At 60.2% G+C, this 55,364-nt stretch carries 54 protein-coding genes, 3 pseudogenes and 1 riboswitch (1 of these 58 running past the window's edge); of the genes and pseudogenes, 22 read left to right on the forward strand and 35 right to left on the reverse strand.

Features of this window, described 5'->3' with window-relative positions:
• Positions 1–189: 189 nt before the first annotated feature.
• A complete protein-coding gene (locus AC0L2Y_RS28355; protein WP_473561049.1) occupies positions 190–1,173 on the reverse strand; it encodes an aldo/keto reductase in 984 nt (327 codons plus the stop codon).
• 10 nt (positions 1,174–1,183) lie between these two features.
• Positions 1,184–1,339 (reverse strand): YjiS-like domain-containing protein, encoded by a 156-nt coding sequence (locus AC0L2Y_RS28360; RefSeq protein WP_352951170.1) that lies wholly within the window; start codon positions 1,337–1,339, stop codon positions 1,184–1,186.
• A gap of 235 nt (positions 1,340–1,574) precedes the next feature.
• Between AC0L2Y_RS28360 and AC0L2Y_RS28365 the strand changes: the two genes are divergently transcribed.
• A complete protein-coding gene (locus AC0L2Y_RS28365; RefSeq protein WP_473561050.1) occupies positions 1,575–2,444 on the forward strand; it encodes a LysR family transcriptional regulator in 870 nt (289 codons plus the stop codon).
• Between the two features lie 148 nt (positions 2,445–2,592).
• Here AC0L2Y_RS28365 and AC0L2Y_RS28370 read toward each other — a convergent pair whose 3' ends face one another.
• From AC0L2Y_RS28370 to AC0L2Y_RS28400, 7 genes are all read right to left on the reverse strand, one after another.
• On the reverse strand, positions 2,593–3,402 hold the full coding sequence (locus tag AC0L2Y_RS28370; RefSeq protein WP_473561052.1) for an MBL fold metallo-hydrolase: 810 nt from the start codon (positions 3,400–3,402) through the stop codon (positions 2,593–2,595).
• A gap of 180 nt (positions 3,403–3,582) precedes the next feature.
• Positions 3,583–3,840: a YdeI/OmpD-associated family protein gene (locus AC0L2Y_RS28375; protein WP_473561054.1), complete on the reverse strand. Its 258-nt coding sequence runs from the start codon at positions 3,838–3,840 to the stop codon at positions 3,583–3,585.
• 3 nt (positions 3,841–3,843) lie between these two features.
• The gene (locus AC0L2Y_RS28380) at positions 3,844–4,638 is read right to left on the reverse strand and encodes a helix-turn-helix domain-containing protein (RefSeq protein WP_473561055.1); all 795 of its coding nucleotides are present in this window, start codon (positions 4,636–4,638) and stop codon (positions 3,844–3,846) included.
• Positions 4,639–4,713: 75 nt separating this feature from the next.
• Positions 4,714–5,058, reverse strand: a complete 345-nt coding sequence (locus tag AC0L2Y_RS28385) for a hypothetical protein (protein ID WP_352489785.1) — start codon at positions 5,056–5,058, stop codon at positions 4,714–4,716.
• Between the two features lie 144 nt (positions 5,059–5,202).
• Entirely contained in the window at positions 5,203–5,973 is a 771-nt protein-coding gene (locus tag AC0L2Y_RS28390; protein WP_473561057.1) for a type 1 glutamine amidotransferase domain-containing protein, read from the reverse strand.
• Positions 5,970–7,469 carry an aldehyde dehydrogenase family protein gene (locus AC0L2Y_RS28395; RefSeq protein ID WP_473561059.1) on the reverse strand — a complete coding sequence of 500 codons (1,500 nt, stop codon included), beginning with the start codon at positions 7,467–7,469 and terminating at the stop codon, positions 5,970–5,972. Before AC0L2Y_RS28395 ends, AC0L2Y_RS28390 begins: the two co-directional genes overlap by 4 nt.
• Positions 7,466–8,107: an NADPH-dependent F420 reductase gene (locus tag AC0L2Y_RS28400; protein WP_473561061.1), complete on the reverse strand. Its 642-nt coding sequence runs from the start codon at positions 8,105–8,107 to the stop codon at positions 7,466–7,468. Before AC0L2Y_RS28400 ends, AC0L2Y_RS28395 begins: the two co-directional genes overlap by 4 nt.
• Before the next feature lie 375 nt (positions 8,108–8,482).
• A riboswitch (guanidine-I (ykkC/yxkD leader) is annotated at positions 8,483–8,598 on the forward strand.
• 100 nt (positions 8,599–8,698) lie between these two features.
• On the opposite strand from AC0L2Y_RS28400, the gene AC0L2Y_RS28405 reads away from it, so the two are divergent.
• From AC0L2Y_RS28405 to AC0L2Y_RS28430, 6 genes are read left to right on the forward strand one after another with little or no spacing between them, the layout of a single operon-like run.
• Positions 8,699–9,763 carry a putative urea ABC transporter substrate-binding protein gene (locus tag AC0L2Y_RS28405; protein WP_352489781.1) on the forward strand — a complete coding sequence of 355 codons (1,065 nt, stop codon included), beginning with the start codon at positions 8,699–8,701 and terminating at the stop codon, positions 9,761–9,763.
• A gap of 14 nt (positions 9,764–9,777) precedes the next feature.
• Positions 9,778–10,680, forward strand: coding sequence for an ABC transporter permease (locus AC0L2Y_RS28410; RefSeq protein WP_473561063.1), 903 nt, complete (start codon positions 9,778–9,780; stop codon positions 10,678–10,680).
• Positions 10,677–11,486 (forward strand): ATP-binding cassette domain-containing protein, encoded by an 810-nt coding sequence (locus AC0L2Y_RS28415; RefSeq protein ID WP_473561064.1) that lies wholly within the window; start codon positions 10,677–10,679, stop codon positions 11,484–11,486. The genes AC0L2Y_RS28410 and AC0L2Y_RS28415 overlap by 4 nt, the downstream gene beginning before the upstream one ends.
• An 11-nt stretch (positions 11,487–11,497) precedes the next feature.
• Entirely contained in the window at positions 11,498–12,706 is a 1,209-nt protein-coding gene (locus tag AC0L2Y_RS28420; protein WP_352489778.1) for an agmatinase family protein, read from the forward strand.
• 2 nt (positions 12,707–12,708) lie between these two features.
• On the forward strand, positions 12,709–13,248 hold the full coding sequence (locus AC0L2Y_RS28425) for a hypothetical protein (protein ID WP_473561066.1): 540 nt from the start codon (positions 12,709–12,711) through the stop codon (positions 13,246–13,248).
• A 47-nt stretch (positions 13,249–13,295) separates the two neighbouring features.
• Positions 13,296–13,889 (forward strand): HupE/UreJ family protein, encoded by a 594-nt coding sequence (locus tag AC0L2Y_RS28430; protein WP_352489776.1) that lies wholly within the window; start codon positions 13,296–13,298, stop codon positions 13,887–13,889.
• A gap of 255 nt (positions 13,890–14,144) precedes the next feature.
• Here the strand turns inward: AC0L2Y_RS28430 and AC0L2Y_RS28435 are convergent, their stop codons facing one another.
• Positions 14,145–15,062 carry an NADP-dependent oxidoreductase gene (locus AC0L2Y_RS28435; protein ID WP_352489775.1) on the reverse strand — a complete coding sequence of 306 codons (918 nt, stop codon included), beginning with the start codon at positions 15,060–15,062 and terminating at the stop codon, positions 14,145–14,147.
• 108 nt (positions 15,063–15,170) lie between these two features.
• Here AC0L2Y_RS28435 and AC0L2Y_RS28440 point away from each other — a divergent pair.
• The 3 genes and pseudogenes from AC0L2Y_RS28440 to AC0L2Y_RS28450 all read left to right on the forward strand — a co-directional run.
• Positions 15,171–15,347: pseudogene (locus AC0L2Y_RS28440) on the forward strand (GntR family transcriptional regulator); the annotation flags it as partial.
• Between the two features lie 136 nt (positions 15,348–15,483).
• Positions 15,484–16,575, forward strand: coding sequence for an aminotransferase-like domain-containing protein (locus tag AC0L2Y_RS28445; protein ID WP_352489774.1), 1,092 nt, complete (start codon positions 15,484–15,486; stop codon positions 16,573–16,575).
• Positions 16,576–16,936: 361 nt separating this feature from the next.
• Positions 16,937–17,311 (forward strand): annotated as a pseudogene (locus AC0L2Y_RS28450) (site-specific integrase); the annotation flags it as partial.
• Between the two features lie 228 nt (positions 17,312–17,539).
• Here AC0L2Y_RS28450 and darG read toward each other — a convergent pair.
• The 4 genes from darG to AC0L2Y_RS28470 form a co-directional block, all read right to left on the reverse strand.
• Entirely contained in the window at positions 17,540–18,637 is a 1,098-nt protein-coding gene (gene darG / locus AC0L2Y_RS28455) for a type II toxin-antitoxin system antitoxin DNA ADP-ribosyl glycohydrolase DarG (RefSeq protein WP_473561069.1), read from the reverse strand.
• 10 nt (positions 18,638–18,647) lie between these two features.
• On the reverse strand, positions 18,648–19,304 hold the full coding sequence (darT, locus tag AC0L2Y_RS28460; RefSeq protein WP_473561071.1) for a type II toxin-antitoxin system toxin DNA ADP-ribosyl transferase DarT: 657 nt from the start codon (positions 19,302–19,304) through the stop codon (positions 18,648–18,650).
• Positions 19,305–19,395: 91 nt separating this feature from the next.
• Complete coding sequence (locus AC0L2Y_RS28465; protein ID WP_473561073.1) at positions 19,396–19,722, reverse strand: hypothetical protein; 327 nt, start codon at positions 19,720–19,722, stop codon at positions 19,396–19,398.
• Positions 19,719–20,066, reverse strand: a complete 348-nt coding sequence (locus tag AC0L2Y_RS28470) for a hypothetical protein (RefSeq protein ID WP_473561074.1) — start codon at positions 20,064–20,066, stop codon at positions 19,719–19,721. The genes AC0L2Y_RS28465 and AC0L2Y_RS28470 overlap by 4 nt, the downstream gene beginning before the upstream one ends.
• A 284-nt stretch (positions 20,067–20,350) precedes the next feature.
• Here AC0L2Y_RS28470 and AC0L2Y_RS28475 point away from each other — a divergent pair, with 284 nt between their 5' ends.
• From AC0L2Y_RS28475 to AC0L2Y_RS28485, 3 genes are all read left to right on the forward strand, one after another.
• Entirely contained in the window at positions 20,351–20,632 is a 282-nt protein-coding gene (locus AC0L2Y_RS28475) for a CRISPR-associated protein Cas2 (RefSeq protein WP_473561077.1), read from the forward strand.
• A 303-nt stretch (positions 20,633–20,935) separates the two neighbouring features.
• The gene (locus tag AC0L2Y_RS28480; protein WP_473561078.1) at positions 20,936–21,394 is read left to right on the forward strand and encodes a hypothetical protein; all 459 of its coding nucleotides are present in this window, start codon (positions 20,936–20,938) and stop codon (positions 21,392–21,394) included.
• A 63-nt stretch (positions 21,395–21,457) separates the two neighbouring features.
• The gene (locus tag AC0L2Y_RS28485) at positions 21,458–21,745 is read left to right on the forward strand and encodes a hypothetical protein (protein ID WP_473561080.1); all 288 of its coding nucleotides are present in this window, start codon (positions 21,458–21,460) and stop codon (positions 21,743–21,745) included.
• A 538-nt stretch (positions 21,746–22,283) separates the two neighbouring features.
• On the opposite strand, the gene AC0L2Y_RS28490 is transcribed toward AC0L2Y_RS28485, so the two are convergent.
• The gene (locus AC0L2Y_RS28490) at positions 22,284–22,469 is read right to left on the reverse strand and encodes a hypothetical protein (protein ID WP_473561082.1); all 186 of its coding nucleotides are present in this window, start codon (positions 22,467–22,469) and stop codon (positions 22,284–22,286) included.
• Positions 22,470–22,673: 204 nt separating this feature from the next.
• Here AC0L2Y_RS28490 and AC0L2Y_RS28495 point away from each other — a divergent pair, with 204 nt between their 5' ends.
• Both AC0L2Y_RS28495 and AC0L2Y_RS28500 read left to right on the forward strand, forming a co-directional pair.
• Positions 22,674–22,940, forward strand: coding sequence for a hypothetical protein (locus AC0L2Y_RS28495; protein ID WP_473561084.1), 267 nt, complete (start codon positions 22,674–22,676; stop codon positions 22,938–22,940).
• A 295-nt stretch (positions 22,941–23,235) separates the two neighbouring features.
• Positions 23,236–23,523: a hypothetical protein gene (locus AC0L2Y_RS28500; protein ID WP_473561086.1), complete on the forward strand. Its 288-nt coding sequence runs from the start codon at positions 23,236–23,238 to the stop codon at positions 23,521–23,523.
• A 136-nt stretch (positions 23,524–23,659) separates the two neighbouring features.
• On the opposite strand, the gene AC0L2Y_RS28505 is transcribed toward AC0L2Y_RS28500, so the two are convergent.
• The 7 genes from AC0L2Y_RS28505 to AC0L2Y_RS28535 form a co-directional block, all read right to left on the reverse strand.
• Positions 23,660–24,127: a hypothetical protein gene (locus AC0L2Y_RS28505; protein ID WP_473561088.1), complete on the reverse strand. Its 468-nt coding sequence runs from the start codon at positions 24,125–24,127 to the stop codon at positions 23,660–23,662.
• 117 nt (positions 24,128–24,244) lie between these two features.
• Positions 24,245–24,469 (reverse strand): hypothetical protein, encoded by a 225-nt coding sequence (locus AC0L2Y_RS28510; RefSeq protein WP_473561089.1) that lies wholly within the window; start codon positions 24,467–24,469, stop codon positions 24,245–24,247.
• 121 nt (positions 24,470–24,590) lie between these two features.
• On the reverse strand, positions 24,591–24,872 hold the full coding sequence (locus AC0L2Y_RS28515; RefSeq protein WP_473561092.1) for a hypothetical protein: 282 nt from the start codon (positions 24,870–24,872) through the stop codon (positions 24,591–24,593).
• Complete coding sequence (locus tag AC0L2Y_RS28520; RefSeq protein WP_473561094.1) at positions 24,869–25,300, reverse strand: DUF5681 domain-containing protein; 432 nt, start codon at positions 25,298–25,300, stop codon at positions 24,869–24,871. Before AC0L2Y_RS28520 ends, AC0L2Y_RS28515 begins: the two co-directional genes overlap by 4 nt.
• A gap of 5 nt (positions 25,301–25,305) precedes the next feature.
• Positions 25,306–25,599, reverse strand: a complete 294-nt coding sequence (locus AC0L2Y_RS28525; RefSeq protein WP_473561096.1) for a hypothetical protein — start codon at positions 25,597–25,599, stop codon at positions 25,306–25,308.
• Between the two features lie 477 nt (positions 25,600–26,076).
• Positions 26,077–26,241 (reverse strand): hypothetical protein, encoded by a 165-nt coding sequence (locus AC0L2Y_RS28530; protein WP_473561098.1) that lies wholly within the window; start codon positions 26,239–26,241, stop codon positions 26,077–26,079.
• A gap of 13 nt (positions 26,242–26,254) precedes the next feature.
• Positions 26,255–26,695, reverse strand: a complete 441-nt coding sequence (locus AC0L2Y_RS28535; protein ID WP_473561100.1) for a hypothetical protein — start codon at positions 26,693–26,695, stop codon at positions 26,255–26,257.
• Between the two features lie 119 nt (positions 26,696–26,814).
• Between AC0L2Y_RS28535 and AC0L2Y_RS28540 the strand changes: the two genes are divergently transcribed.
• Positions 26,815–27,342: a hypothetical protein gene (locus tag AC0L2Y_RS28540; protein WP_473561101.1), complete on the forward strand. Its 528-nt coding sequence runs from the start codon at positions 26,815–26,817 to the stop codon at positions 27,340–27,342.
• A 1,120-nt stretch (positions 27,343–28,462) separates the two neighbouring features.
• Here AC0L2Y_RS28540 and AC0L2Y_RS28545 read toward each other — a convergent pair.
• From AC0L2Y_RS28545 to AC0L2Y_RS28555, 3 genes are read right to left on the reverse strand one after another with little or no spacing between them, the layout of a single operon-like run.
• Positions 28,463–29,893 carry an SUMF1/EgtB/PvdO family nonheme iron enzyme gene (locus tag AC0L2Y_RS28545; protein WP_473561103.1) on the reverse strand — a complete coding sequence of 477 codons (1,431 nt, stop codon included), beginning with the start codon at positions 29,891–29,893 and terminating at the stop codon, positions 28,463–28,465.
• A complete protein-coding gene (locus AC0L2Y_RS28550; protein WP_473561105.1) occupies positions 29,869–31,005 on the reverse strand; it encodes a hypothetical protein in 1,137 nt (378 codons plus the stop codon). The genes AC0L2Y_RS28545 and AC0L2Y_RS28550 overlap by 25 nt, the downstream gene beginning before the upstream one ends.
• A gap of 58 nt (positions 31,006–31,063) precedes the next feature.
• Positions 31,064–31,810: a hypothetical protein gene (locus tag AC0L2Y_RS28555; RefSeq protein ID WP_473561106.1), complete on the reverse strand. Its 747-nt coding sequence runs from the start codon at positions 31,808–31,810 to the stop codon at positions 31,064–31,066.
• A gap of 708 nt (positions 31,811–32,518) precedes the next feature.
• Here AC0L2Y_RS28555 and AC0L2Y_RS28560 point away from each other — a divergent pair.
• The 3 genes from AC0L2Y_RS28560 to AC0L2Y_RS28570 all read left to right on the forward strand — a co-directional run bounded on the left by AC0L2Y_RS28560 (position 32,519) and on the right by AC0L2Y_RS28570 (position 38,006).
• Positions 32,519–34,693: a S8 family serine peptidase gene (locus tag AC0L2Y_RS28560; protein ID WP_473561108.1), complete on the forward strand. Its 2,175-nt coding sequence runs from the start codon at positions 32,519–32,521 to the stop codon at positions 34,691–34,693.
• 10 nt (positions 34,694–34,703) lie between these two features.
• Positions 34,704–36,008, forward strand: a complete 1,305-nt coding sequence (locus AC0L2Y_RS28565; RefSeq protein ID WP_473561109.1) for an MBL fold metallo-hydrolase — start codon at positions 34,704–34,706, stop codon at positions 36,006–36,008.
• Positions 36,009–36,107: 99 nt separating this feature from the next.
• On the forward strand, positions 36,108–38,006 hold the full coding sequence (locus AC0L2Y_RS28570; protein ID WP_473561111.1) for a tyrosinase family protein: 1,899 nt from the start codon (positions 36,108–36,110) through the stop codon (positions 38,004–38,006).
• 420 nt (positions 38,007–38,426) lie between these two features.
• Here the strand turns inward: AC0L2Y_RS28570 and AC0L2Y_RS28575 are convergent, their stop codons facing one another.
• Genes AC0L2Y_RS28575 through AC0L2Y_RS28595 form a run of 5 tightly spaced genes read right to left on the reverse strand, consistent with a single transcriptional unit; the run spans position 38,427 to position 45,881 of the window.
• Positions 38,427–40,349 (reverse strand): alpha-amylase family glycosyl hydrolase, encoded by a 1,923-nt coding sequence (locus AC0L2Y_RS28575; RefSeq protein ID WP_473561113.1) that lies wholly within the window; start codon positions 40,347–40,349, stop codon positions 38,427–38,429.
• 24 nt (positions 40,350–40,373) lie between these two features.
• Complete coding sequence (locus AC0L2Y_RS28580) at positions 40,374–41,624, reverse strand: cupin domain-containing protein (RefSeq protein ID WP_473561115.1); 1,251 nt, start codon at positions 41,622–41,624, stop codon at positions 40,374–40,376.
• A gap of 18 nt (positions 41,625–41,642) precedes the next feature.
• The gene (locus AC0L2Y_RS28585; RefSeq protein WP_473561117.1) at positions 41,643–43,160 is read right to left on the reverse strand and encodes a cupin domain-containing protein; all 1,518 of its coding nucleotides are present in this window, start codon (positions 43,158–43,160) and stop codon (positions 41,643–41,645) included.
• A 15-nt stretch (positions 43,161–43,175) separates the two neighbouring features.
• On the reverse strand, positions 43,176–45,002 hold the full coding sequence (locus tag AC0L2Y_RS28590; RefSeq protein ID WP_473561119.1) for a GMC family oxidoreductase: 1,827 nt from the start codon (positions 45,000–45,002) through the stop codon (positions 43,176–43,178).
• An 18-nt stretch (positions 45,003–45,020) separates the two neighbouring features.
• Positions 45,021–45,881, reverse strand: a complete 861-nt coding sequence (locus tag AC0L2Y_RS28595; protein ID WP_473561120.1) for a gluconate 2-dehydrogenase subunit 3 family protein — start codon at positions 45,879–45,881, stop codon at positions 45,021–45,023.
• Positions 45,882–46,788: 907 nt separating this feature from the next.
• Here AC0L2Y_RS28595 and AC0L2Y_RS28600 point away from each other — a divergent pair.
• A complete protein-coding gene (locus tag AC0L2Y_RS28600) occupies positions 46,789–48,126 on the forward strand; it encodes a DNA/RNA non-specific endonuclease (RefSeq protein ID WP_473561122.1) in 1,338 nt (445 codons plus the stop codon).
• Positions 48,127–48,293: 167 nt separating this feature from the next.
• Here the strand turns inward: AC0L2Y_RS28600 and AC0L2Y_RS28605 are convergent, their stop codons facing one another.
• Complete coding sequence (locus tag AC0L2Y_RS28605) at positions 48,294–48,857, reverse strand: hypothetical protein (protein WP_473561124.1); 564 nt, start codon at positions 48,855–48,857, stop codon at positions 48,294–48,296.
• A complete protein-coding gene (locus tag AC0L2Y_RS28610) occupies positions 48,850–49,857 on the reverse strand; it encodes a pentapeptide repeat-containing protein (RefSeq protein ID WP_473561126.1) in 1,008 nt (335 codons plus the stop codon). The genes AC0L2Y_RS28605 and AC0L2Y_RS28610 overlap by 8 nt, the downstream gene beginning before the upstream one ends.
• Positions 49,858–50,124: 267 nt before the next feature.
• Between AC0L2Y_RS28610 and AC0L2Y_RS28615 the strand changes: the two genes are divergently transcribed.
• A complete protein-coding gene (locus AC0L2Y_RS28615) occupies positions 50,125–50,646 on the forward strand; it encodes a LodA/GoxA family CTQ-dependent oxidase (RefSeq protein WP_473561129.1) in 522 nt (173 codons plus the stop codon).
• Positions 50,647–50,727: 81 nt separating this feature from the next.
• Here the strand turns inward: AC0L2Y_RS28615 and AC0L2Y_RS28620 are convergent.
• A pseudogene (locus tag AC0L2Y_RS28620) lies at positions 50,728–51,816 on the reverse strand (DUF3363 domain-containing protein); the annotation flags it as partial.
• Between the two features lie 415 nt (positions 51,817–52,231).
• Between AC0L2Y_RS28620 and AC0L2Y_RS28625 the strand changes: the two are divergent.
• Positions 52,232–52,582 (forward strand): helix-turn-helix transcriptional regulator, encoded by a 351-nt coding sequence (locus tag AC0L2Y_RS28625; RefSeq protein ID WP_473561146.1) that lies wholly within the window; start codon positions 52,232–52,234, stop codon positions 52,580–52,582.
• Here the strand turns inward: AC0L2Y_RS28625 and AC0L2Y_RS28630 are convergent.
• Together AC0L2Y_RS28630 and guaA are read right to left on the reverse strand one after the other, a co-directional pair.
• Complete coding sequence (locus AC0L2Y_RS28630) at positions 52,563–53,813, reverse strand: tyrosine-type recombinase/integrase (protein ID WP_473561131.1); 1,251 nt, start codon at positions 53,811–53,813, stop codon at positions 52,563–52,565. The two genes, AC0L2Y_RS28625 and AC0L2Y_RS28630, sit on opposite strands and share 20 nt — an antisense overlap.
• Before the next feature lie 318 nt (positions 53,814–54,131).
• Positions 54,132–55,364: the 3' portion of a glutamine-hydrolyzing GMP synthase gene (guaA, locus tag AC0L2Y_RS28635; RefSeq protein WP_473561133.1), read on the reverse strand. 330 nt of this gene lie beyond the right edge of the window; only the last 1,233 of its 1,563 coding nucleotides appear in the window; its start codon lies beyond the right edge, outside the window; the stop codon is at positions 54,132–54,134.

A 55,364-nucleotide genomic window follows, 5' to 3' on the forward strand; every position in this document is an offset into this window, starting at 1 on the left:
CTCCCGTTGCAGCATCACTCTTTGATCTGAAAACCAGAGCGGCGGACCTTCAACTCGAGCGTGTCCGCCGCTCCGTCCTTGTTCAATTGCGCCACGGAAGCTTGATCAAGGAAAGATGCGATATCGGCTGACATCCGACAGATCGAAGTTGGCCGGCATATCGCCAATGAATTTCGGCGCCGCCACACCCTAAGCGGTCTCGGCAATTTTCAGCACGGCGTCGATCTCGGCCATCACCGCTGCCGGCAGCGGCCCTTTTTCCAGCGCACCGAGATTGTCCGCGACCTGCTCGGGCCGCGTGAAGCCGGGAACCGGCAGGGCGATTGCCGACTTGGCAAGGATCCAGCCGAGCGCGCCCTGCGCAAGCGTGCGCCCGCCCGAGGTGAGCAGGTCGCGGATTGCCGAGAGCCTTGACAGATAGTGCGGGTTGGCGGCGCCATCCCTGAAAAACACCATCCATTCGGCATTCCCGCCGCGGACGTCGTCGGTGGGCAGCCTCATGGCCGGCGTGTATTTGCCAGTGAGCAGCCTCATCGCCAGCGGCAGGCGGCTGAACGAGACGAGGTTCTCGCGCGCCGCAACGGCCATCAGCTCGTTCGCCGGGGTAAACACATTGAAGTCGTTCTCTACGGCGACGAACCCCTCGCGCGGCGCGTAGGCGGCAAGCCGTTCGGGGTGATCGGTGCTCCAGCCGAAGCCGCCGATCTTGCCCTCCTGGCGCAACAGGCCGAGCGTATCGAACACCTCGCCGGCGCGCTCGATCGGATACTCGTTGATATGTAGCAGCACTACGTCGACACAATCGCGCTGCAGGCGCTGCCGCGAATTGTCGATCGATGTCCGGATCGCCGCGGCAGAGGCATCCTCGGGTGCGATCTTGCGCGTTTGGGGATCACCGAAATAGCCGACCTTGGTGACGATGACGGCTTCGTCCTTATTCTTCAACGCCCGCCCGAGGATCAGTTCGGCATTGCCGGCGCCATAGGCGGCAGCCGTGTCGAACACCCGCGCGCCGATGTCATAGGCCATCGCCAGCCCGGCTTGCGACCTGATATCGTCGACCTCGCCATAGACTGTCGCCGTGTCGCGCCAGCGCGCGGCACCACCGGCCGCCCAGGTGCCGATGCCGATGCGCGGTACCGAGCGGCCATCCCAAAGCTCCATCATCTGCATGCCCGCTTCCTCAACGACACAAGCAGGCACGGCGGGCACGCTCGCGGATCTCTTCGCGAGAAATGCCGGCATCCGCCAATGTGCTGTCCGGAACCTGCCTCAGGCTCGCAAGAGTCTGGCGATAGGCAATCCAGCGTTCGAAACGGTATCGAAGTTCATCCAACATGATCGTCTCCTTTGGCCCGCAGAATGCCCGCGCGCCTGGGTTGGTCGAAAGCGCAAAACATCTGCGCCAATCGCATGCGCGATCGACGGGGCTGCGCTCGCTTCTTGGCCAGCCGAGGCGCTTGTCCCTGTCCCGCCAGGCAGGATTGTCCAACGCCTCCAACGCCTGCATACTTGCGCGTGATGCCTGCTTCGCGCTACAGCCACGGTCGCAAGGAGTTTTTCATTTCTGCAAAATGGATATCGGCTGGGACGATCTGAGGTTGTTTCTCGACGTTGCGCGGCTGGGTGGCTTGAGCGCAGCGACGGGAACCACGCGCCTCAGCGCAGCCACCCTTGGACGACGCGTCACCGCGCTCGAAAAGCAGATCGGCGAACCTCTGTTCGTGCGCCAGCAGACCGGCTACCGGCTGACCCCGGTCGGCGAGGAACTGCTGCGGCGCGCCGAAGACGTCGAGGCGGCAATGCAGTCGCTGACGCGCTGGCGCGAGGGAAACCTGCCCGACCGCATTGTCCGCGTCTCGGCCGGGCCATGGACCTCGGCGTTCGTTTCCGCTCATATCGGCGAGATCTGGACGGTCGATGACGGCATAAGGGTAGAGCTTGTCACCACCACCGACCGGGTCGACATCGGCCGCCGTGCCGCCGACATCGGCATCCGAAGCGAGCGCCCGACCGAGCAGTGGCTGGCCGGCCGTCAGAGCGGCAAGGTCGCCCACGCCATTTATTCAGGACGCCACCTGATCAACGGCATCGCCGCCGGTTTGTTCGTCGGCGTCACCGGCGAAGGCGCAAACGTTGCCTCGGCGCGCTGGCTGCAAGCCCATCACGGCGACCGCATCGCTGTACGCGGCAACAACACCCATACGGTGCGCGAACTGGTGGCCGCCGGCGCCGGCCTTTCGATCTTTCCGTGCTTCGTCGGTGACAGCGATCCGCGGCTGGTTCGCGTCGCTCAGCCTATCCCCGAACTCGAAACCGACCAATGGATCGTCACCCATCACGAGGAACGTCACTCCCCGCCGGTACGAAAAGTCGCCGACCGGATTGCCGCCTTGATGCGGGCGCACCAGCCGCTGTTTCGCGGCGAGACGCCGATCCGATAAGCCTCAGGCGTCGATCGGCCGCCGGCGGATCAAGAATCAGATACTTCGGTGGGCCCGACGATGTGCCGCTGCCGTTGAGGACGCCGGAGTGCGGCGCGCTGCTCGTCGAGATCTGAGAGAGCGGTATAACCGATCAGCACCGGGCCGCCTATCCGGTCACTCGTCCTTCTGCCGGCTCATAGCCGTATGCTTCGCCCTTACGCACCACGCGACCGATGCCCGGCCAGCCAAGGTGCGCGCCGGCGATCCACGTCCCCGCCTCGGCCGCGTCACTGAAAACCTTTAGGCGGGTTGCGCGCGCGGTCAGCTGATCGTCGTCATAGCCCCAACTGAACGCGGGATTGCTGAACTGCAAGGCCGGCACATGAACGAAGTCCCCGAAGAATAGGAAACGGTCCTCGTCCGTGTCGAACGTGTAGCCGGTGTGACCGGCAGCATGACCGGGCAGGGCGACCGCCCTCAATCGCTCACCCACCTGGTCGCCATTCTGGACAGGCTTCAGCAGGGGCCGGAACTGCGCAAGGTGCGCGTAAGCGAAAAAGCTCTGCACAGCCGCCTCGGGAATTACGATCGCCTTCAAGTTTGGAAAGAGCACTCGGCCGTCGGGGGCCAAAAGTCCGTGCACATGATCCTGATGGGCGTGGGTTAGCGCCAAGACCGTGATCGAAGCCGGGTCGATCTTGGCCTCCGCCATGGCCTGCTCAAGACGTCCCACTGTCGGGGCCCACCCCCCTCCTCCGCTGTCGATCAGAACGCCGTCAACGCCTGGACCTGCGAGCGCGAAGCAATTGACAGACAGGCGAAGCGCCCCTGCCTGCGCAGCTTGCGGCACCGGATTATCCTGCGTGTCCCGCAGAAGGTCCGCCGGCATCTCGATGTAACCGTCCGAGAGCGACCAGACGCGCCACCTTCCCGACGTGCTGCCGAGCACGTTGCTGCTTTGCGATGTCACGATCATAAGGCCACCTGCCGCAAACGAAAATGGAGGATAGGTTCGATTGTCACTATTGGCTCTCTGCATCCTCTGCGCAAAAGCGTGGGGAAATCGATGAAGATCAATGCGGAAAGCACCCGATCTCGATAGGCTATCGGAAGATGATCGTTGACGGATCTGCTAGCTTCGCGACGATGCCAGCTCTTATTGCATGCCCATGTAGATTCCTCCCTTCGTAAGCTCGTCAATCATCTGATTTATGCGCTTTCGGCGTGTTTCCGGGTGACGGGCGCGCGCGATCCAATGCAAGTAATCATTGCGCTGATAGGGAGGCCGTTGCTTGAAAGCATGCATCAGATTTGCGGCCTCGAGCTCTGCACGCAAACTGTCGGGCATTTTAGCCAACGGACGTTTCAGCAACTCACGCTCCGCCATTCGAATCGCGATGCTGGAATAGATCACAAGTCAGCCGTCTCGCCTGCGAGACCGCAGCCGGCCTGGCGACAGCCCTTTAAATCGGGTCACGACGCGATTCATATGGGCCTGGTGAGTGAAACCCGCGTGCTGAGCAATCTCGGCCAGCGGCAGATCGCTATTTTCCAAAAGCTCGACCGCGCGATCAACGCGGCGGCGTAAAATGAATTGATGTACCGGCAATTGCGTCGCCTCGCGAAAGGCGGCGGTGAAGGCGCGTCGTGGCATTCCCGCGATTCCGGCAAGATGGTCGATCGACACCCCCTTTTCCAGATCGCCGTCAATCGTAGCGAGGACCCGGTCGAACCGCTGCGAGGTTAGGACCGGAGATTTCTGCCGCCGCTGACGTGCATGCCCGAGACGGAGCAGGTTCGCGAAAACCAGGCCCAGCGTCCATTCGCGGACGATGGCGTTGGCTGGCGCGTCGCCTTCGAGGCGTCGGCACAACTCGGCCACCAGCGAATCGCGTATCGGTCGATCGGTCAGGATCACCAGATCGTCGAGGGTCCCGGCTGCGGATACCAGGAGCCTTGAAGCCAGCGCGGAGTCAACGGTGATCATCGTCAGCTCTCGCGGCTCCTCGATCTTGAACCGCGTGGCACGCTCGGGAAGGCTGAGCAGCAGGTCGCCGGGGCGGGTGAAGACGCGCCGCAGCCCGCGGCCAAGATCGATCTCTGCATAGGATGAACCACTGCGGATCACACGCAGCTGAACGACTCCGGCCGGCGCATGGCGATAGTCGCCGGCAGGAAAGAACAATCTCTTTGCACTTGCGGCGGTCACCATCGTTGTACCGGGCGTCCGGACGCAAGTTCCTCCAGGACTTCGATGATCGATCGCCGCATCCTCGATCCTTGACGCCTACACTTTTGCCCGTTTGGCCGGCCCACCAGGCGCATCACTTGCCAAGGCGGTCAGTTCACCAATCCGGGGCACAAAGATGTTGTGCAGTGTCTGGGTCATAATGGTCATTTCACGCTGAATTTGCAGTTCCTGTGCGGCGGGAAACAATGTGTGCTGCAAGAAGAGTTCCAGGCCTGCCTTGTCGTCCCATATCTCGATGATGCGATAGCCATCGTCGGTGGCATGCGCGAGGTGCTGGTAGATGCCGCCAGCGGGCCGTTTCTCCACGCCGATCCGAGCGAGGATGCGGCTATAATCTTCGGCCGTCAGGCCGGCAATATCAAGTGTCGTCACCACGGCCATGGTTCATCCTCGCTGCTGATTGTGGTTGTTTGAAATGAAGTTCTTGGACGACCCCGGCTCCTACTGGGCCGATGTCGTTTGGCATCGCCGTCCTGACGGCGAGTTTGACTCCCGAACTTCACCGACAGGAGCGGTCTTTGGTCCTCAGCCACCGAGCGCCTCGATGACAAGACGGGCGGTCGCCGCTCCGGAGAAGTTCTGCTGGCCGGTGATCAAATTGCCGTCGCGCACGGCAAAATCGCGCCACAGCCCGGCCTGAATATAGTTCGCGCCGAGCGCACGCATCTCATCCTCGATCCGCCATGGCATCAAATGCGTACCGTGCGGCAGCGCGCCCATCTCCCAGACGGCATTGTCGGCGAAGTCCTCCTCGACATTGGCGAACCCCGTAACAGTGCGGCCTTTGGCCAGCAGCTCGCCGGTTGAGAGGCGCGCGTAGCGCAGCAGCGCGACGCCGTGACACAAGGCGGCCGCGACCTTGTCGGCCGCGAAAAAGGCGACGAACAGCCGCTGCAACTCAGTTGCGCCTTCGAAGGTGAACATCGGCGCCTGGCCGCCAGCGACGACGATCGCGTCGAACGCGTCGACCGACAGCTCTGCGATGGGCCGGGTCGTCTCCACCAGCGCCGCCAGTTTCGGCGTCGACAGGAAACCGAGCGAGATCAGATCCGTATCCGAATAGCCGGACGGATCGCGTGGGTCGCTCAACACATCCGCCTCGCATTTGCCGCCCTCAGGCGAGAAGATCGCGACTTCGTATCCGCGCTCCGTGAAGGCGAGCCAGGGATGAGTTAACTCGCTCCACCAAAACCCGACCGGCCAGCCTGTGGTGGTTGACACAGCCGGGTTTGAAAGGACCATCGCGACGCGTTTGGGATGCAGCGGGTCGAGCGGGTTGGGATCGCGTACGCTCATCGCGCCATCTCGACTGGTTCGCCAAGATTTGCCCAAATCGTCTTGTATTGGGTGTAGCTTTCCCACGCCTCGCGGCCCTGCTCGCGGCCATAGCCGCTCATCTTGAAGCCTCCGAACGGCGCATTAGGATGGTATTTGTGCCAGCAGTTCAGCCACACCGTGCCTGCCTTGATCCGGTCGGCGAGCCGCAAGGCGCGGCCAAGATCGCCGGTCTGGATGCCCGAGGCGAGCCCGTAGCTCGTGTCGTTTGCGATCCGGATCGCGTCCTCCTCGCTGTCGAATGGAATCACCGGCAGGACGGGGCCGAAAATCTCTTCGCGCGATATCCTTAGGTCGTTGGTCGCATCGGCGAAGATGGTCGGCTCGATGAAGAGGCCCTTGCCGTTGATCTGGCAGGTGCCGCCGCCCGCCGTCAGTCGCGCGGTGCGCTTGCCCTCTTCGACATAGCTCAAGACCTTGTCATACTCGCCGCGCGCCGCGATCGGCCCGATCATCGTCGCAGGGTCCAGCGGATCGCCGAGCGTCGCCGACTTGGCCATGGCGCTCAGCTTCTCGACGACCTCGTCATAGCAGGCGCGTTCGACCAGCAGGCGCGATCCGGCGACGCAGACTTCGCCCTTGTTCCAGAAGATGCCCCAGAAGGCTGCCTGTATCGCGGCATCGATATCGGCATCGGCGAAAACGATATTGGGACTCTTGCCGCCGAGCTCCATGGTCAGGTGTTTCATCGTCCCGGCACCGTTGCGCATGATGCCCTGGCCGACGGCGGTCGACCCGGTAAAGGCGATCTTGTCGACGCGGGCATCGTTGACCAGCGCGTCGCCGATGGTGCCGCCCGGGCCGGTGATGAGATTGTAGACGCCCGGCGGGACGCCCGCGTCGAGGATGACTTGCGCCAAGGCGAGGGCCGTCAGGGGCGTGTCGGTCGCAGGCTTGTGAACGACCGTGTTACCCGCCGCGAGTGCCGGCGCGATCTTCGAACAGGACAGCGCGAGGGGAAAATTGAACGGGGTGATCGCAGCGACCACGCCAAGCGGCTCGCGTCGCGTCAGGATCCTGATATTTGGTTCGTAGCTTGTACGATAGGCGCCGTCCATCGCGCTCATGGCGAGCCCGCCATGAAAGCGGAACAGTCCTGAGCAGTGCGGCATGATGATATCGCGGAAATCGCGATAGGGCATACCCATGTCCATCGCCTCGCGCACCGCGAAATCCTCGGCCCGCTCGTCCATCAGATCGGCGATGCGAAACAGGATCTTGGCGCGCTCCTCATGATGCATCCGCGCCCAGGGTCCTTGCTCGAAAGCCCGCTGCGCGGCCGCGACGGCATCGCTCGTGTCGGTGACGTCCGCCTTCGCAATATCGGTGATCGCCGCCTCCGTGGTCGGATCAAAAGTCGTCGAAGTCTCGCCACTGACGGCATCGCGCCATTGGCCATCGATCAGCAGACGTCCTACTGGAATCGCCTTGCGCCGCGCGGGTAGATAATCAGTCATGAACCGGTTCCGTCCTGTCGAATGAGATTGAAGGAAATTGTCGGCCCCATCCCGCGCCGATAAGCGAGCTGGACCAATAGCAGCATCATCGGCTCGATCAGGCGCGAGGCCGTGAGATCGCCGACATCGACCGGCATTGTCGGTAGATCGGCGAGAAGCCGGCAAACCGCCGCCTTGGCATCAGCGTCATTGCCGGCGACATAGCTCGTCACCGGATCGCCGTTGAGACGCGGATCATCCCTGTCAAGCAATTCGGCAAAGGTCGGAATGCACTTGACGACAAGCGCGCCCCGCGCGCGCCTCTGAACCTCCTCGCCTACCGACGTAGTAGTGCCTAGCAGCATCGTGGAAAGCTCAGGCGCGACTGCGTTGGTATTGTCCCAGACGATCTTGCCCGACAAATCGCCAAGCGCGTCCATCGCCAACTCGAGAGCCGGCCATGGCGTCGCCAGGGCAATTACGTCGGCCCATCTCGCTACTTCGTCAGGGGCACCGAAGCCAACATGGAGGGTTGCCGCGATTGCGCGCAACTTGCCTTCGTCACGACTGAAGCTGAGGCGAATTTCGTGCCCGGCGAGGCCAAGACGTTTCGCCAAGGCCTTCCCGAGCGAGCCTGGTCCGATGATCGCAACTTTCACAACTGCCTCCCGACACGCGATCGGGCTTGCCTAGCATCATTGCAGTCGCGCTTATTTCACGAATTGCCCTTGCACGATCGGGCGCACTCGTCACATGGGTCGGCGCCAATTGGCATCCGGATCCGCCGCGCGCTCACGCCCTCCCCGAACGTGTCCCTACTGGGCGTGTATGTGGGCCACCATAGAGGATGGTGCCACCAGCGGAGGTCCCCAGGGCACAAGGCTCACATTGGTGACGCTAGATTTTCTTTGCCTAATCCGTCGGCGTTGCGATGACTTTTGTGGCATCAGCATAACGCGATTGCCTGCAAATCCGGGGAAAGGCCGCCTCAGGACGGCTTTCCGGACTGGCACGCCCCTTGCTTCGTCGTTCACGTGCAGAGCGTCTAGGGTTCCGGCCGTGTCGATTACGGTGCTGGTCCAAGAGACGCGACCGCTTGAGATGCATTGAGGCATCCGGCGGAACACGGCGGGCCAAAATCCCGGGAGAACCCTGCACGGGTTTGCTGGCGCGAACCTCTCCCGGATGCGCGCTCCGTGAACCCCCAACAGACGTCCGGACGCAATCCGGATCGCAAACAGGGGTACGCAATGCTTCGCAAACTGGCTGCAATCATCCTAGCCGCATCACTCAGCCTTCCCTCCATATCGGCCGCGGAAGCGGCGCCCAAGAAAGACTTCAAGATTTGCTGGTCGATCTATGTCGGATGGATGCCGTGGGGCTATCTTTCCGACAGCGGCATCATGAAGAAGTGGGCCGACAAATACGGCATCAATGTCGAAATCACCCGCATCAACGACTACGTCGAGAGCATCAACCAGTACACCGCCGGCGGCTTTGACGGCTGTTCGATGACCAACATGGATGCGCTTTCGATTCCGGCCGGCGGCGGTGTCGACACCACGGCCCTGATCGTCGGCGATTTCTCCAACGGCAACGACGCCGTCATCCTCAAGAACAAGGCCGCGCTCAAGGATATTGCCGGCCAGAAGGTCAATCTCGTCGAGCTCTCCGTCTCGCATTATCTGCTGGCGCGCGCACTGGAGACGGTCGGGCTCGCCGAGAAGGACATCACTGTGGTCAACACCTCCGATGCCGACATGGTCGCCGCCTACGGCACCAGCGATGTCACCTCCGTCGTCACCTGGAATCCGCTGGTCTCGGAAATCGCCGCCATGCCGGGCGCCCACAAGGTATTCGATTCGACTGAGATTCCCGGCGAGATCATCGACATGATGGTCGTCAACACCGCGACGCTGAAGGACAATCCGGCCTTGGGCAAGGCGCTTGTCGGTGCATGGTATGAAGCCATGGCGCTGATGACCTCGGGCACGCCCGAAGGCAAGGCGGCCAAGGAAGAGATGGCCAAGGCGTCGGGGACGGATCTTACCGGTTTCGACGCTCAGCTAGGATCAACGGCGATGTTCTTCGAGCCGGCCAAGGCGGTCGCATTCACCAACGGCGCCGAACTGCCGAAGACCATGGATCTGGTGCGTAACTTCCTGTTCAGCCACGGCATTCTTGGTACCAACGCGCCGAGCGTCGACGTGATCGGCATGAGCTTCCCCGATGGCTCGACGCTGGGTGACGTCAACAACGTCAAGCTGCGCTTCGATCCGGCCTTTATGGCAGAGGCGGCGGGCGGAACGCTCTGACACGGGAGCGCGACATGCTAGCCAGAGGAACCGGCATCGTGCAGGCCGCAATAGGCCCCGAGGTCGCGCGCCTGCAACTTAGCAGGCCGAAAGCGCGGCTTCGCCTCATCAACGCGACGGTCTCGCGCGGCGGAGCGTTGCTGCTTGGGACGCTGCCGTTTGCCGCCGTGGCGATTGCCTATCTCTTCGCTTCCGCGCGAAGGCTGGCGGTCAATCCCAGCGACAAGCTGCTGCCCTCCCCTGCACAGATGTGGTCGGCCTTTTCAGACCTGGCGACAGTGCCGGACAAGCGCTCCGGCGACCTGATCCTATGGGCCGACACCTATGCCAGCCTGATTAGGCTGTTCGCCGGCGTCGGCGTGGCCACGCTGGTGGCGCTCAGCCTCGGCGTCGCCATAGGTTTCATCCCTCGCGTCAGGGCCTTTGTGCTGCCCTTGGTCACAGTTGTCTGCGTCATCCCGCCACTGGCGCTGCTCCCGATCCTGTTCATTGCGCTCGGCCTCGGCGAAACGGCCAAGATCACCTTGATCGCTCTCGGCGTCGCACCGGTCATGGTGCGCGACATCGCCAACCGGGTGATGGAATTGCCGCCGGAGCTCGTCGCCAAGGCACAGACGCTCGGCGGCAACAGCTGGACCATGGTGCTCAGGCTGGTGCTGCCACAGGTCATGCCGCGCCTCATCACTTGCGTACGGCTGGCGCTTGGGCCGGCCTGGCTGTTCCTGATCGCGGCAGAAGCCATCGCCTCCACCGAGGGGCTCGGCTACCGCATCTTCCTCGTTCGTCGCTACCTGTCGATGGACGTCATACTGCCTTACGTCGCCTGGATCACGCTGCTTGCGGTGATGACCGACTGGCTGCTCGTGCGGCTCTCTCACATCATCTCGCCCTGGGCGCATCCGGTGCGGAGCAGATGAGCCGGATCCTCGTCCATGGGCTGGAGAAGAGCTACGGCGACGCCCGTGTGCTGGAACGGGTCAACGTCTCCGCCGAAGCGGGTGAATTCCTGTCGCTGGTTGGCGCCAGCGGTTGTGGAAAATCGACATTCCTGCGCATCCTGCTTGGCCAGGAACAGCAAAGCGGCGGCGTGGTCGTCGTCGGCGACCAGCCGATCGTGCCGGAGCCGACGCCGCAGCGCGGCATCGTCTTCCAGCGCTATTCCGTGTTTCCGCATCTGACCGCGCTGCAGAACTTGCTGCTGGTCGAGGACTTCCGTTCGGGCGGACCGTTCGGCCGCGTCTTCGGCGCCAGGCGCAAAAGCGCCAGGCAAGAAGCCGAAACCATGCTGGAACGGGTCGGGCTTGCCCATGCGCGCGACCTCTATCCGGCTTCGCTGTCGGGTGGCATGCAGCAACGGCTGGCGATCGCGCAGACCTTGCTCGGGCGGCCGCGGATCCTGCTTCTCGACGAGCCGTTCGGCGCGCTCGATCCCGGCATCCGTGCCGAGATGCATGAGCTGCTCACCGAGCTATGGACCGAGCACGGCATGACCGTGGTCATGGTCACCCACGATATCGGCGAGGCATTCAAGCTCGGCACCCGCGTGCTGGTCTTCGACAAGGTGCGCCACGACCCCCAGTTCCCGTCCGCCTATGGCGCGACGATCACCTACGATCTGAAGCTCGACCGCAAGCACCGGGCTTCCACACGAGACGTGGCCGAAGTGGCCGCGATGGTTGGGACGACCCGACTGGATAGCGCAATCGCGACGACGGCGTCGTGAAGGAGGTTTTCATGCACAGAGATAGTCCAGAACGTCGGCATCGCCGCGCCGGGCTCACCGACCGCCAGCCGCGCCAACGCTTCCATCATCCGAACTTCGAGATCCGCGACATGCAGGGCTGGAAGTCGATCGAGGCGGAAGGAAAGCTGCCCGAGGATGGCTGGCGCAAGGAACAGAAATGGGCACTCGACATGGGCCTGCCCGGATCGGATTCGATCATCGACAAGTCGATCCCGACATTCGCGCGAGGCGAGTTGCCGCATTTCGCCGGCATCAACACCTTCCTCAAGGCGCCCTATGTCGAGAACGTCCGCGATGTCGGCAGATATGACGCTGCCGTCATGGGCATTCCTTTCGACAGCGGCACCACCTATCGGCCCGGAACCCGCTTCGGGCCGCAAGGCATGCGCCGCATCTCGGCGCTCTACACGCCTTACAATTACGAGCTCGGTGTCGACCTGCGCGAGCAGATGACGCTTTGCGATGCCGGCGACGTCTTCACCATTCCCGCCAATCTCGAAAAGAGCTTCGACCAGATCACCAAGGGCGTCAGCCATGTCGCCTCGTCCGGCGCGCTGCCGATCATGCTCGGTGGCGACCATTCGATCGGGTTTCCGTGCGTGCGCGGCATCGCCGACGTGACCTCCAAGCGCATCGGCATCATCCATTTCGACCGCCACATCGACATTCAGGAAAAGGATCTCGACGAACGTATGCACACGACGCCCTGGTACTGGGCAACCAACCTGCCGAACGTCTCGGCCACCAATCTGGTGCAACTCGGCATCGGCGGCTGGCAGGTGCCCCGCTACGGCGTCGCAGAGGCGCGGAAGCGCGGCACCAACGTGCTGACGATTTCCGATATCGAACAGATGGGGCTGGAGAAGGCGGCGGAGATCGCGCTCGAGCTCGCATGGAAGGACACCGACGCCGTATACATCTCCTTCGATGTCGACAGCATCGATTGCGGTTTCGTGCCGGGTACGGGCTGGCCGGAGCCCGGCGGCTTCCTGCCGCGCGAGGCACTGAAGCTGCTCGGGCTGGTGTCGGCGCCCGGCATCTGCGGACTGGAAGTGGTCGAGGTGTCGCCGCCCTACGACACGTCAGACATCACGGCGCTGTTTGGCGTGCGGGTGGTCGTCGAGGCGCTCGGCTCGATGGTCGCGCACGGCAATCTCGGCAAGCACAAATCCATCATCGACAAGCCGACGAGCTTTTGACCATGCACGATGATCATCATCACCACGACCATAACCATGGCGACGGTCACCATGACGGGCCGAACGGTCATCATCACCATCCGCACCCCGTCGGCCACAACGGGCCGGCCGGCAAGCCGTTGCAATGGCAGACACCGCATCTGCCGCACCACCATGCGCCCGAACCCGCCGACACGCGGGCGACGGATCTCGATCTCGTCGAGATCGCGTTTCTCGAAGGGTTTTCGCGGGCGCCAGACCCCTCCAGTTTCCTGCGCCTCGCCGGGATTCCGTTCGTCGGCGAGACCGCCGACGGCGTACGGCTGCATCTTCTGCGCGTCGAGACGCAGGACATGGTCGATGTCGGCGCCGTCATGCCGCTGATCGGCGGCGCCGGCGTCACCTATCACCCGCTGCCCGCGAAACTGACGTCGCGTCGGCGCCGCCTGGCCTTCGTCTACCACAACGGCAAGGCACAAACGCCCCTCGACTTCGGCGAGGCGCGGCTTCTAGCCGACAGGTCCGGCGCCGCACAATTCACCATGCCAGGGGCCGGACAATGAGCACCGGCCTTGAACCGATCGCACCTCTATCAAACAGGTCAGGAACCATGAACAAAACGCATTCATTCTTCGGCAGACTCGCCTTGGCAGCCGCCACAACTTTCATCCCCTCATTGGCCTTCGCCCACAGCGGCGGTTTTCATGCTCATGGGTTTGTAGACGGCCTTCAGCACCCGCTGGCCGGTATGGACCACCTGCTTGCCATGATGGCTGTAGGCATCATTGCCGCTCGCGCCGGTGGCAATGGGATCATCATCGTCCCGTCGTGCTTTGTCTCGGCGATGGTCGCTGGCGCCCTGCTCGGAATCGCCGGCATCGGCCTGCCCTCACTGGAAGCGGGCATAGCGCTATCGCTGGTAGTCTTCGGCGCCATGATGATGCTTGCCAAGCCGTTTCCGCTCGCTGTGGCTGCGTCGCTGACTGCCCTTTTCGCCCTCTTCCACGGCAATGTCCATGGCCTCGAAATTCCCGAGACGACCAGCGGCATCGCTTACGCGGTTGGCTTCGTGGTCGCTACTTCGGCTCTTCACGCGACCGGCGCGTTGGCCGCCCTGACACTTCGGCGCTGGCCGGGCGCCATCCGCACGGCAGGAGTCGGCACGTCGGTGGTCGGTATGGCGTTGGCGGCACAGATCATCTGACCCGCAGGTATCTGCGATGAACAGGAAGCGAAGGCATGATCAAGCGTCTGACCGTCTGGCTGCGCATCCGAAACATGCTGTACCAGATCCTGAAGACCCGGTCTGAGCGACTCTGATCGCATCCGGGGACTGAGGCTATGCAGCTTGCCGTACGCCTCGCGCGTACTGAGCGGTCCGCCGCGGGTCGCGACTAGGACGCAGCCGGCCGATCTGGACAGCGCCGGTCGGCCGCGTGCATCGATACGCGCGTGTCGCTCACGGACGAACTCGGATGATCGTCTTCCCCGAGCGTCGCTCGGTCGGGTTGAAGGCGGAAACGGCATCATCGAGGGTCGAGATGTTGCCGATGTTCGTCCGGAGCCGTCCGTCCCGCACCCGCTGGACGATTTCACTCAGTTGAGCACGATCGGACTCGACAACGAAGTCGACTGCCAGGCCATTGGCGGGCTGCGCGTCGGGCGGCCCGACGACGGTCACCAGTGTTCCTCCGGCTCGAACCAGGCCTGCGGATCGCTTCTGTATGTCGCCGCCGATGACATCGAACACCAGATCGACGCCGCCGACATCTTCCAGGGCGTCGTTCTCGAGGTCGACGAACTCGTTCGCGCCGAAGTCGAGCGCCTTCTGACGGTCGGCAGCGCGTCCAGTGCCAATGACATAGGCGCCGGCCTCTCGTGCGAGTTGCGTCACCATCGACCCGACTGCGCCGGCCGCACCATGCGCGAGGACGCTCTGCCCGGCCTGAAGGCGGCCATGGTCGAACAGACCCTGCCACGCAGTCAGGCCCGAGATCGGCAAACTGGCGCCTACCGTGAAGTCGACGTCGCCCGGCAGTGGCGCGAGGTTACGTGCCTCCATGGCTACATACTCCGCCAGGGTGCCGTCGCGATACCAATCGGCGAGGCCGAATACCCGCTGGCCCACGGACAGTCCCGTCGTCCCGTAGCCGAGGGCGGTGATCACGCCGGCCAGCTCGTGCCCGGGGATCGATGGCGTCCGGTCACGGTCGAGGCGATCGGTCCAGGTCGATGGCCACGCCAACTCAGTCGGGACGAATCCTGACGCATGAACCTGAACGACGACGTCGTTTATCGCTGCCTGCGGCTCGGGCCGCTCGGCCAGCTTCATCCCGGCCGTTCCCGCGGCCTGATCCGTCACAACGATTGCCTTCATCGGAATTGTCTCCTCGGTCATTTGTCACGTGGCGATGGCCGGTAGATATGTCCGGCTCTGGTCGTGAAACAGGACCAAGATTAGCGGGAATGATGGTACCATTGCGCCATGGCTGCTGTGCCCATCCATCTCGACCGCGCCGCAAGGACGCCGCTGGCGACGCAGATCTACCGGGCGGTCCGGGACGCCATCGAGACGGGGCGGCTAGACGCGGGAGCAAAGCTTCCTTCCTGGCGTGACATGGCCGCTCAGCTCGGCGTCTCGCGCGGCACCGTACGCGTCGCCTACCAGCGCCTCATCGACGAGCAGTTCGCGGTCGGCGCCGGCGCGGCGGGCACCCGCGTCGCCGAGAGCCCGTCGCCTTGGTCGGCGCCCTTGTGGTCGCCAGACGTGCCGCCCCTGCCGGAGCTGTTCCATACTTATGGAACGCCGCCCCTGCCCTTCCAGATGGGCGTGCCCTCGCAAGACGCCTTTCCGTTTCAAGCTGTGGTCGCGCGTCTTCGCGCGAGCGGCGCGGCGGGCGGCGGCCGCGCCGCTCAGCTATCCCGATCCCCGGGGCGATCCGCAGCTGCGAAAGGAGATCGCGGCCTATGTCGGGATCGCGCGGGGTCTTCGGTGCAGTCCCGCCCAGGTGTTCATCGCGGCAGGCTATTCCGGGGCGATCGGTCTGGCGGTGCGCGCTCTGCAGGTCGAGGGATCGCGAGCCTTGATCGAGGACCCGAGCTTCCCGATCACACGCAAAGCGCTCGACCTGGCCGGCATCACCGTGACGGCCGTTCCGGTCGACCCCGAAGGCCTGGATGTCGCTTCCGGCGTCCGGAGCGCTCAGGACGCAGCGCTGGCGATCGTCACGCCAGGGCAACATGCGCCGCTCGGGATGACGATGTCGCTGCCCCGCAGGCTTGCGTTGCTCGCTTGGGCTCGGCGGAGCGACGCCTGGATCATCGAGGACGATTATCTGAGCGAGCTGCAGCTGACCGGCCGGGCGGCTCCAGCGCTCGCTTCGCTCGATCACGGTGGACGGGTCGTGCATATTGGCAACTTCAGCAAGACGATCAGCCCGGTTCTGCGCCTCGGGTTTGTCGTTGCGCCCATCGAACTGACTGGCCGGTTCGGTGACGTATGCGCCTGCCTGGCGCCGGCTCCGGCCCTGGCGCTCCAAGGCGCGGTGGCCGAGTTCGTGCGCGAGGGGCACTATATTCGGCATCTGCGGCGCATGAAGCGCCTCTACGCGTCTCGGCGGCAAGCCCTGCTTGAGGGCCTCGCGCAGGTCGGGTCGGAGTCGCTGAAAGTCGAAGCCACCGCTGGCTTGGCCGTTATTGTCTCGATAACCGCCTCTCTGTCGGGCGTGGAGATCGCCCGCCGCGCCCGCTCGTTCGGCTTGGCTCCGTCGCCCCTCTCTCAATGGTGCGTCCGATCACCCCCGTGGCAGGGGCTCCTGCTCGGCGTGACCAACTTGGATACGCGTCGGCTTACACAGTATTGCCGACAGCTCGCGGAAGCGGCGCAATAGCGCCACTAGCGTTCAGCGCCAAGAGAAGCTTCAGACCCATCGCGATCGAGCTTTTGATCTCAACGCGCCTCTTGGCGCCTACGGTCCATTCCACTTCGGTTGCAGCGAGTCCTCGGTAGCCCACCATAAATCAACAAAATCAATTCCATGGATGAAGGTTCGCCAGTTATGACATGGCTAACCGAGGTAAAATTTTTCTAAGTCGTTGATAAATAATGACAATGGTGGGCCCGGAGGGCGTCCTAGAAACGTTGATTTCATTGACTTTTTGGTGGGCCGAAATCAGAAGTCTTCCCGCATCGTTCCGTATGGTCCCTCACGCCGGCCATGACCTCGAATTCGTGCCCCTGCCGACGCGATTATGTGTCGATCAAATCAGCCAGCATGGTCTCGAAGTCATCCAAAAGGCGCCATCCTGGCGCATGTGCCTCGTGACACGCTGCAGGGCAAGCGAGATAGGGCATTGCTGCTGCTCGGCTTCGCCGGCGCATTCCGTCGATCCGAGCTTGTCAGCATCGAGGTCGAGCATCTGACCTTCAATGACAAGGGCGTCGACGTGTTTCTAGGCCGCTCGAAGACCGATCAGGAGGGCAAAGGCCAGTCCGTCGCCATTCTCAATGGAAAGGCCTTCGCCGTGGCTGACAGGCTGCGGGAGTGGATGGCGGCGGCAGAGATCACCGCCGGCCCGATCTTTCGCCGTGTAAGCCGCGGCGACAACGTGCTTGCCGATGCCCTCACCGCGCAATCCGTAGCGCTGATCGTCAAGCGCTATGCCGATGCGGCGGGGCTCGACGTGGCGAGCTGTCAGGGCATGCGCTGCGCGCCGGCTTCATCACCTCGGCAGCCGACAACCGGGCCTCGATCAGCCGCATCATGGAAGTGTCCCGCCATCGAGATCCTCGGTCGGTCGAGACTATGTGCGCCGCGCCGATCGGTACAACGATCACGCGGGCGACGGTTTCCTCTAAGCAGTCTGCCTATGGCTGACAGAGGGCAATTCTGCCGATTTTTTGTCGTTAGAAGGCACTTCCAGATTGAGCCACTTGTTCTTGGACAAGGCTTGCATGGCGACTGCGATCTGATCGCGGCTAAACTGCCGTTTGCGCTCGCTCCAAGAATGAATCGCCATCTCAACCTGATCTAAGGTAGTTGCGCCTTCATCCTTTACCACCCAATAAACTGTTGACAGCAATTCCAGGCCATAAGGGGTTTCGAAGCCGGCCACGAGTTCTGCCACCCGATCGAAGCGCTGCCTCGTTTCCGCGTCGTCTGAAAGATAGCTATCGGCATCCTCATACGCCCCCGGCACCAGCCTGATTTGCTTAGTGGGATCGTCCCCGCCGTCGGAGTATCCCGAAACGAGCGTCCCTTCGATGCTATTGAAGACGTGCTTCAAGTTCTGGGCATATGGGCCGTAGTTTGCCTTCGCGTATTGCAATCGAAGCCCTTGGCCAGCCTCTTGCATAAAGAACATCAACTTGTGGGCTTCCAAGAGTGTTACGAACGGATCCATCAGGCCATTGAGATACCGCTGCAGCAAAACGACCAGCGCGGCACGACCTGGGGTCATATTAGGTGTTCGTCGATTTCGAGCGAGGGCATCAGCGTCCGGTGCTCCTGATGGCTCATAGATCACGACCTCCGCCTGTACGTCCGCCATCGCTTGCATAATACGCGGGCGCACATCGGACCAGTCGAGACCGCCCAGACCAGACCCGAGCGGCGGAATGGCGACAGACTTGATTCCAAGCTTTCTCACAACCTCCACCAGCGCTTTTAATCCAGAGTCGATGTCCTCCATTCTACTTTTACCCCTCCAATGCCGCTTGGTGGGGAAATTAATAATGTAGCGAGGCGTCAATTCGCCTGTTTCGACTACAAACATCTGGCCGGGCCGGACCTCGTTGCGGTTACATGCCGCAGCATAAGCTTTGAAGTTCGCCGGGAACGCGTTCTTGAATTGCAGCGCAATCCCACGGCCCATGATGCCCACACAGTTAACAGTGTTGACCAGAGCCTCGGCATTAGCCTCCAAGATATTGCCAGTCGTGAATGTCATCATGGCCATTTCCTCAGTAGTACCAGGCGGGCATTTGTTGCACAGTTGGCCTGTGTGCGGCGTTCTTGACTGCGGCAGTTGCAGCGTGGAATGTGGCAAGAGTTCTCACGCCGATACGTTCCACAAGATGCCACGGAAAGTAATTGTAGAACAGGAATTCCGCTTGCTTAGCTTCCTTTATTTCTGAAGCCGCCCATTGGTTGGCCGCAATATGCTCCCAGTTCAGCTGCGACAACTGCTCCTTCAATTTCCAGAATTTAGTGTAGGCCGCACCTGCGTTCGAGCCCGCAATAGCCCAACTATGACTGTTCTTATCCGCCCAATCGATTGCGTTATTCAGGTCGGCCTCCAAGTGGACGATCGGATCCTGTCCCCCGCGGTAGGTCAATTCGGGATTGTTGGCGCAGTGTATCACATAGAGCATGATCGATCGCGGGCAGTAATAAAAGGGTGTGAAGTCGCTCACTTTGGCGTTCGAGTAGCATGATACCGGAAGAGCGAATCGACGCTCCTTGATCGCATGCATTCCGATTGTGGTCCCTCCGAGACCCGCCTTCTTTGCCATTTCGGAATCACAGAAAATCCGGCCCTCGGCAAGGATGGAAGGTAATTTGTCGACATTCACAATGTGATAGATCTTCTGGTTCGTTGGCGGCTTGGTCATTTCCATCGGCCATCGGTTTTTGGAGAGAATAGCGATAAATGGGTTTCTCGCTAGCCGTTTGAGAAACGGCGTCCTCGGAAAGCGGTTCTATACGCGTTCAGGCCGCTTTGGCCAGCCGCATCGCCTTCTGCGCCATATCGTAGGTCATCGGCTGGTCACGCAGCCACCGGCCGAACTCGCCATGTGGCAGAGACGCCTTTACCGCCAGCATCCTCTTGCCGAGCGCAATCAGGTCCTCGCGCCGGCGCTGGCGCTTGCTGAAGCCCTGGCGGCCCTTTTCAGCCTCGCTGGCGTCCGCCTTGGCTATTTGGGACCGAATCGTCTCCTTTGCCGTTAGCGAGGTCTCCCTGAGGCGCCGCAGGTACACATAGAGGATACCAGCCAGAGCATGCCCCTGATGAGCGTGGCCGCGCAGCTCATTCACGATCGCCGTAATGCGCCGAGCGGGATCGCGTCGAAAACCTCGAGCACGGCAGCCATGCCCTGCTCCACCAGCTCCGGACAGGCCAGCAACAGATCAGAGACGGCCGTCAGGCTGCTTCCTTCGATGAGCGCGTGGTTGCCACGGCCTTCAGCTAGGACGCACAGGACAAGCCGCGCATGCTCGGCACCATGATTGTCAATCAGTCGGAGCCGACGGCGCGGGTCTGCCCTTCCTTCGGATAGCGGCTCTTGGGGATGAACTCGACTTCGAATTCGGCGCAGAGCGCAGATACGCGAGGCTCGACGTCGGCTGGTGATCCGCGGCTCAATTTGCGCCTTTGACATCAATGACGCCGGATATTTGCAATAATGCCTGTATTTGAGCAAGGCCTTGATAAAGTTACCAAGAACGATACAGCGCGACCCTCGACATTATCAAAGCCGCGGTGGAGAGGGCCAAGCTGACATTGCCGCGCAATTCGTCGGCCTGCCTTTGACGCCTAGTCTCCATGCGTCCTTGTGCTCCATAGTCTTCTTCATCGGATCTCGCCCCGCGCCCTTTCGCTTGCCACCGCGTCCCACGTCTGATTACCTTTGATTGTTTTCGAACATTGGGAGGGGGAAAGCAGATGACGACCTACGTTTTGACCTATGACCTCAACAAGGAGGAGACATCGGACGACTATAAGCCGCTGATCGATGAGCTTAAGCGCCTCAAGGCGCACAGGTACCAATTTTCTGCGTGGCTCATAAATCTAAACAACACCGCCAAGGAGACTCACGACCACTTCAAAGCCCTCATGGACAAGAATGATGCCCTGTGGGTGAGTGAGTTGACCAAGACGAGCCATTATTCCGGCGCGAAGGCGGGCACGACGAAGTGGCTCGAAGACAATCCGCCCGCGAGATAGCCGGGCGTCCCACGCGCTCGCAGGTGGGATGAGCCGTGTTGCCCATCCCGCCCCACGGTCTTTTCGCCCGGGGTTATGTTTGCCCTAGTCGGACCCGGTTTACCCAGGCGAGGCGCTCACGAGGACTTTCCAGCCACACTACGGCGGATCGGAGAGTTGCGAGAACCGTCCTTATCGCTACTGCCAGCTACTCTTGCGCTCGCGCTACGGTTGCGCGATTGTCATTTCTCGGGCTTGGAAAATGATGGCTTTTGGCTGCCACGCTTTTTGGAGGGACGATTGAGGGGGGCTGGAATATTGGCGGTGGGTGTAGTCGCCGTTGCGAGCGGGCTCGGTTGGAGCATGTGGTCGGGGTTTTACAGCCCTTTTGACTCCGCAATGACCGGAGCTTGCGAGGCGACGCTCAAGAAGCGGTTGCGATCACCTTCAGGATACCAGCGGATCGAGATTTCCGAGTTCCAATCAGACCTGTCACTCGCTGATTACGTGAAAATGCACAATCCAGACAGCCAGGATAGTCGTGACCTTTGGACTAGGATCTATCAGCAATCGATCAACGGTAATCGAGAGCCGACGCTATTCACCGAAATTATCTCCTTCGATGCGCCGAACGCCTATGGAGCGGCGATTCGAGGCGCCGCGACATGCGAATACGCTTCAGAAAGCAATAGCAAATCGTCTGCGACGGACTACTCCGTCGTCGTGGATGGGATTACCAGTCTTGGTTGGCTTACGCAGCAACTGAAACAGGCTGGCCCCTAAGAAGGGCGTTGGGGTCGCGGCTTTGGCCGCAGCGGCATCGCGTTCAAGCAATAGGACGTAGACATGGATGATGACGACAAAATCGACAGGTCTGAGTGGAACATGTCGAACGGCGTGCTGCTTTTCGACGCCATGACATCATGGGGCGTTGCCCTGTCCGGAACCAGCGTCGTCCTGCGCGTTAGCTACGCGACTTCACCGGAGCATCTTGAGGCGGTGCGCGCGAAGGTTCAGCCGCCGGAGCGGACGCAGGTTTCAATTTCTCCCAATGCGGCGCGGGATTTGGGTCAGCAACTGATCCGTTATGCAGATGGCCTTCAATTGGACCAGAGCCAAAATAAACCGCATTGATTTCGGTGCCGTCGCTCGATTTCATCCCTGCTCCCTTGCGTCTGGCTTTGTAGTGATAAGGCCGCTTATCGCTGCCCTTTTGGATCGTCCTCTTTCACCACAGTGAGCTTAGGAGGGCTCGGGGGAACCAGACCTTCGGCAAGGCCGACAAGAAGCCCCGCGCGAGATGTCCGATGTACCCTCAGCGGCCGCCATCAAACGCTCAGCGAATTGGTGGCGATAGCTAATGCCCTTGTCGTCGAGCGCAGCAGAAATGATGCCGACAATGCCATACGCCGGCGAGTCCCTCGGAGCGAGCGACACGAAGTGCGATGTCGGGATCGATTCCGGGCGCGGTAGCCGCTTGCTGAATGTAGCCGGCCATTCCTGTCAGATCAGGCAGCGGTGCGCGCTTCACTGCGCCCTTCGCGTAGTTGTCGTTGCTGGCGCCAAGGCCAAGCATGTATGCGAAGCCTCCGGCAGTCCCGAAGGTCGCGGCGCTGGCAACCGCCCCGACTGAGGCTGCGCCAGGTGCCTGCCCCGTCAGCAGTGACGCGAACTACGTCGCAAGCCGGTCGAAGATGTCGCTCAGCTGTTTATCCATCGACGCCGTGAGCGCATTCAGGATCGACTCGCCGAGCGCCTCACCGAGGTCACCGCCGTTTCTCAGCAGCTCAGACTTGAAGTCAGTCAGGAAGCCTTGGGCCAGGTCTTTGGCGTCGGCAAACCGGGTCATGTCGCGCATCGCCTGCGCCTGGGTGGAGCCATGCCCATGTCGGCACCGCGAAGACGCGCGACGATTGCCTGCTCTTCGGGCGTGCGGAACTGCTGTGAACGCTCGAACGCCAGATCGTTATTCAGATTGAGCCGACCCTGAAGGTCGACAACCCTTCCAAGTTCTGCGGCTTTCTGTCTGATGATCTCGAGCTCTTGCTGATCGACCGGGATATTGTTTCGCGACGCCTCTTTCGCGAAGCTGCTGCGTCAACTGGAACTCCATGCGCAGCGCTTCGGTCGCGCCCGCAGTTTTGCCGATCAGATCGAGGTCAATGCGCTATCCGGCAATGGTCGCATCGACGGAACGGGCACGTTGCTTTTGCGCCTGGTCCAGCGTGTGCATCGCCTTAGTATAGGCCAGCGCGGCGGCGCTATCCTCTCGGAAGGGTCGAATGGCTTGGCTGCTTCCGCCGCCCGCGCAGCGTCTGCGAGTTCCTGAGGAGACCTGGCGCCGATCCGGCCCATGGCCACTGACTGCTCAAGCTGAAGCTGTCGGAGCGTTTCGCGGTTCTTCGCGATATGCTTCAGCATCTTAGGGCCGTCGTCACCACGGCCGACGGTCACGCCTTGAAAGGTAGCGGCGGCTGCGCTGGACCCGCGAAGATGCCGAGTTGAGCAGCCTAACTTGCGGTATCCTGGAGGGTCTCGGCGAACTGCCGCGCATATTCAGGAAGGCTCTTGTCAAGCCTGATTTCTCCCAACCGCTTCTGAAGCTCAGTCGCGCCGATCGTCCCATGTTCAAGTTCACCGGCAATCTGGGCGAATGCTTTCGATCCAGCGGCTCCGAACATGCCGTAGTCGCCACCGATCACCTTGAAGTCGATGCGAAGACCATCGAGGAGCGAGGTGACTTTCTTTTGCTCGTCCTCGATCTGCTTCGCGAAATCGGCAGCGGCTACGGACTACGGCAATCTTGCGGCTTCATCCTCATAGGCCTTGGCAGCCTGGGCAGCGAGCGGGAATGCGCCGGCGATCTGGTCTATCAGCGCCTTGTGGCTTGCCACCCATCTGCATGTTGCTGAAATACTGGACCGCCGCGCCGCCGAGAGAGAACAACGCAAATTGAATAGCGGTCGTCGGATTGATAAGTGATCCCAGAACAGCCCCGAAAGTCGACACAGCGCTTGTTCCGGCAGCAACGCGGTGACCGCGGCCGCCTCAGTCATGCGTGGGCAGCAGGCGCTGCCACCGGCAGGTTGCGCTAGCGTTGGTCGGGCCGGCGCCGAGCGCTCTGGTAGCGGCCAGTTCCGCCGCCGTCCGGCCCCACACGTCGACACCGGCGGCCGCGCGCGCCTTTGCGATGGTGATTTGCCGGACCGATTCGATGTTGTGGCGGGCGATCGCGGCCGTCGCCTGGTCTGTGGCCGCCGCCGTTTGACGCTGCACGGCAACAACAACTTCAGCCGACTTAGCCCCGGCGATGTTGGCGGGTTCCATCTGTCGCGTGCCAGCGACGTTTCTTGCCGCCGCCGCTGTTGAGGCATCTGTCGCGGCGACCAGCTTGGCGAGCATGACGTTTGCAGCGTCGACGCCGGCGGCCATGCGCAACAGCGCAGCATTCGACGCAGACGACGCGGCGGCAAGCTTCTGCTGCGCGGCCTCAGCCTGCGCGCTGGCCGCACTCATCCTCTTTAGGTTCGCCTCTGCCGAGACAGCCTGGCTGGAGTCGATGGCGAATCAAGGGTAGCCGTCGTCATGGGCTTATCCCCTCGTGTCGGTAGCGAGAATGACCGGCACCGCTGCTCATTCGGTCGAGCAGGATCTGTTCCCACCCCGGCCGTGTACGGCGCTACAGCGCGCGGCGACTTCCTCCGCCACCTCGTCGACCTTCTCGCGCCAGTCGTCGCCATAGGCGTTCCTGGCAAGCATGGCGTGAGCTTCATCGGTGAAGCGAGCGGAACACCACTTCAGAAAGGCCCGAGCGTCCGGCAGGCCATAGAGCTTGGCGGCAGTCCGCATAGGTGCCATTCGGCTCCCGCTCGAAAGTCTCGGCGATGAACGCCGTGAGGCTGGCACCGCCCTGTCGTTGACACTCTCGACCACAAAAGGCGGAACCGCTCAAGCGCGGCAATTCGGCGGCTGAGATCCTTCAACATTTGGCGGCCGCCTCGATCAGCGATTGATAGAAGTGGTCCGGGTCGCTGGCCTCCAAGGCGATCACTTCGGTTATCGGCAAGTGGGCCGGGAAGAGAACTCGGTCCTCGCTGCCGGTGATTTCGATAATGCGGAGAACGATGGCTTCGAGCTTGTCCAATTCCTCATCGGTCAGAGCTTCGAAATCGGCCGGCGTGTACATAGATCCGGCTTCGCGCGCCTGGCGTGCCGCATCTTCCAACTTGCGCAGTCGAGTATCGATGTGGGAAAGATTCATGGCCGTATGCCTCGCTCCGCATCGCGCTCGAGCGCTTCAAGGCGGGTTACGATCTCGTCGGCGAGAATGGTTCGGCCGGCAGCTTCGATGATCGGAATTGCCGAGGCGCCTTCCTCCGGAGAGATGCCGCCGGCTGCTACGGCTTGCAGAACGGCTAGGGCCGCCGCTTTTACGTCACCGGTCTTTGTCATAGTCGGCAGCGCGAAGGTTATCGGCGATCCCTTCCTCGGCGGCGCGATGCGATCCATGCAGAGGCGCAGAGCGACAGTGTCGCCGGCCTCGGCCAGTTCAATCGCCTTCGTGGTGATCGCCCTGGCATCGGCGTCGAGCAGCTTTTCGCGAGCGAGCGTGACACGCGAACGCGATCCTGCCGGCCGCCCGCGAGGGTTGTCGGACTGACCTGGCTTGAAGCGCGTGCTCTTCGTCACGACGGCTAGCGCGCCTTGTTGTCGTTCAGTGGTTTGCGCCAAGCGTTGGCGAGATCGTGGTCGCGCTGGTGACGGGCTGCGATCGATTGGGCCGCCGCGTCGATGTTGGCGAAGCTTCTCTCGCGCCCGCCGAGGGCATCGCTACAAAGAGGCACCGTCGACGATGGCGTAATACTCTTCTGCGGGCCGGCCACTGGCGATGCAGCCGCGACGCCATCATAGATTGGCAGGGCGGCCGCCTTATACAAAGGCATGCCCTTGACGCTGTCTTTGATCGATCGCTTTTCAGCATCGGTCATCATATCGAAGCTCTTCTTTCGGGTTGCGAAGGGGCGCTGTCCTTCATCATGAGGGGGATGTGAAACGTCCGGCTCTTCTGCAGGACGTCGTTGACGATCGCTCCGCAATCGCATCGGCCGACGAAGCAAGCCGAAGGGCACTTGTTACTGACCATGGTCATTGCCGCTCGCCTCTTGACGGGTTGCGGGAGGGCCGAAAGGAACGGACTGCCCTCCCGCGCATCGGAAATCTGAGACGGACCAGGGACATCTCAGCGCCCCGATAGTGTCGGCCAAACGTAGCCTTGCTGGAATCCGAAGAACGACGGCAGCTCCAGCGCGAGGGCCAGCTGCGGCATGGAACCTCGAAGCTGTCAGGCGCGCGTCGGGCGATGCCCTCAGCGGTTAGCACCACGGCGCCTCCGCTTACACGGCGAGGCGATCATTGTTCGCCACCAGGCGAGACATCAGGTCGACAAGCTTCCACTCGATCTCTGGCTATTCCTTGGCCAGCTCTGCTGCCAGGAGGTCACGCTCGGCAGTGGCAGCGGCCATTTCCTTCTGGTGAGCCGCCTCGGCCTCGTTCCGGGTTGTAGCCAGAAGCTCGTTGAGGCGCGTCGTCGCGGCGCTCATGCGCGCCGAAGAGAACTGACAGTCTTCCATCGCCTTTCGGGCCTTAGCCACGTCGACGGATGGTGTCGCCGGATTCAGTGCTCGCTCCTTGGCTGCGGCATGTTCCGCCTTTGCCTTCGTATCGGCGGCGGAAACGGCATTGAGGAGGGAACCGTATCGTCAGACGTCGGCGATCCTGGGAAGGCCGCAGCGATTCTGTCGTCGAGGTTGATAGTCGCGTTCTTGCTTTACGCCTTGCCTTCTGCTGTCCGTTGTCGTTGTGGTGATCGATATCGAGGGAGTTAAAGACGCCCGGAAAATCGGCGCCGGCGGCGAGCAACTTTTCAGCCGCGGCCTTCAACACGAATTCGTTCACGCTCACACCGGCGCGGGCCGCTGCCTCGAAAAGCGCAGCGCGAAAGCCGAACGTGACGCGGCCACCGTTTAAGGCGACGGCTACGATTTCGTCTGTGTTGCGAGCCTGATTTGTAGCGGGAAACGTCATTCTCATTAGCTCCCGGTCCTGTTTTGACTGGAGCTAAGAGATCATGTGCAAATCATTTTGCGGATTGGACACAGATGGACCTGTGAGGCCACTATCATTCGCCGCCACGGGAGGGACATATGCGATTCTCGATCGATGCAACGTTGCGCAAGATGGCCGAACTCACAGTCGGGGAGTTGATCGCATTCGGCGATGAGACCCAAGAGATCGGCATCGTCGTAGCTGCCGGCCAAGCGAATGCCGAGCCGCTGATCGGGGTGCTGAAATCTGCGAACGAACCTCATCCCCAGTTGCTAAGACCATGGGGCGATACGCCCTGCCTCAGCCTGGGGAAGGATTGGTCGATAGAGCCGATATTCGACCCATCTGTCTTTCCCGGAAACACCAGTTCCCGCCGTGCTGGCTGGCTTTGTTTGGCGCAGTCGGGCTGGGCGATGAGCTTCGCAATTTCTCCGGTGGATCAGTCCGGGCGTTTCGCATTGGAATGGTGGAAGATCGGCAACGAAAGTGGGCAAATCAACGGCGGTGTCGGCAACAATGCCGTTGGGTTTGCCAAATGGCGGATATGGGCGAGTGAAGAAACCCGCCGCGATCCAAAGGCATCGCCGCTCTTTCAGTACGAGGCAACCGCTCCTAAGCCGCGATAACGTCTACAGCGCCAACCCAATGTGATCGAATATCCGGATCACGTCCGGACTTGATCTGTCGCCGGCGCGCAGGCTCTCAAGCGCCTCCCCATTCGCCGTGCAACACCATTTCCAAGGCTGGCAGGCTGATTTCGATTGGTGCGCCTGGTCCACTCTGGCGCCCGATCCCATAGCGTTTTGCCCGACGGGGAATAGTCCTGTCATCTCGGCCAGCATAGTCGGCGGCAGATTTGAGATTCCCTATTTCATCGGGCCGCATCAGCACCGATCGAGGCGCGCGCCCTGTTTTGGACGCTGTTTTGGCAGGGAGCGCCTTGGTCATTCGACCCATCTCGCCTTTGTCGCGGCTGCAATGACGGCCGGGCCATATTGACAGCGCTCATCACTGATAGAGGAACTGCGACACCCCTTTTCGCACGACATCAGGGAACGATATCGGCCCCCACGTGTTAGAAATCCATGGACACTATGGAATCCCAGGGCCACGGGATAGGGGCCGATATTTTGACATCCGAAGTTGCCAATGCCACGCAGCGTATGCACCGGACTGAGCTCGCGCTTCGCCGCACTGAAGAAATGTTGGCCGAGAATCTCGCGCTGCGCAGCAGGATACGAACTGCGGTCGAGGCCGCAGACCACTTGGTAAAGATCGATCCCTCCAGCTTTGAAGGACGTCGCGCGGGTTGAACTGGGCCGGCGTTTCATGCGTCGCGACCTTCAGGCCACCGGCGCCACCACTCGCGCTCAAGCACGGCGGCAACCAGTGCGACAGAGGGCGAGCGCGGCTCATCATGTGCGGTTTGGTACTCGGCAAGGAACCTGTCATCGGGCATGCCCTCGACGGCTTCAGGTGACATACGCCAGCGATTGGTCGATCCAAGACAGCAGCCGATCGGTAGGCCATCGCACGCGCGGAGGAAGCGCTTTGACATAGCAGGGGCTTCCCCCCGCACTCCCATCGGGGGATGATCCCCCGAACCCCGGGCCATCCGCTTCGCGGCTGTGTTTGCTCATGCGGCACTATCCAGCGTTGAGCTATATTGCACGGTCGTGTCTGCGCGACAATTGGAGTAGTTCTCGTCGCTTCACCATCAGCGACATCAAAGACGGGCTATAACAACTACCTCTCGATATCTCGCACAACTCTGAAGCCAACGGACTCAGTGCGGTCATTGGTGTGCGTTTTGTAACGAGCAAAGACGCGCAGAGTTAGCGGAGGATCCAAGTACGAACCGCCTCGAATTACGCGATCCGAGCAGCCTTCTGACACCCGCGCGCTTCCATCGTTGGGAGCGCCATCGTAGTTATCGAGCCAACAATCCTGAACAAGCTCAGCCACATTGCCCGAGATGTCGTACAAGTGGAATTCATTGGCAGGGAATCTGCCGATAGGGGCGACGGCATTGGTCTTGGAACCATCAAACTCACCACCGCAACCCCAACAGACTGCCGGCGTATCCGTCATTGAATCCCCCCAAGGGAAGGTGCTAGTGCGGCCTGCCCGGGCTACGTATTCCCACTCCGCTTCATTGGGCAGCCGATAGACCGCGCCGGTCTTCTTTGACAGCCACGCTGCGTAGTCTTGTGTGTCCTGAAAGCTGACAAACTGGATGGGGTTGTTCGTATGTGGATCAATTTGGTAGCCGATGTCACTCGCGCATGCACCAGCTCTGACGCACGCAAGCCATTGAGGGCCGGTCACTTCCGTCCGCCCGACCGCAAAATTGTACGCGATCGTGATCTCATGCTGCGGCTGGGATGACTTGTCGGGCCAAGGGACCGACGGGTCAGATCCCATCGTGTATTGCCCAGCTGGAATAACGACCATGTCCGGGCAGCCATCGCAATCGGAGAACACCGAAAGGATGGCTCGGGTTTTGGCACTCCGCAGGTCCCATGGGAGGTTCCAATTCTCGGCGGAGAATGCGTTGAAGATTACTTCAATGGGGACCGCGACCGAATCGAGATCGTTGTTGTCGTTTACCAGCATGCCCACAAGGCCGGCCCTTGACACAAGTGGACCGCCTGAGCTGCCGCCAGTCACGCCAAGCCGTTCCACATGCAAGAAGCCCTCCACGTCCCGCTTCTGGAAAGCGCCAGGGGCGACGGGAACCGTCCAGTCCGGCCCCGGCCGCCCGACGAACCACAGCGCTGCACCGCGTGAGAGATCTCCACTCTTGGCCGTCACGTTCTTCGACCACTTGAGGTTCGCGGGTGCGGGGGCCCGAAGAACCGCAACGTCCGCACGCAGAAAATTAGGAATCAGCGTTGCCGTTTCCGTTTCACCGATGCCAAAGAAGCTAAGCGTGATCGGTTCCAAGGCCGCGTTCGTATTCACGTCCCGAACGACGTGATTGGCTGTAACGATCGTGAGCGTGCCATTCGTTTCTGCCACTATTATGCCAAACCCCTCGGCTCCGCGGCCATTCGAAATTGCCACCACGCCAGGCTGCATCGCCTCTGCCATGCTCTGTGCGGCAGCCATGCCTGCCGGAATGATTCCAAACAATTCAGCGAGGATGAAGATCAAGAAACGCGTTGCCGTAGCCACATCAGCCCTCCCCAGAACGCTGCCCAGAGCGTGCCGAAAATCCCGAGATAGTAAGGCAGCCCTTGCTCGCGAAAAATGTAACTCAGCCTCGACGGCACCACGTTGACCGAGAACGGCTTGCGTCCAATTTCGATCACACTGACCGAGCCGGCGAAATCCACCTGCACGCAACCGCTCCCGATCGCAATCGCTGCATTTCCTGAAACACCAGCAAGCGACAGGTCGCTGAAGGGCAAGAGCTCGTATTTCTGATCCAAATCGCTTACCAGCGCGGTACCCTTTACTATTGCGGAGGCGAACCCCGGCAGCCCCGCGGTGCTTGTGCTATCCTCCAAAAACGACAAGCTTGAAATTGGCCCAGCCAGCGTCGTCTTGAAGTCGGTTCTCCCACCAGTGAGGATGATCGGTTGCTGAGCTTCTGACTGAAACAGGATCGTTGCAACCGGCACGTTCACTGAGCTGTCGATCGGTTTCCCTCCATCGACTGCGAATCCACTTGAGACGCGGGACAACCCTGCGGTGGAGACGGCGACGCCCCCCGACGCGCTGGCCAATGTCAGCTCAAGCTCACCCGTGTCCAAACACGCCACGCGAAGGGAGTCGCCCGCGGAGACTCGATTGAGGGAGAGCGTTGCTGCGGTAGCCTCGACATGCACAGTCGGTGGATTATCGATGTATCCGAGGCTGGGATCGAAGCCGCGAAAATCCGCATGACTCGCGTTTCGAACGCTGAACGGATGCTTCATCGTGAAGGTCGGCGCCGTAGCCGCGTTCCAGTCTTGGGCCGCAACAACCTCGACCGCCCTGGCCTTCACGGAAAGCACCAAGTCACTCCGCTCGATCCGCGTCGTAGCGAGGAAACCGAGTACTACGACGCAGAAGAGCGCAACCACGAGACTCCAAAGCACGTCACCCAACCACGGCTTCGGCTCTTCCGCAATTGCGCGACCAAACCGCTCGATCGCAACAAGCTCATCGTCGACAGGACTAGCGAGGTTTCCTTTCAGTTTTTCTCGAACATCAATGACCGCTCGCTCCTTGGCCATGGAGAGCAAGCGATAATACTGGCGTTTTTGACGATAGTGGCGACCACGTGCCCGGAAGCGATGCATGACACCCCGTAAGTCGATCCAATTTTTTCCAGTCGGTGGACCGCCATTGCTCATGGATTCAGCGCACGATGTGGACTTGAATAGTTTTCGGAATGATATTTCCCGGGACGTTCCCCGCGATCTCGATGAGGTGCGCTCCGACCGGAAGGGAAGAAACATCCACGTCAATTGTGTCGCCAGGATAGGCTCGGCTGGCGGACGCGATCCAACCTCCGAACTGCGCGTTGGTGTTGTCCTCGTGCGACCGCCATTGCAAATTCTCAAGGGTGGGTCCGACCCGGACAACCAGATGAAGGCGATCACCCGCGACAGACTTTTCGGACACGGGAACGAGCACGCGATGTCCTTCAACATCCGAAAAGTGCGCGATGGTGCCGAGACCGCCCTTCGGGCCACCTGGTTGCAACACTACCTCGTTTAGTGGCCACTCCAAGGTGCCGGCAGGCTGAATTTCTGCATCCATGCGATAATGCGTGCGCCGCTCCAGACTCTGTGCACTTATGGTTACCGAGGACGCCGATACCTGCGTGCCTGTTGAAAGCACCAGATTCATCAGGGTCATACCCTTCGGCGGTATGGGCCACAGTCCGGAAGTGAACGAAACAATCTCAAGAGGCTCTCCGGATATGTTGGCGGTGAAAAACCCTTCACAGCGGAGCTGTTGGCCAGACCCCAACTCCGAATAGCCCAAGAAGGGCTGGGGCCGAATGCTGGGATCGCACGGCGACGCACCGAGGACCACTTCCGACTGGAAAGCCATCAAGGAGAGCACCAAGAGCGCTCGTATTCTGCTTTTTGCTTTCATGGCGCTTCGCCATCAAACATACCGTCCCTGCCTAGTAGTAGTGCGAGTGCACCGCCGATGTACAGCGCGAACCGAATGGCGGTTCGCTCCGCAGCAAATTTTCCTGCATCCCTTGCAGGGCACTCCTATTTCGGCCACTTCCGCTGCCCGTCATTCCGCCGATCCCGGGATGGGAGCACCTTGCGCGGCGGGATGAATGTTCGGCGAGGTGGAAAGAAGAGTGGCGCCTTTACTGGCTCTTGTCAGCGCAGCGTATCAGTCTTTTCCAATCATTGCGCCATTGGCCACCACCACAACTCGATCGAACTGAAGCCCTTTTAGGAGGAGGATGCTGCGCGTGGGAATAGTGCACCCCGCGTGCCGGATTCTGTTCTGCACGTCCCAGATAGCATTACTCAGCGATTTATGGGCGAATGATCGCAAGCCGAAGTCATGGTCGTCGTTCATGTGGCGGACGATGTCAGCGGGGGCGGACCAGCACCATCAGCGGCAAGCTGCTTCCGATCGCCCAACAAAATTAATCGTTCGACGGCATCTCAATGGCCGTACTCGGGATGATCTCCCCGTCATTGGCGCAGGTGGAGAATATCATAGTGTTGCTTTCATCCACGCACGATATTCACTAAAGTTCGCGACACAGGCAAAATTTCGCGCTATACGAGAAGATATACTGAGTCTTCACGGATAAGCTGAGCTTGGGGGGGTGCGATGGCAGACCACGACGAGGGCTCGCGGCGGCTGCATCCGCGCCTCAGATGTTTGCGCAACGGCGATGGCACGGTCAATGCGTTGCGTTCTGACTTAAGTGCGATCGTTGCGACCGCAACAGGCGCCTCGATGTTTTCTCTTGGTATTCCGGAGAACCTCGATCTCACGCTGTTGCGTGAGACCCAATCGACCATCATGACGGAGGAGATGCCTCGGAAAAAGACGAGACTTTCCAAAAGACCGAAACTCGCGGATCAACCTCCCGCGGATGCGTCGTTTGTGAATATCTTCGTGGAGCTCTATCGAGATCGCGGGGCTGACGGCGCTGACATCGACAAAGGCGCCATCGAACGGATAAAGCAAATTGCTAAGCGCGGATTGGCGACGCTCCCGGACCAAGGCAACGAGACGTCGATCGGAAACGACCCACTGGTAAGGCGCAACTTTGTCTCGGTAACGGTTCCGATCGCCTCGCTACCTGAGCTCGAGAACGACCCAGGGGTCGCTTTCGTCCACCCTTCCGAACCGCTCAGGCTCGATCAACCTTTGGTCGACACAAAGCTCCAGACCCCGACGCCACGCAGTGTTGGCGGCGCGGAGATCAAGAAACATCATCGTGATGGCGAAGGTGTCATCATTGGCATAATCGACGTCGGTGGCTTTGACTTCGCGCATCCCGATTTTAGAAATGCCGCCGGCGGCACACGGTTCCTGTCGATATGGGATCAGGGTGGCGATTTCAGGCGGCCCCCTTCGGAGAGTGGAGGAAAGAGCCACTTCAACTATGGCAGCGAGCTGACCAAAGGGCTCATGGATGCCGCGATCGTGGCAGAGGCAGCGGGGAAGTTCCCCGCGACATTCAGCGAACGCCAGTCGCAACGCACCGAGGGTTCGCACGCCACCCATGTGACGAGTATCGCCGCAGGAAACTCTGGGATTTGCCCACAAGCGGATATCGCTGCAGTTCTGATTTCGGTCCCAACGCTGAAGGATTCCTCGGAGGAACGCCGTTCCACCTTCACCGACTCCACACGGATCGTCCATGCCGTCGAGTATTTGCTCGAAATTGCTGAGCGTGAGAAGAAGTCAATCTCCATAAACATAAGCCTCGGCACCAACGGCGGGGCGCATGACGGTTCGAGCGGCGTGTCGCGGTGGTTGGATGCTCTTCTGTCTACGCCGGGACGGGCCGTCTGTGTGGCGGCCGGAAACGCCGGTCAGGAGAAGGCACAGTCGAACGAAGACCTTGGGTTCATCACAGGGCGCATCCACTCGAGCGGTAGGATACCATCACGGGGACTAAGCACGGATCTGGAATGGACCGTCATCGGAAACGGTATTGAGGATCTGTCCGAAAACGAGCTCGAGATCTGGTACGGCGCGCAGGATCGCGTGACGGTGATGGTAAAGGCGCCAAGTCCGGGGTCGCCATGGATCACTGTTCGGCCCCGCGAATACGTGCAGAACAAGCGGCTGCCGAGCGGAACGACATTGTCGATCTATAATGAGCTCTATCATCCGACAAACGGTGCTAACTACGCCGCGATTTACCTGACGCCCAACCTGGACCCGCTGAATTTGCGTGGAGTCGAGGCTGGAGTTTGGACAATCAGGTTAGTCGGCGACGAGATTCGCGATGGCCGGTTCGACTGCTGGATAGAAAGAGATGACCCTATCGAGATAGGCGCACGTGGCGGCGTTCGTTTCTACAGGTTTCCGTCATTCTTTTCCGAGGCGTCCAACATCGATTCGCACTCCATTAGCTCTCTTGCATGCGGGCATCGAGTGATCTCGGTTGCAAACCTCGACGACGCGCGGCAGCGCATCAACATCTCCAGCAGTCAGGGACCAACGCGCGATGCTCGCAGCAAACCTGATGTCGCGGCTCCGGGCACCGACATCGTCGCGGCAAAAGGTTTCAGCGAGGACGATCGGGAATGGATTGGCATGACAGGTACAAGCATGGCCAGCCCCTACGTCACAGGTGTCGTTGGCCTGATGCTCGCGGCAAACGACACTCTCACCTCCGCACAATGTTCCGGCATCCTGCAGCGTACTGCCCGGCCGCTCCCTGGTGCATCCTACGAGTGGCGGAATGACGCAGGTTTCGGCGTTATCGATCCGGTCGCCGCCGTGGAGGAAGCTCGGACGTTCAATCAGCGCATCGAAGTTTGAGGGGCGGGCCATGAAGCTACAGATTTTTCAGTCTGACAAGGGAGATTGCCTCCTGCTTGAGAGTCGCGACGGGAAGCGCATTCTCAGCGACGGCGGCATGGCGAGCAGCATGAAAAGCTATGTTCGCGCTGAATTGTCGAAACTGCGTGATGCGGGACTGGCGCTGGATTACGTCTACATTTCTCACATCGACCAGGATCACATTTCAGGGGTTCTTCAATTGCTCGAGGACGAGCTTGAGTGGCGGCTCTACGAGTACCACGAGGCCAACGGAACACCGATCAAGAAGCCGAAGGTGCCCCGGCCGCCTGAAATCTCGGGGATTTGGCACAACGCTTTCCGCGATCAGATCGGGAAGAACGCCGGCGATGTTGAACAACTCATGGCCGCTGCAGCGCCCGCGCTTCTTGCAAGCTCCGTCCCTTCTCTGATGGAAATCGGCGAGGAACTCCAGCAGATCGCAGTCTCAATTCCTGAGGCCATTAAGGTTTCGCGCTACGCATCCCCTGAATTGCTTGGAATCCCGGTGAACAAGCTGCCCGGTGCTGTGGACGAAGCAAAGCTCCTAATGTTTCGCAAGGGCCAATCTTCGTTCCAAGTCGGATCGATGACGCTGACAATCGTCGGTCCGACGGCGAGCGAACTCGCGATGCTGAGGGATGGCTGGAACAATTTCCTGCGGGACGCGACCAGCCGAAAAAAACTCAAAGATCTGCGAGCGGAGATAAAGCGCAAAGTGGACGCGTTTGGTCAGGAGGAGTTTCATCTCCGCGACTGGAACGGGATAGAGGACTTCGAAGGCGTCACGGTCCCCAACATCGCATCATTGATGTTCATGGTCGAGGAGGATGGAAAACGCCTACTGCTGACCGGAGACTCGCAGCAAAGAATCATTGAGAAGGGCCTCGAACTTGCAGGTTTTCTCGATGATGGCCACATTCACGTTGATGTTCTCAAGGTCCAGCATCACGCTTCAGAGCACAACGTTGATGAGGAATTTTGTCGAATTGTGTCGGCTGACCACTACGTCTTTTGTGGAAACGGTTTGAACGGCAATCCGGAGCGATCAGTTATTCAGGCGATCTATGACTCGCGTCTTGGGTCAATGAAGAAGCGCGCGCTGTCGCCGACCGCCGGCGGCCGTCCGTTCAAGTTCTGGTTCAGCACAACGTCAGACGCTCAGCTCGCCGGAAGCCAACAACAGGCTACGTTCGCAGCGGTAGAAACTCTCGTCTCTAAACTGGAAGCGCAATCCGGCGGGCTACTTTCTTCCGCCTTCAACGGCGACGTCAGCCTTACACTGAACATAACTTGACTTTTCCGGCCACGGCTACGCGTTCAGTGCGAATCTGATTTCAAGAAACGGAAATGTCGCTAAGATAATAGGTTGGCGCCAGCTGGATTGGGGAGCGTAATGGAAGCATTCGAGCGGGCGCGCCGTGATCGGGACGCGATCTTCGGAATTGGAGTTCCAAGCTCTAGTGGTGAATCTTCGAGTATTGCTATGGCAGGTATCCGCGACGAGACGGATCCGACCAGCAAAAGGCGCATGTTTACGCCATTTCTATCCAACGATCAGCAGCGGGCAGCAACGCTTGCGGAGTCCTTCGCCAGACAAGCCGACGATCAGACCGAAGCAGGTGACGACGATCGGCTCGCGGCGGTTATGGGAACGGCGCGTGCCATGGCGTCAGCAGGCGACGAGGGATTGGTGCAGCATGCACTTGGCCTTTTCCTAACCCACCATCCACTCGGGCGAAAGCTGACAGTGCCTTCGCTTCTCAGACGAACTGCAATTACTGCTGAGGCCGCCGACCTTCCCGAGATCGATCTGGGAAGTGGTGCCGACGGCGAAGAAGCGAAGCTCGATTGGTTCCGGGAAGATCCTCTTCTCAACGAGCACCACGAACACTGGCACTGGGTGTACCCCAATCGGCGTGGGACCGGAGAGCCATTCTATAAAGTCAAGGAGCGCCACGGCGAACTCTTCTATTACATGCATCAACAGATGCTTGCTCGCTATGACGTCGAGCGGCTTGCAGTGGGCCTGTCAAGAGTTGATCCAATTGACGACTATGCTGCTCCTCTCGGTGCAGGCTACGATCCAGGCCGTCTCGCCGATTATGGTTTTTCGGCTCGCGCGACGGACAGCTTAATGGTTCCTTATAATGGAGATTCTCCGGCTACGCAGGAGTCTTTACGAGGCCTCCTAGCCGAAGGAGTTGCCGCTCGCGCACTTACAGCCGTGTCGAACGAAGCGATACCGCTCGTCGATCATTTCGGCTCAAACATTCTGGGCATGACGACGGAAAGTACGGACGCTACCGCGAATCCTGTCTACAGAAATCATCACGGCACCGGCCATGTTCTCATCGGCGATCTTGAGGAGCGCCCGGGGGTCATTCTGTCGCCGGCGACGGCAATACGCGATCCAGCCTTCTGGCGCTGGCATCGCCATGTGGATGACCTGCATTTTGTCTATCAGGACACGCTGCCGCCGCACGATTTCGACGATCGACCTCGCGTTTCGGTCACAAGAGTGTCTCTCGCGCTTGAGGGGGATCATCCCGGAAGTGGGGAGGATGGCGCTGACTTATCAAATGTTGCGCAGGCCGCGATTGCCGGAACGGGCGCCGAGACTCTTGAGACGACGATGCGAATGGGGCGTTACCAGCTCTTGGATGGCAACCGTTACCGCTACGAATTTTTGACCCATAATCCATTTTTCATCGCTGCCGAGCTTCAGAATCTGACGGCTGCATCGAAGGCGGTCACGCTACGCTTCTTCCTATTGCCGGACGGGCTGTTCGACGTAAACGAGGATCCGACCACGTTACCGGGCCGTCAAATGCGCCGCTTCGTGATTGAACTGGACAAAGCACGGGTTCAATCAAAGCCGGGTACAGCAACAGTTGGGCGCTCAGGGCGGCAAATGTCCATCGTTCGGAGACCAGCCATCGTTGATCCGGCCGAGGTGATCGACCTCGACGGGGAGGTCATGGACGCAGACGCACGTACCTGTACGTGCGGCTGGCCATTTGGTTTGCTACTTCCGCGCGGGACGAAGGATGGTCTGCCGTTCAAGCTGTTCGCGATGGCTACCGATAATGACAAGGACAAGGTCGGCAGTCAGAAGAAATGCGGCTCGATGAGCTTCTGCGGCGTCGGGGACGAATATCCAGATGCGCGCCCAATGGGCTATCCTTTTGACCGGCCCTTATCGAAACCGCTAAGCGAGATCGTTGCCGAGAACGCCAATATGATGCTGGTGCCAATCAAGATCCGTTGGACCAATCCTCCACTCATCGGTTGAGGGCGATCCTACCCGTCAACGCGTCACATTCGGGTTTTGTGAGCGAGTCCCTAAGGATATTTCAGGTAATAGCTGCACCGGCTAGATCGAAGCGCGCGACTGGAGAGCAGAGGCTGACAAGGTACGGCGGCGCCGATATCCACGGCGAACTCGACCTTATTGCCGTGAAATTGGAGACAAGTGGCACGAGCACAATTCAGACTACGATATGCAGTGTCTGGACCATGGCCGTTGGCGAAGTTTGCGCGAGGTTCATCGCTATCTGTCTGATTGACATGGGCGGGCCATGACCGGGAATGTCGATAAGTGAACCTACCACGGGGACCATGAATGGCGTCGGTGAGGTCCAGGCAAAAAGCGGATGCGTGCCTATCACGTCGTTATGAATAAGTAGCTGATACATTAGCATTCAATTTCCTCTTAACCAGCGTAGCTTAGGGCGATGAAGCCGTTAGCGGGGACATTGATTTTGGCCGAGGCATTTAAGCCATGCATAGGTCGGTCTGAAGCATACGCGCCGCCGCCGTTGCCGATCGCTTCGGAATTGACCCAACCGTCATACACATCGCTATTGAATGTTTCTCGCCAAGTTCCTGTCCGCGGCAGGCCGAGTTCATAGCCGAGCCACGGTTCTTCACGCAGGTTGAATGCCAACACAACATCATTTCCGGTACCGGGCACCCAGCGATGGAAGGCGAGCACGCGGTTGTCGTTGTGGACATGGAACACGTTGATTGCATCGGAGGTGAGCGCCGGTTCTCTTCGACGTACCGCAATCAGTTCGCGAATAAAACGAAGATGATCCTGCATCGCGCGGTCGCGGTCCAACCCGTCCCACCAAAGGAGATAGTCCCCATAGAAGTCCGGGCTGTCGCTCCAATATTTGTCTTCCAGAAACTCTTGCCCCATGAAAAGCATCGGGATGCCGGGTGCTGTCAGCAGCAACCCATTCGCCCACCGGGCGCGTGATCGCGCATGCCACGATCGAGCGTCATTCACATCACCGACGGCGGCAATCCGCGGTTCGCGGTCGGACTCGTTGTTGACCCGCACAACGTCGTGGTTTTCGAGATGGTGCACCGAACGCCAAGCTTGGCCGTGTTTCGGGAAAAGCTCCCGCGCAACCCCGTCGAGATCGATCTCAGCATCGCGTCCTTGCGCAGCCTGCTGCAGCACGGCGCGCGCCTTCTCGCGGAGCCCGGAATCGACGACGGAATCGAAGCCTCCGCCACCTTGACCGCGGTTGCGAACTACGGCCGACTGATCTGCCCAATACTCCGCTATCATCACCACGTTCGGTTTGTGATGGCGCAATGCGTCAGTGAGATCCTGGAGGAAATTCCAGCCGCCATTTCTGTCGATGACCGTCACCTCGTCGAAGCGGAATCCGTCGACATGGTAGTCATCCAAAAAGAAGACGGCGTTGTCGATAAGGAATTGTCGCACCGGCGCTTGCCAATAGGCGAACACCAATCCGCCGGCCCAACCGGCATTGGTGAAATAAAGGCTATGATTGTTGTCGCCCTCGGGCTGCCGGTCGAGAAAATAGAGGCTCTCCGAGCCAAAATCCCCGCCGGCATGGTTGTAGACGAGATCGAACATGACCGCGATGCCGTATACGTGGAACAGGTCGACCATTGCCATGAGCTGCTTGGTCTGGCAGTCTAGCTCGCCGGGCTGAAACGGCGCGAACCCCTTTTTGGCCAGCAACGTATTGGCGAGGTCGAGATAGCGTTGAAATTCCGCCGAGCCCGGTGGCAACGCGTAGTCCAGTTCGGGCGCGAACAGGTCGGTGCCGTTATATCCCAGGGAGCGCATGGTCTCGAATTCCTGGATTGGCAGGAACTGCACCGCGGTCACGCCGAGCTCCGCGAGATATTCGAGCTTCGTCAGCACATCCAAAAATCGGCCTGGCCGCTGCCGGCGCGCGTCGACGCCGCTGGCGTCCATTGCGACGAACGCTCCCACATGCAGCTGGTAGATGATGAGCTCATGAAAGGGCGGCGGCCGAAATCCCGCGTCGTGCCAGGGAAAGGTCGCCGGCTGCGTGATGAAGTTGTTGCAGGCTGGAAATGGAGGGTCCCACGTCCTCGACCGGCCGCGTGGATCGCGCTTCGCGCCCGTGGAGCCAACACCTACGATGTCGAACTTGTACTGGTCCCCTTCCTTCGCTCCCTGAACAAAAGTCCACCAATTGCCGTCCGGCTGCCGGCTCAACGCCTGTCTGTTCCATTGGTTGAATGAACCGAGAACCGCGACATTGCGCGCTTCCGGGGCCCAAATGCGAAACGTTGCGCCGCCCTCTACGAGATGGACGCCCATCGGATCATTCTCCCCTGCCATTCGCAGCTCCCATTCCCTTTCCGATCAGTCATACCCGCCGAACATCAGCAGAGGTATGTCCTCGTCCGTCGGATTCATGAGTCCGTGGATCTGCCCTGGCTTCAGCAGCGCAAAGTGGCCGGCACGCAGGGTTCTGATCTCAAAGGCGCGCTGTCGGGTGGTTAGTTCGCACCAATCGCCGACGATCATGACAACCTCGTTCTCCATCACCATGAAGATCTCCTGGTTGTCGCGATGCCTGTGCAAGCCGATACCGGCATTCGGTCGGATGACGTGAAAGTCCATATAGTCGACGCTCAGGAAAGGCTCGCGCCGCCCTTGATGCGGTTTTTCCCCGAACGCGTCAGCGCTCCAAGGCGCGGGGGTGCGACCGAGCTCTCCGCTGTTCTGGAACTCGAAGTAGTTTGACAAAAGATTTCGATATTCGAGCCGGCCGACACCGCCGTGAGGATTCGAGCTGCCACCGACTTTCAGATAATTGTCCCAGCCGCGAACAATCATCGAGAATTCGTAGACGTAGTTTTGACCATGGCGAGAATCCCAGGACGCGCCGGTCATGTCGCTCCACGCGAGCTCAATGCGCAGCGGCAGGATGGGATGCATCGCATGCCCGGGACTTACAAGGTTCATGGGCTTGTCCTCGACCGACTCCCGGCGAAATTCCTCTGCCGAACCGGCGACAAGGTCTGGGCGCACGATCAAATGGGCGCGATCCAGCGCCGCTTGTCCACGCACGTCGAGCTTCGCGCGCAAATCGTCATCGGGATAGGACCATATCTCGAGTTCGTAGCGGTCACTTTCCGTGTTGTAGGGTACTGTTAAGAGGGTCTCGGTCTCCCGATCGCCTACCCTAAGGTACAGCCTGATAGTCTCGCCAAGATTGTGGCCGGACGCTGCGGACAGGCGACTGTCGGGCCCTCCTCGATACGAAACCTGGAGGAATGGGCCGGTCCAGCCTTCGACCGTTACCCAGCCGCGCAAAAGCCTGACGTCGCCCAGCATGAAGTCGCAGACGTTCTGCTTCTGAAAGTCGACGAAATCCTGATCCGTCGGATCGAGGCGATGCTCGTTTGGCGCCCGCGGGCCATAAAGTGCAATGGACTCTATTGGAAGCAACGCCTGGACGAGATCCTGCTGATAATGATCGCGCTCGGCCGCGAAGTGGAAGCCCTCGTAGACGTCCATGAGGCGCTGCATTGGGTTGGCGGTCTGGTAGTCAGGCTCCATGCCCGGCGGCATCTCCCGGGCCACAGGATCTGTATCGACAATCCGCATGGTGTATTCCTTTCGCGGTCAGGCGCTGTGGTAGAGGAAGGCCACGAATTTGAGCGGCTTCTTGCCAACGTTGCGGATCCCATGCACACCGCCGCTCTTGGTGAAGATCACATTGCCTGGCTTCACGGGAAGTTCCACGCATTTGCGCTCAAACAGGCCGAAGATGTCTCGCGTGACAACGTTGTACTTGGGTTTCCCAGTGGCCGGGTCCGTGCCCGTGGTTTCCGGATCGTCTCCAGCGGCCATGTAAGCGATGCCTTCCCCTGAGACGATGTAGTAGAGTTCCTCCGAACCGACATGGCAGTGGGTGCCTTCTGTCGTCCCGGGCGGGATTGTCACCTCGTGGAAGAACACCACTGTGCCGCCCAGCTCCCGCTGCAGCAGCCATCGCATTTCGATGACGTTTGCGTCCTTGAAAGCCTGCTGCGGCGGGATGCCCTGCCACGCGGCTGCGTCACCAAGCTCAGGATGGAACGCCGGATCGACATAGTCGGGGTTGCCGGTGTCCATCATCGCGTTGCGATAACGAACGGGCGGCGTCGTGTTCGCGTCGAGAAACCAGCCCTTCTGAAAGTTGACGAGATAGTTGCCGACGGGAACTGTGTTCTTGCTGTTGTCGCTCGGCAAAGGCGATCGCGGGTCTTGGTAGTTGCGCTCGAAATTGTCGTCCCACATGACGTTGGTGATCGGTTTGCCGAAGGGATAGTCGACATCGTTCTCGCGAAACAACATCTCGACAGTACGAACTTCGTCGATCAGCTCCAACACCGGCGTGAAGTCACGGACTCGGGTTATTGACCCTCTCGGTCCCATTTGCGCCGAAACCTGAAAATGGTGACGGGAATTCGACGGCGGCTCCAGCGTCTGCCAGATCTCAACCTGATACGCGTTGATCCACGGGCAGAAATGCATTTTGACTGGAGACTCGACGACCCGGGTTTCCACCTTCGGCGCGACGTCGCCGCCTGACACATGAAGGTCACCGTTTTCATCGAGCGCCTCGCCCTTTGCGTTGCGCACGATGGCCTTGCCGGTCAGCCGCACCTTGGCGATCACCTCCTCGCGCAGGAACCGGCCGACCTCGCGCGTCTTCTCGACGAGGCGGCCGGCGCGATACTCGATCCGCACCAGATTGGCCAATTTGCGGCCATCCATGAAGAGCTGGGCCTTCAACACCGAGATATCGAGCACCGAGCGAGCGTCGGAAACCGCGTAGCGGTAGCGCTGTGCAGCGCGGGTCGCATTGAGATACTGCGCATGAAAAATACGATCCGGGAAGAAGACGACCTTGAAGATCTGATTCTCCGGCGACGAATAGATGTCCCGGAACTGAACCAGAGCATCGCCCTGCGGCTGCGCCATCGGGGGCGATTCCGGCTGAATGGTTGCGCGGTCCAAGGTGGATGTGGGACCGCCCAGTCCGATGCTCGGCGGCAGCGGCATCACTGCCGCACCGCTGTCTCCCACGAGTCGCCGGAAGGTCTCCGCCGCGGACGGGGGTTGCTCGAGATACATCCTTCCAGAAGGAACGCTCACCGGGGCCTCTCCATCTTAGAGCTTGTCGGCTACGCGGAAGGCGTTCGCCTGGATGGTCAATGTGGGGTTTGCACCGCCCGAAGTTGGCATGAAGGCCCCATCGGTCACATACAGATTCTCGAACTGCCAATGACGGCAGTTGGGATCGAGCACGGAATCGCTTGGGTCCGGTCCAAAGCGTAGACCACCGAGGATGTGATTGGCGATGCGGGCCCGAGCATCGTCGCCGACATGACCGAAGCCCTGCACGGCCACCCCTCCGCGTTCGAGGATGTCGCGGCACATCTCGGCCATGCGCTTCATCAGATAGCGGTCGTGTTGATGCCAACCCTTGATAATATAGGCTACGGGTCGGTTCCATTTATCTTTGACCCACGGATGCAGCTCAATACGGTTTGTGCGCATCGGCACCTGGTTGGCCATAAAGCTGACCGATAGGCCGCGCTGAAAATTCGCCTTGAGCCAATCAAGGAACTTGTCGCCGACAAGGGACGCATCATCGACGTAGGCCTTCCAGATAGTGTCGAGGTCCTGGGCTCCGTGGGTCCGGCCAAGCGAGATCGGAAGCGCTTGGTCCGAAGTGTTGTTGTAGATAGCGGCACCCGCCCAAAGTCCTTCCTGTTCAAGGAACTGCTCCGTACCGCAGAAGTCCGTCGCATAGTCACTGTCGAGCGAGCGTGATTTGTCGATGGGCGCGGGGATGTCGCCCTCTGCGCCGCCGAAGCAGTGGGTGAGGAAGTATTTGCCGACGAGACTGTCGGCAACGCTCTTGCCCGCATGCAGGCGCCGCCCGAATTCCGCCTCCATACCGCCGGAGAGCAGCAGCAGCCGCACGCTCTCGATCGCCGAGCACGCCACGACGACCTTACGCGCCGTTGCGGTGCGCGGTGCGCCGGACGGATCGAGATAGTGGACGCCGCTGATCTTGCCGTTCTGCTGGCTGAGATGGGTGACGACGCAGTTGGCGCGCAGGTCCAGCAATGGCCCCAATTTCGGATTGCGCAAGGTTGGCCGCAGTAGCGCGACGTACGTATTCGACTTGAATCCCAGCGGGTCGCCGTATCGATTGACATAGCCTGTCTTTGCCTGTTCCGGATCCGACCTGCCGTTCTCGTCGCGCGGCATGAAGCGTCCGCTCGCCGCGTGGTCTTCGGTGATGACGGCAAGCGGCGTCCGATAGGGCGTCATGCCCAATGCCACCATGCCCTTGCGGGCGAAGTCGCTGATTGGGTTGGGAGTCAGGGGTTTCTGATAAGTCTTTGGATCGCTGAAGGCTTTCGACTGGCCCATTTGCTCGCCGTTCAACCCAACGAGCCGTTCCGCCTTGCAATAATACGGCTCGAGGTCATCGTACGAGATCGGCCAATCCCGTGCCTCACGCGCGACGTCGCCTTTCGGATCATGCGGCAAAACGCGCCCGGCATTGAAGCTTTGCAGACGAAGGTCAGTATCGGTGAAGCGCAACGAGACCGCCCCGTAGAGTTGCGTTCCACCCCCGACAGCTTGCGCCGTATAGCCCTCTATGGTCGCATAGTCCTCACCCAATGCATTCTGGTAGACGTGCGGCTCGTCATTGAGGTCGGGCTCGATATGGCTGTTGAACAGGGAAGCGGAGCGGTTGACGAGAGCGTGGGTCAGCCGCTTCTCCGGCCCGGTCGCGAACAGTTCGTCGCGCTTGTAGTCTGAGGGCGATGGGCCTCCCGGCGTCTCGTCCTGCGGACGGAACAGCGGCCCCTTCTCCAAAACCAAGACGCTTCGCCCTCTGCGCGCCATCTCGTAGGCAATCGGTGAGCCGCCGGCGCCGCTCCCGATTACGATCACATCGAAATCTGTCTGCGCCATGCCGTTCTCGTAGAAGGGTTAGCCGAGATAGGAGGAATTGGTTCCGAGCGGCTTCTCAAGGCTCGCACGCCAATCGAAGATCGAACCGTCCGGAGCGGGCGCGAGTTCTTTGTCGAGGTAGGACCAGCCCGCCAGGGCAGCATTTCCGCCGTACTTCGGATGAGAGAACGCCCCGGTGAAAGCATGCCGGCGCAGCAATTTCAGGAAGTTCGATGGATCCTGATAGCGCGCGGTGTCCCATCCGATCACCGTTCCTGATGCGAGTTCACTGTAGAGCTGCTCGAAAAGATCTCTCGAGACATCCCCAGGCTCATGCTCCGGATCCCGGGCGCGCAGGACTTTCGCGATCTGTTCCAAGCAAAGCTTATAGTCAACGCCGCGATGTGCTTCTTCGCGCGCCAGTATGTGGTCAATGTAGATGGCGGCCCCAGCGGAGTCGTCGAAGCGATACGTCCGTCTCTGAACGCCGCGCCGGGCGTCGGTATCGAGGCCATTGTAGTACCAGGAGAGGAACCGCTGCCCTTCCCGCGTGCGGAATGGCAGGATGTGATTACACAATCGCTGCACCAGAGCCAGTTCGAACGACTCGAAGAATAGCGGCTGGCTATGTTCCCAGGTGAAGAACCGCGACCAGGTTTGGCCGTTGTCGGCCCGCACCACCTGCGGATTGATTGGGTCGGCGATCGCGGTTCCATCGACCAGAAACTTGTAAAAGAACGCCTCGCGTCGGGGCACAGTGATGGTAACCGCGAAGAAGGCGGTGTCGTCATCGAGAAACCGAACACGCCGCATGAGCTGGCGTTCGTAGAGGGGAGCAAATGAACCGATCAATTCGACTGCGCTAGGTGCATCTTCAAATGTTGAATAAACAAATGTCACATCATTCAGGTCCGAGCGGACGGTGCCAGTCGGCGGCGCTGAACAGGTATCGATGATCGGAAAGCGCCAAGCTTCCCGAATTCTACCGCGTGGATCGGTTTCAGCGTAGTGACCGAATCCAAAATTGTGTCGGCTATCTATATTCGCCCGAGAAAGGTACGGTGTACAATGGTTCAATACATATTGGTCATCACGCACGGCCGTCCCCCGAGAGCCTCGCTTCTAGACTACTTTCGATCAGTTTTGTCCTGATCAGCGCGAAATCTGACATCCAGCATCGCAAGCTTGAACTAGAATACGGCCGCGTACAACCGATATTCGTTGAAACCGCGTAAGTCTCTGACATTTGTCGTTCCAAATTCTCGGGCTGGAATATCTAGCGCCGTTTCAGAGCCGGTTTGCCCGTCTAGGCACGCCGACGACCTTCGCCAACACCCCGAGCCAGGCACGGGTGTTTCGGCTCGCTGGTGGTCGAGGTGAACAATTCGGCGTTTATGACGCCGAGTCGAGGCGAAAGAGTACAACCCACGTGACCATGATGGCTGGACTCGTCGGCAGGTGTCAGCTTCAGTCCGCTCACACCCCGAGTGTGTTCTTTGCTCGCGCGGGGGAAGAGTGCGCTGGCCTCTGCCTCTGAACAACAAGCCATCGCTCCTATCGCCATACTGTGCCCGGTCACAAAATAGGAGGAAATCATTGGGCTCCTGCGAGACAGTTCGACCTTCGGCGAACGCAACGCGTTCGTTCATCCCTTTATTCAAGACTAACCAGACGGAACTCAGGCCCATGTCGAAGCCGCGCGCCTCACTGGAACTTGACACTTGCAATTTTTCAGCACGTGAATCTGCTATTGCCGTGGCGCCGATTTTCCTGATAGCTACTGAGGTTTCGGATTGCTTCAACCAAGATGTCCAGCGCCGATAATTCCTCGCTCGACGCCGAGCACCTCACGGAAGGCCTTGAACAGGATAAGCTCCGGCTTGAGATAGCCGAACTCAAGAAGCCTTTTTATCGACGACCGGCGAATTGGTTCAGTTTCGTCGCGGCAATAGTCGCGGTCGGTGGCTTTTTCGGGCAAAGTCTTCTTTCGAACATCAAGGTCGAACGCGCTCTGCTCGAGGCCGGCCAAAAGCAAGTGGACGCATCTAACCGCGTTAGTGCCGCCGAAAATCGCGAAAAGGAAGCCGCTGATCGCGAGGCCTCGGCTGAGACGGCGCGGAAAAAGGCCGAGGCGAGAACGCAGCAAATGCAGGGGGAGCTGCTTGCCCTTGAAAGCGACAAACGCGCAATCGACGCGCAGATCGGCAGCGCGCGCGACGGCCTTAACAGGATACTCGGCCTTGTCGACCAGCTCAACGCTGCCGGAGTACCTGATCATCTCGTCGCAAGCATAGCCAAAGAGATTACCGGGACCGCGGATGCCCTTGGACGCACCTGCAGCCCAGCGGATGCCGCCGCGTATGACCAGGCACTGGTGCTGAACGAAGGCCAAGCGACGGTGGCGGTCGCTGAACATTCACCGTGGGGCGCCCCGCGCTTTTCCGATGGAACAGGTAGTGAGCCCAATCTGGTTCAAGCGTGGTGGATCGGTTTGTATGACACAGCCGCGAAGGTTCCCGTCTGGGTCGCGTACAAACTCGATGGGTCGAAGATCATAAACCGGATCCGCACCGATTGTTGGCGGCCCGACCCACGATTTGCGCCAGAAGACCTGGCGACATTGAAGGACTACCAGGAGCCAGTTTATGACCGCGGTCACCTTGTGCCGCGCGCTGACATGACGCGAAGCGACCCGGCCGCCGCAAGCGTCTTTGTCGTCACCAATCTCACGCCACAGACCGCGAAGTTGAACCGCGACACCTGGTCCTCCCTTGAGAATGCGATCCGCCACTGGGCAATAGAATACAAAACCGTCTATATCATTACCGGGCCCGTATTCGACTACGACGGCGATGTTAAACGCGATGCGCCGGGCACCGCTCCGACCATTGGCGACGCGAAGGTCGCCGTTCCCAGCCATTTTTTTAAAATCGTCGCGCGCACAGACGCTAACGGCCCTACCGATCTGATAGGTTTTCTCGTTCCGAACGTGGAAAACCCCGACCCAGCTTTCCGACACTTTGCCGTCACCATTGACAGGCTCGAAGCGGTGACCGGGCTAAATTTTTTTCCCGATATCATTAGCGAGGAGTTTGAGCGGCGCGAAGGCGCGCTCACGGAAACACAGAAATGGTTTCCGGAATAGACTATTTCGCCCATGGCCGAGCCAGAACGCGGTTACTGTTTGCCCGGCCGCGGGCTGCGCCCGCCTCGCGAACGGCCCTTCGCCCACTGCTCTGCGGATGCCTGCCAGGCGAATGCCGGACAACCAGAAAATCAGAATTTGCTTGTCTTGATGATGTAACCAGAAAATCAGAATTTGCTTGTCTTGATGATGTAATACGTCTCTGGCTGGAATAGCGGGTTATCCTTGGGAACGATACGCGCAGCGAGGTCTTGGTACTGCTTTCGCACGTCGTAGCGCATACCCTTAGCATTCGGGCACTGGTCGCCATTAAGAACCACCTTCGCAAAGACTGCGGCGAAATCCGGATAGTCCTTCCACATTTCCTGACGAAGCAATGCTCCTGCAATGCCGGGATGGGTGACGGTCGGGCCGCCGGTCTGCAGCACGCAAGCGATGGCGACAAACTTGTGCAGTCGTGCTGCGACATCAGCTTCGCTTGGTTGCCTCGGACCGCCACCTTGACGCTCAAGCCACCAGCCTTTCGAGGGCGAATTCCAGTGCGTCAATGACAGGCCGTGGACGCGGTCGAATGCTCTCTTCAGATGTGAGGGAAGCATATTCGGATCCGTGCCCGGAAGACCTTTCGCAACGCCCTCGAGCGTCGCTCGTGCGCTGTCAATGTCTCGCTGCTCGAGCGGCTCTAACTGGCAAAGTGCCTCGTTATCTACAATTCGCATCGACTCAAGCACGACCCCCCTCCGCGCTCTCCACGGTTTCGACTTTGCTTCCCCATACCGTGGCGGTTCTGAAGCTCGCTCCGCTCAGCTTCGAAGAGTGAAAGTCTACGCCCTGCAGGTCCGCGCATGCAAAGTCGGCCCCCCTCAATCCGGCGTGGAACTCGGCGCCCATGAGTTGCGCGCCCGTGAATTGGGCAGCGTCGTAGCCGCCCAGGATAATCGGTGTTTCGTCAGCTCCTGGAATTCCAGACTCGCTCTGCTGAAGATAGGCGCCGAGCGCCTTCAGGCCGGAAAAGTTGACCCCTCGAAAGTTTCCGTCGATGTAGGCACCGTTTGCCGTCGCCCCTGCGAAGCTCGCCCCCTCGGCCCGGACGCTCTCGAGCCGGGCACCCTCAAAATGCGCGCCGCTTGCATCGTCGAAAACAGGAAAATCGAAACGCGCGTAGTCGAAGTGAACCCCAAATAACTTGGCACCGGAAAAGTTCGGCTGGGTAGCCCGAACGTGTCGTAAGTCGGAAAATGACAAGTCAGCACCACGAAACGTCGTGCGGCTCAACTCTGAACCATTCAACGATGCGCAGCCGTCCATTTGGCCGAAGGCGTTCCTCTGACAGAAAGAGGCGTAGTCGAACTTGGCGCCGGTGAGGTCCGCGTAACTCAGATTGGCACCGTCGAAGCGAACGCCGCGAAAATCGCCACCGATCAAGATAGCGTGGCTGAGGTCGCGACGAGCCAAGTCGTGATCGAATTGGCGCGCCACCGATCGTACTTTGAGCTCGTCGTTCGGCCGATTGCCGAGTTGAGCATAGGGAACTACTAGATTGCGCGCGAACGGGCTTTTCAGCCGACCAGTCACCAAATCGGGCGGACCACCGAAGAGAAGTTTTGTCGCACATGGCCCTGGGGCGATTGCAGGTAGGGGCTGTCCGCCTTCCCATTTGATTCCGTACCACCACAGGTAGACCCTCGGGCAATCGGGCAATCCCAGGGGCTCCGTCGTTTCATCAGGCACTGTCGCAATTCCGATCGAAAAGTAGATTAGGCAAAGCGGGCCCGTGACGTGGCCAAGCTGCAGTTGTCTCGCGCCGCTGCTCGCCTCGCCAAACTGCTCAACGACGCGCTGCAGTAGAGCTCAAGGCGCGGCTGTGCCGCGGGCCGGCTGGGAGGCCGGCGCCGGACTGGTGACGGTCGAGGTCTTCCATGAGGGCTGCGAATTCAGGAAGTAAGTTGCAACGAAACGGGGAATCCGCCTGCCGAAGGTCGTATGGGAGAAATAAGCATGGCCAACACGATCGTCCGAGCGTCAATACACCCAGGTATCGGTATTGCCCGGCGAGGCAGCAGCCCGGATGCCCACCTGCTAGCTCCGCAAGTTCCGAACCCGCCTCCTAGGCCAGTCGATAGCTCCCATGACAGGAGTGGCTATCTCAAGCGTGAAGCCGTGGAATTCCGAATCTATGGGTACGACAAGGACGGCAATGTCGTTTCCGAACTTACCGCCGACAAGTTTCCGCACGACTACAAAGGTACGGTAACGCTAAACGGAGACGAGGATTCTTTTGTGAAGGAACGTTGGGACTGGCTGAGGAAAGCGTTCACCGATGCAGCCTCGGCCGCGACGTCAGAGGCCAAGGCTTGGACGACATGGAAGGCGTACGAAGACGTTTTCAGTTCAACCCTTCAGGAGCAAGCGCCACGCCCCGACCGGGACCAGTCGGCTGTTCCCCATACTTTCCCGTTCAACCTTACGATCCGTGCGCTCAACGAGCGGCTGCGCTCTCGTATCGCAGACTTGGAGTGACGTGGAGGCGCCAAGCGGCCGTTTGACAGCGGATCGAAGTGTCCGTTGCCGAGAATGAACTAGCACGAAAGTCATCAGAATTCACAACCCGAGTGCTCGCTTCTTTCCAGAGGCCCAATCGACTCCGCCACCTGCACAGGCCAGGCCGGAATATGTTTTCCCAGCTCTCGCTCGACAGATGGCGACCAAGGTACGAGCTGGAAACCAAGCCCTTCATCAATCATGACGAAACGCCCGGAAGCGAGCGCGAAGCGTTGCCGGTACATGCCAGCTACTTGATCGCCTTCCGAGACCTTCGTGAACGGCAGTCCGGTCTCTACAGCGAGCCGAGCGCCAAGCGCGTTCATCTCGTGATCGCGTACCGTGTCGATCAGATCGCAAGCGAAGATGACGCGTTGACCGTCGCACCGCGCGAGACCCTGCTTGACAAGGTAGTCGGTACGGTTTTCCAGCGCCTGCCTCACCTCCTTGCCGAAGCCAGTTTCACCGTGTTCAGCGGGCTCGCGCGCCAAAAAGCTGCCGGTCGAGCCAGGTCGCGCCACCGGCGCGGACCTGCTCTTCGACAGAAAGGTCTGACCGGACGGCGAGCGCGACTCGGCCACGGCCCCTTGCATCTTCGTAGTGGCGCAGTTCAACGATCGAGCCGGGCGCGGAATCTCCGGTGGCGTCGAGATCACTACAGCGAATGTGATGGACGCGTCCGTCGACACCATCGACGATTGCATAGGCCGAGCCGCGCAGTTCGTCATCCAGGCCACGCTCAAGCAGCCGACCAATGACTGGTTTGTCGATCTGTTCCGCCGGGAGTACATAGTCGGCCGCGCCTCTGTCGACGCGCTTCCCGGCGAGACTTTGATGCATCCGCTTGATGATGTCGCCGCGCTCACCGAGACTGCGCAAAGTTGGCTCAACCTCTTCGCCCAGTATCCATTGGCCAGGACGGATCTCGTTGGCGAGGCTAAGACGTTCCAACTTACGCAGCCGCCCGATCTTCACCGTCAGGAACTCGTCGGGCTGGTGGCTGTGAGGTGGCGCAAGATCGATGACGCCAAGGCGATCGGCATCGCGCACAAGCTGGCGGTCGAGCTGTGTCCAGCGCTCGGTGTCGATCTGTCGTTCGACTGTTCGGCGGATGTCCTTATCGGTCCGGGGCCCCAGCGTCTGTGTGAGGAATATCGCTTGCCCGATCGCGCCGGCTCCCGACTGTTTGAGGAGCGAGCCGATGGGACGTGTGATTTGGAATGGCCATCCACCGCACGTTGCGGAGGTGGTGGTTTGGGAGACGGCCGGTTGCGCCTTGGTGCGAAGGAAGATAATGACACGGTTAGAAAGCTAGTGGCGGTGTTTTCCGACACGTGGAAGCTTTGGCAACCACTTCACTTCACGTCACGTGTAACACTCCTAGGTTTCAATGACCGGCAGACATTGAGAAAAGTTCCCAGTGCGTCCTGACACTGCCTGAAATGGAGCGCCTTCGGGTTTTCCTGGTGCGCGAGCGAGGATAGGTGGTCGCAATTGATGGCTGTACGCGACCTCGGAAAGTTGCGTGATGATTGGCCAGCAAGGCAATCCTCCGGGGTACGAAATGGTCAAACCGCAGCAGTCTTCAGAGGTGAATAAATCTAAAATTGAGCAGCCTGGCCAGTTTCCGGTTCTGCCACACTTCGGATCGCGTCGCGTCGTGCGAACTGTTCGTCGGTCGCAGCTGCGAGAAATCGTCCCCTTATCGGACACGACCATTTATGAAATGGAGCAACGTGGCGAGTTCCCACGACGCTTCAATCTGACGCCCCGCTGTGTTGTTTGGGATTTGGCAGAGGTCGAGGCCTGGGTTCGGGCAAAGCGAAACGCGTCGTCTGCCGGCACTATCGACATCGCCCTAGGTCCAGACGTGCGGTCGCGGAAGACGAGGCCTGTCAAATCGGATCGAGGATGATCGCCCCGGCGGTCGGCTGGAGTACGGCCGTGTGCTTCTTGCCCGCCCCCCAGGCCTCAACCATGTCAGCCCATTCCTGCAGCATATGACGACGCTGCGGCTCGTATTCAGCCTTGTTATAGACGCCGCGCGAAGTGCGGCTGTCCTCGTGGGCAAGGCATTTTTCGATCCAGTCGCGATTGAATCCGATCTCGTTTAGGAGTGTCGAGCCGGTCCGCCGTAGGTCGTGCACTGTGAAGGGCGCAAGCGGCAATTCGTGTCTTTTTGCGCGGTCGACAATGGCCATGGTAACCCGATTGAAGGTGGCCCGCGACATGGGTTCGTCGGCGTCATAGCGAGATGGGAGCACGTATCGGGAGTTCGCTGCGCACGTCTTGAGTGCAATCAGGATATCGAGGGATTGGCGGGACAGGTAGACGTTATGCGGCTTTTTCCGTTTCATTCGCTCTTTGGGAATGCTCCAAACAGCGTTCTCAAAATCGATCTCGTCCCACGTCGCGTCCAGCAGCTCACCCTTCCGCACCATCGTGAGCAGTATCAGCTTTAGGCCGAGCCGTATCGTCGGCAACGTCGGCACATTTTCCAACTCATTCAGCATGATTCGGATTTCTGCGGGGGACAATGCTCGGTCTTTTGCCTCGAACGTGGCAATCGAAGCCGGTCCTACCTCGTCTGCTGGATTGGCAATCTTCTCGCCGTGCAGAATGGCATGGCCATAGATCTGCTTAACAATGTCCCGGACATGAATGGCTGTTGCCGGCGCGCCACGGTCGCGCACCTTTGCGCAGAGCGCCCGCAAATCGTCAGCTGTTACTTCTGTGAGGAGCCTTTTATCCCAGATCGGCAAGATGTCTCGATCGAAGATGGCCTTGCGCATTGAGCGCGTGCTATCCGCCATCTTGGCCTCCTTAAACCAGGCCAGGCAGGCATCGCCGAAGGTGGCCATTGCAGACAGGCGCCGCTTTTCACGCTGCTTTTCATGCGCCGGCGATTGTCCGGCTGCCACCATTTTTCGGGCGGCAATGCAGCGGTCACGCGCCTCTGCTAGCGAGATGCCGCCCTCACCATAGCGGCCCAGCGTGACTGTCTCTCGCCTTCCATTCAATCGGTAGTCGTATCGGAACGAGATCTGCCCGGCCGTGGACACCGTGGCGTACATACCGTCACGATCAGCGACCTTGTATATTTTGTCTTTTGGTTTCAGCTTCTTAAGTGCAATGTCGGTGAGCATGGCAAGGGCAATCCGAGCGCGTGGGGCCGCATATCCAGCACCAGATTTTACCGTCATCGATTTTACCGTCAAGGTATGATAATTTCGTTTGCGCTTCAACAATTTACCTAAATACTTCCTAATGCGTTAGGAAGTAAGGTGGTGACGGTATTAGCTTCGAGCGAGAATGGTGAGGAAAGGGATGCCGTCAGGTCTACCGCCAAATGATTCCGCTTGCGGGCGATAGTTAGCGATAGTAAACGAGAGGAAAATGACTACAAGTCAGCTAGTTACGTATACGCCGTCGATAGCCATCGAATGCTGGCGAACGACTGAGCTTTATTCCCACTCGATTGTGCCCGGCGGCTTTGACGTCACGTCATAGACGACGCGGTTGATGCCGCGTACCTCGTTGATGATGCGGGTGGCGGCGGCGCCCAGGAATGCCATGTCGTAATGGTAGAAGTCGGCCGTCATGCCATCGACCGAGGTGACGGCGCGCAGCGCGCAGACGAATTCGTAGGTGCGGCCGTCGCCCATCACGCCGACGGTCTGCACCGGCAGCAGCACGGCGAAGGCCTGCCAGATGGCATCGTAGAGGCCGGCCTTGCGGATTTCGTCGAGATAGATGGCGTCGGCCTCGCGCAGGATCTCCAGCTTTTCGCGGGTAATGCCGCCCGGGCAGCGGATGGCAAGACCGGGACCGGGGAACGGATGCCGGCCGATGAAGCTGTCGGGCAGGCCGAGCTCCTTGCCGAGCGCCCTCACCTCGTCCTTGAACAGTTCGCGCAGCGGCTCGACCAGCTGCATGTTCATGCGTTCGGGCAACCCGCCGACATTGTGGTGCGACTTGATGGTCACGGACGGGCCGCCGCTGAAAGAGACGCTTTCGATGACGTCGGGATAGAGGGTGCCTTGTGCCAGGAAATCGGCGCCGCCGAGCTTCTCGGCCTCCTCCTCGAACACTTCGATGAACAGCCGCCCGATGGTCTTGCGCTTCTTCTCGGGGTCCGACTCGCCCTCGAGCGCGCCGATGAAACGGTCCCAAGCGTCGACCAGGATCAGCGGCAGATTGTAATGCTGGCGAAACATCTCCACCACGCCGGCCGCCTCGTCCTTGCGCATCAGCCCGTGGTCGACAAGGATGCAGGTGAGCTGGTCGCCGACCGCCTCATGGATCAGCAAGGCCGCGACCGAGGAATCGACGCCGCCCGACAGCGCGCAGATCACCTTGCCCTTGCCGACCTGTTTGCGGATCGTCTCGACCGCGTGCTCGCGGTAGGCGCGCATCGTCCAGTCGCCTTCGATGCCGGCGATGTTGTGGACGAAGTTGCGGAGCAGTCTGGCGCCGTCCGGCGTATGCACCACTTCGGGGTGGAACATGAGGCCGTACATCTTGCGTTCGACATTGCCGAAGATGGCGAAGGGCGAGCCCTCCGATTTTCCGAGCACCTCGAACCCCTCCGGCAGGGTGATGACGCGGTCGCCATGGCTCATCCACACCTGGTGGCGCTGGCCGGGCGCCCACAAGCCCTCGAACAGCGGGCTGTCCTTGGCGATCTCGACGAAGGC

This window comes from Mesorhizobium sp. WSM4830, assembly GCF_055811495.1.

Excerpts from the sequence above, each read along its gene's own strand:
- AC0L2Y_RS28500 (WP_473561086.1), top strand. The coding sequence starts at position 23,236 with ATGTTCAAGTTCACCGGCAATCTGGGCGAATGCTTTCGATCCAGCGGC.
- AC0L2Y_RS28535 (WP_473561100.1), bottom strand. The coding sequence starts at position 26,695 with ATGACGTTTCCCGCTACAAATCAGGCTCGCAACACAGACGAAATCGTA.
- AC0L2Y_RS28580 (WP_473561115.1), bottom strand. The coding sequence starts at position 41,624 with ATGCGGATTGTCGATACAGATCCTGTGGCCCGGGAGATGCCGCCGGGC.
- AC0L2Y_RS28575 (WP_473561113.1), bottom strand. The coding sequence starts at position 40,349 with ATGGCAGGGGAGAATGATCCGATGGGCGTCCATCTCGTAGAGGGCGGC.
- AC0L2Y_RS28565 (WP_473561109.1), top strand. The coding sequence starts at position 34,704 with ATGAAGCTACAGATTTTTCAGTCTGACAAGGGAGATTGCCTCCTGCTT.
- darT (WP_473561071.1), bottom strand. The coding sequence starts at position 19,304 with ATGGAAATGACCAAGCCGCCAACGAACCAGAAGATCTATCACATTGTG.
- AC0L2Y_RS28380 (WP_473561055.1), bottom strand. The coding sequence starts at position 4,638 with ATGGTGACCGCCGCAAGTGCAAAGAGATTGTTCTTTCCTGCCGGCGAC.
- AC0L2Y_RS28470 (WP_473561074.1), bottom strand. The coding sequence starts at position 20,066 with ATGTCAAAGGCGCAAATTGAGCCGCGGATCACCAGCCGACGTCGAGCC.
- AC0L2Y_RS28390 (WP_473561057.1), bottom strand. The coding sequence starts at position 5,973 with ATGAGCGTACGCGATCCCAACCCGCTCGACCCGCTGCATCCCAAACGC.
- AC0L2Y_RS28615 (WP_473561129.1), top strand. The coding sequence starts at position 50,125 with ATGGCCAACACGATCGTCCGAGCGTCAATACACCCAGGTATCGGTATT.
- AC0L2Y_RS28555 (WP_473561106.1), bottom strand. The coding sequence starts at position 31,810 with ATGAAAGCAAAAAGCAGAATACGAGCGCTCTTGGTGCTCTCCTTGATG.
- AC0L2Y_RS28510 (WP_473561089.1), bottom strand. The coding sequence starts at position 24,469 with ATGGCACCTATGCGGACTGCCGCCAAGCTCTATGGCCTGCCGGACGCT.
- AC0L2Y_RS28505 (WP_473561088.1), bottom strand. The coding sequence starts at position 24,127 with ATGAGTGCGGCCAGCGCGCAGGCTGAGGCCGCGCAGCAGAAGCTTGCC.
- AC0L2Y_RS28435 (WP_352489775.1), bottom strand. The coding sequence starts at position 15,062 with ATGAAGGCAATCGTTGTGACGGATCAGGCCGCGGGAACGGCCGGGATG.
- AC0L2Y_RS28405 (WP_352489781.1), top strand. The coding sequence starts at position 8,699 with ATGCTTCGCAAACTGGCTGCAATCATCCTAGCCGCATCACTCAGCCTT.
- AC0L2Y_RS28445 (WP_352489774.1), top strand. The coding sequence starts at position 15,484 with ATGGAACGCCGCCCCTGCCCTTCCAGATGGGCGTGCCCTCGCAAGACG.
- AC0L2Y_RS28475 (WP_473561077.1), top strand. The coding sequence starts at position 20,351 with ATGACGACCTACGTTTTGACCTATGACCTCAACAAGGAGGAGACATCG.
- AC0L2Y_RS28515 (WP_473561092.1), bottom strand. The coding sequence starts at position 24,872 with ATGAATCTTTCCCACATCGATACTCGACTGCGCAAGTTGGAAGATGCG.
- AC0L2Y_RS28550 (WP_473561105.1), bottom strand. The coding sequence starts at position 31,005 with ATGCATCGCTTCCGGGCACGTGGTCGCCACTATCGTCAAAAACGCCAG.
- AC0L2Y_RS28365 (WP_473561050.1), top strand. The coding sequence starts at position 1,575 with ATGGATATCGGCTGGGACGATCTGAGGTTGTTTCTCGACGTTGCGCGG.
- AC0L2Y_RS28490 (WP_473561082.1), bottom strand. The coding sequence starts at position 22,469 with ATGCGCGACATGACCCGGTTTGCCGACGCCAAAGACCTGGCCCAAGGC.
- AC0L2Y_RS28410 (WP_473561063.1), top strand. The coding sequence starts at position 9,778 with ATGCTAGCCAGAGGAACCGGCATCGTGCAGGCCGCAATAGGCCCCGAG.
- AC0L2Y_RS28360 (WP_352951170.1), bottom strand. The coding sequence starts at position 1,339 with ATGTTGGATGAACTTCGATACCGTTTCGAACGCTGGATTGCCTATCGC.
- AC0L2Y_RS28355 (WP_473561049.1), bottom strand. The coding sequence starts at position 1,173 with ATGCAGATGATGGAGCTTTGGGATGGCCGCTCGGTACCGCGCATCGGC.
- AC0L2Y_RS28625 (WP_473561146.1), top strand. The coding sequence starts at position 52,232 with ATGGTCAAACCGCAGCAGTCTTCAGAGGTGAATAAATCTAAAATTGAG.
- AC0L2Y_RS28425 (WP_473561066.1), top strand. The coding sequence starts at position 12,709 with ATGCACGATGATCATCATCACCACGACCATAACCATGGCGACGGTCAC.
- AC0L2Y_RS28430 (WP_352489776.1), top strand. The coding sequence starts at position 13,296 with ATGAACAAAACGCATTCATTCTTCGGCAGACTCGCCTTGGCAGCCGCC.
- AC0L2Y_RS28420 (WP_352489778.1), top strand. The coding sequence starts at position 11,498 with ATGCACAGAGATAGTCCAGAACGTCGGCATCGCCGCGCCGGGCTCACC.
- AC0L2Y_RS28590 (WP_473561119.1), bottom strand. The coding sequence starts at position 45,002 with ATGGCGCAGACAGATTTCGATGTGATCGTAATCGGGAGCGGCGCCGGC.
- AC0L2Y_RS28600 (WP_473561122.1), top strand. The coding sequence starts at position 46,789 with ATGTCCAGCGCCGATAATTCCTCGCTCGACGCCGAGCACCTCACGGAA.
- AC0L2Y_RS28415 (WP_473561064.1), top strand. The coding sequence starts at position 10,677 with ATGAGCCGGATCCTCGTCCATGGGCTGGAGAAGAGCTACGGCGACGCC.
- AC0L2Y_RS28570 (WP_473561111.1), top strand. The coding sequence starts at position 36,108 with ATGGAAGCATTCGAGCGGGCGCGCCGTGATCGGGACGCGATCTTCGGA.
- AC0L2Y_RS28530 (WP_473561098.1), bottom strand. The coding sequence starts at position 26,241 with ATGGAAGACTGTCAGTTCTCTTCGGCGCGCATGAGCGCCGCGACGACG.
- AC0L2Y_RS28525 (WP_473561096.1), bottom strand. The coding sequence starts at position 25,599 with ATGACCGATGCTGAAAAGCGATCGATCAAAGACAGCGTCAAGGGCATG.
- AC0L2Y_RS28560 (WP_473561108.1), top strand. The coding sequence starts at position 32,519 with ATGGCAGACCACGACGAGGGCTCGCGGCGGCTGCATCCGCGCCTCAGA.
- darG (WP_473561069.1), bottom strand. The coding sequence starts at position 18,637 with ATGATGACATTCACGACTGGCAATATCTTGGAGGCTAATGCCGAGGCT.
- AC0L2Y_RS28395 (WP_473561059.1), bottom strand. The coding sequence starts at position 7,469 with ATGACTGATTATCTACCCGCGCGGCGCAAGGCGATTCCAGTAGGACGT.
- AC0L2Y_RS28630 (WP_473561131.1), bottom strand. The coding sequence starts at position 53,813 with ATGCTCACCGACATTGCACTTAAGAAGCTGAAACCAAAAGACAAAATA.
- AC0L2Y_RS28370 (WP_473561052.1), bottom strand. The coding sequence starts at position 3,402 with ATGATCGTGACATCGCAAAGCAGCAACGTGCTCGGCAGCACGTCGGGA.
- AC0L2Y_RS28485 (WP_473561080.1), top strand. The coding sequence starts at position 21,458 with ATGGATGATGACGACAAAATCGACAGGTCTGAGTGGAACATGTCGAAC.
- AC0L2Y_RS28540 (WP_473561101.1), top strand. The coding sequence starts at position 26,815 with ATGCGATTCTCGATCGATGCAACGTTGCGCAAGATGGCCGAACTCACA.
- AC0L2Y_RS28385 (WP_352489785.1), bottom strand. The coding sequence starts at position 5,058 with ATGGCCGTGGTGACGACACTTGATATTGCCGGCCTGACGGCCGAAGAT.